General features: G+C 60.5%; 52 protein-coding genes (2 of these 52 cut by a window edge). 22 read left to right on the top strand and 30 right to left on the bottom strand.

Translation table 11 applies throughout. The features are described 5' to 3' along the window. Positions 1 to 39: the beginning of an adenylate/guanylate cyclase domain-containing protein gene (locus J4G32_RS02225; RefSeq protein ID WP_210483775.1), read on the bottom strand. Its footprint begins 1,149 nt before the window's first position; the window shows 39 of its 1,188 coding nt (coding positions 1-39); it begins with the start codon at positions 37 to 39; its stop codon lies beyond the left edge, outside the window. 226 nt (positions 40 to 265) lie between these two features. Here J4G32_RS02225 and J4G32_RS02230 point away from each other — a divergent pair, with 226 nt between their 5' ends. After that, positions 266 to 652: a PRC-barrel domain-containing protein gene (locus J4G32_RS02230; RefSeq protein ID WP_343232573.1), complete on the top strand. Its 387-nt coding sequence runs from the start codon at positions 266 to 268 to the stop codon at positions 650 to 652. A 52-nt stretch (positions 653 to 704) separates the two neighbouring features. On the opposite strand, the gene J4G32_RS02235 is transcribed toward J4G32_RS02230, so the two are convergent. The 6 genes from J4G32_RS02235 to J4G32_RS02260 form a co-directional block, all read right to left on the bottom strand. Then, on the bottom strand, positions 705 to 2,261 hold the full coding sequence (locus tag J4G32_RS02235) for an ABC transporter substrate-binding protein (RefSeq protein ID WP_210483778.1): 1,557 nt from the start codon (positions 2,259 to 2,261) through the stop codon (positions 705 to 707). 161 nt (positions 2,262 to 2,422) lie between these two features. Then, entirely contained in the window at positions 2,423 to 3,430 is a 1,008-nt protein-coding gene (locus J4G32_RS02240) for an ABC transporter ATP-binding protein (protein WP_425515487.1), read from the bottom strand. Beyond that, positions 3,427 to 4,458, bottom strand: coding sequence for an ABC transporter ATP-binding protein (locus J4G32_RS02245; RefSeq protein ID WP_425515488.1), 1,032 nt, complete (start codon positions 4,456 to 4,458; stop codon positions 3,427 to 3,429). The genes J4G32_RS02240 and J4G32_RS02245 overlap by 4 nt, the downstream gene beginning before the upstream one ends. A 46-nt stretch (positions 4,459 to 4,504) precedes the next feature. Continuing rightward, positions 4,505 to 5,569, bottom strand: a complete 1,065-nt coding sequence (locus tag J4G32_RS02250) for an Ldh family oxidoreductase (protein ID WP_210483781.1) — start codon at positions 5,567 to 5,569, stop codon at positions 4,505 to 4,507. A gap of 4 nt (positions 5,570 to 5,573) precedes the next feature. Further along, positions 5,574 to 6,452: a DUF4438 family protein gene (locus J4G32_RS02255; protein WP_210483784.1), complete on the bottom strand. Its 879-nt coding sequence runs from the start codon at positions 6,450 to 6,452 to the stop codon at positions 5,574 to 5,576. 15 nt (positions 6,453 to 6,467) lie between these two features. Then, positions 6,468 to 7,328: a DUF4438 domain-containing protein gene (locus J4G32_RS02260; RefSeq protein WP_343232574.1), complete on the bottom strand. Its 861-nt coding sequence runs from the start codon at positions 7,326 to 7,328 to the stop codon at positions 6,468 to 6,470. 316 nt (positions 7,329 to 7,644) lie between these two features. On the opposite strand from J4G32_RS02260, the gene J4G32_RS02265 reads away from it, so the two are divergent. The 14 genes from J4G32_RS02265 (at position 7,645) to J4G32_RS02330 (ending at position 24,008) form a co-directional block, all read left to right on the top strand. Beyond that, positions 7,645 to 9,198 (top strand): ABC transporter substrate-binding protein, encoded by a 1,554-nt coding sequence (locus J4G32_RS02265; protein ID WP_246504736.1) that lies wholly within the window; start codon positions 7,645 to 7,647, stop codon positions 9,196 to 9,198. Positions 9,199 to 9,290: 92 nt separating this feature from the next. Then, the gene (locus J4G32_RS02270) at positions 9,291 to 10,268 is read left to right on the top strand and encodes an ABC transporter permease (RefSeq protein ID WP_343232575.1); all 978 of its coding nucleotides are present in this window, start codon (positions 9,291 to 9,293) and stop codon (positions 10,266 to 10,268) included. A gap of 9 nt (positions 10,269 to 10,277) precedes the next feature. Beyond that, positions 10,278 to 11,243 (top strand): ABC transporter permease, encoded by a 966-nt coding sequence (locus J4G32_RS02275; protein WP_210483799.1) that lies wholly within the window; start codon positions 10,278 to 10,280, stop codon positions 11,241 to 11,243. A gap of 17 nt (positions 11,244 to 11,260) precedes the next feature. Next, positions 11,261 to 12,328, top strand: a complete 1,068-nt coding sequence (locus tag J4G32_RS02280; protein ID WP_210483802.1) for a Gfo/Idh/MocA family protein — start codon at positions 11,261 to 11,263, stop codon at positions 12,326 to 12,328. 42 nt (positions 12,329 to 12,370) lie between these two features. After that, the gene (locus tag J4G32_RS02285) at positions 12,371 to 13,738 is read left to right on the top strand and encodes a M20/M25/M40 family metallo-hydrolase (RefSeq protein ID WP_210483805.1); all 1,368 of its coding nucleotides are present in this window, start codon (positions 12,371 to 12,373) and stop codon (positions 13,736 to 13,738) included. A 180-nt stretch (positions 13,739 to 13,918) separates the two neighbouring features. Then, the gene (locus tag J4G32_RS02290; protein WP_210483809.1) at positions 13,919 to 14,626 is read left to right on the top strand and encodes a GntR family transcriptional regulator; all 708 of its coding nucleotides are present in this window, start codon (positions 13,919 to 13,921) and stop codon (positions 14,624 to 14,626) included. A 186-nt stretch (positions 14,627 to 14,812) separates the two neighbouring features. Beyond that, on the top strand, positions 14,813 to 15,355 hold the full coding sequence (locus J4G32_RS02295; protein ID WP_210483813.1) for an ureidoglycolate lyase: 543 nt from the start codon (positions 14,813 to 14,815) through the stop codon (positions 15,353 to 15,355). A 20-nt stretch (positions 15,356 to 15,375) separates the two neighbouring features. Continuing rightward, complete coding sequence (locus J4G32_RS02300) at positions 15,376 to 16,749, top strand: M20/M25/M40 family metallo-hydrolase (protein WP_210483816.1); 1,374 nt, start codon at positions 15,376 to 15,378, stop codon at positions 16,747 to 16,749. A gap of 11 nt (positions 16,750 to 16,760) precedes the next feature. Further along, the gene (locus J4G32_RS02305; protein ID WP_210483819.1) at positions 16,761 to 17,462 is read left to right on the top strand and encodes a pyridoxal phosphate-dependent aminotransferase family protein; all 702 of its coding nucleotides are present in this window, start codon (positions 16,761 to 16,763) and stop codon (positions 17,460 to 17,462) included. Beyond that, a complete protein-coding gene (locus tag J4G32_RS02310) occupies positions 17,459 to 18,628 on the top strand; it encodes a pyridoxal phosphate-dependent aminotransferase (protein ID WP_210483822.1) in 1,170 nt (389 codons plus the stop codon). Before J4G32_RS02305 ends, J4G32_RS02310 begins: the two co-directional genes overlap by 4 nt. Positions 18,629 to 18,651: 23 nt before the next feature. After that, the gene (locus tag J4G32_RS02315; protein WP_210483824.1) at positions 18,652 to 19,800 is read left to right on the top strand and encodes a M24 family metallopeptidase; all 1,149 of its coding nucleotides are present in this window, start codon (positions 18,652 to 18,654) and stop codon (positions 19,798 to 19,800) included. Positions 19,801 to 19,816: 16 nt separating this feature from the next. Beyond that, positions 19,817 to 21,220, top strand: a complete 1,404-nt coding sequence (locus tag J4G32_RS02320; protein WP_246504737.1) for a dihydroorotase — start codon at positions 19,817 to 19,819, stop codon at positions 21,218 to 21,220. 17 nt (positions 21,221 to 21,237) lie between these two features. Next, positions 21,238 to 22,296 (top strand): Gfo/Idh/MocA family protein, encoded by a 1,059-nt coding sequence (locus tag J4G32_RS02325; RefSeq protein ID WP_210483827.1) that lies wholly within the window; start codon positions 21,238 to 21,240, stop codon positions 22,294 to 22,296. Positions 22,297 to 22,334: 38 nt separating this feature from the next. Continuing rightward, complete coding sequence (locus J4G32_RS02330; RefSeq protein WP_210483830.1) at positions 22,335 to 24,008, top strand: M14 family metallopeptidase; 1,674 nt, start codon at positions 22,335 to 22,337, stop codon at positions 24,006 to 24,008. A 67-nt stretch (positions 24,009 to 24,075) separates the two neighbouring features. On the opposite strand, the gene J4G32_RS02335 is transcribed toward J4G32_RS02330, so the two are convergent. From J4G32_RS02335 to J4G32_RS02435, 21 genes are all read right to left on the bottom strand, one after another. Continuing rightward, on the bottom strand, positions 24,076 to 25,623 hold the full coding sequence (locus J4G32_RS02335) for an ABC transporter substrate-binding protein (RefSeq protein ID WP_210483833.1): 1,548 nt from the start codon (positions 25,621 to 25,623) through the stop codon (positions 24,076 to 24,078). Between the two features lie 136 nt (positions 25,624 to 25,759). After that, positions 25,760 to 26,791 carry an ABC transporter ATP-binding protein gene (locus J4G32_RS02340; RefSeq protein WP_246504738.1) on the bottom strand — a complete coding sequence of 344 codons (1,032 nt, stop codon included), beginning with the start codon at positions 26,789 to 26,791 and terminating at the stop codon, positions 25,760 to 25,762. Next, a complete protein-coding gene (locus J4G32_RS02345) occupies positions 26,788 to 27,798 on the bottom strand; it encodes an ABC transporter ATP-binding protein (RefSeq protein ID WP_210483836.1) in 1,011 nt (336 codons plus the stop codon). Before J4G32_RS02345 ends, J4G32_RS02340 begins: the two co-directional genes overlap by 4 nt. Further along, complete coding sequence (locus J4G32_RS02350; protein ID WP_210483839.1) at positions 27,795 to 28,757, bottom strand: NAD-dependent epimerase/dehydratase family protein; 963 nt, start codon at positions 28,755 to 28,757, stop codon at positions 27,795 to 27,797. The genes J4G32_RS02345 and J4G32_RS02350 overlap by 4 nt, the downstream gene beginning before the upstream one ends. Then, complete coding sequence (locus J4G32_RS02355) at positions 28,754 to 29,794, bottom strand: Gfo/Idh/MocA family protein (protein WP_210483842.1); 1,041 nt, start codon at positions 29,792 to 29,794, stop codon at positions 28,754 to 28,756. Before J4G32_RS02355 ends, J4G32_RS02350 begins: the two co-directional genes overlap by 4 nt. 2 nt (positions 29,795 to 29,796) lie before the next feature. Further along, positions 29,797 to 30,960, bottom strand: a complete 1,164-nt coding sequence (locus J4G32_RS02360) for a pyridoxal phosphate-dependent aminotransferase (protein WP_210483858.1) — start codon at positions 30,958 to 30,960, stop codon at positions 29,797 to 29,799. Positions 30,961 to 30,986: 26 nt separating this feature from the next. After that, positions 30,987 to 32,213, bottom strand: a complete 1,227-nt coding sequence (locus J4G32_RS02365) for a metal-dependent hydrolase family protein (protein WP_210483861.1) — start codon at positions 32,211 to 32,213, stop codon at positions 30,987 to 30,989. Between the two features lie 36 nt (positions 32,214 to 32,249). Next, on the bottom strand, positions 32,250 to 33,698 hold the full coding sequence (locus J4G32_RS02370) for a glycoside hydrolase family protein (RefSeq protein WP_246504739.1): 1,449 nt from the start codon (positions 33,696 to 33,698) through the stop codon (positions 32,250 to 32,252). A gap of 2 nt (positions 33,699 to 33,700) precedes the next feature. After that, the gene (locus tag J4G32_RS02375; protein WP_246504740.1) at positions 33,701 to 34,609 is read right to left on the bottom strand and encodes an ABC transporter permease; all 909 of its coding nucleotides are present in this window, start codon (positions 34,607 to 34,609) and stop codon (positions 33,701 to 33,703) included. Positions 34,610 to 34,611: 2 nt separating this feature from the next. Beyond that, on the bottom strand, positions 34,612 to 35,547 hold the full coding sequence (gene nikB, locus J4G32_RS02380; protein WP_210483864.1) for a nickel ABC transporter permease: 936 nt from the start codon (positions 35,545 to 35,547) through the stop codon (positions 34,612 to 34,614). A 49-nt stretch (positions 35,548 to 35,596) separates the two neighbouring features. After that, a complete protein-coding gene (locus tag J4G32_RS02385) occupies positions 35,597 to 37,216 on the bottom strand; it encodes an ABC transporter substrate-binding protein (RefSeq protein ID WP_210483867.1) in 1,620 nt (539 codons plus the stop codon). Between the two features lie 230 nt (positions 37,217 to 37,446). After that, complete coding sequence (locus J4G32_RS02390) at positions 37,447 to 38,355, bottom strand: polysaccharide deacetylase family protein (RefSeq protein WP_210483870.1); 909 nt, start codon at positions 38,353 to 38,355, stop codon at positions 37,447 to 37,449. Between the two features lie 51 nt (positions 38,356 to 38,406). After that, positions 38,407 to 39,417 carry a succinylglutamate desuccinylase/aspartoacylase family protein gene (locus tag J4G32_RS02395; RefSeq protein ID WP_246504741.1) on the bottom strand — a complete coding sequence of 337 codons (1,011 nt, stop codon included), beginning with the start codon at positions 39,415 to 39,417 and terminating at the stop codon, positions 38,407 to 38,409. A 2-nt stretch (positions 39,418 to 39,419) separates the two neighbouring features. Next, the gene (locus J4G32_RS02400) at positions 39,420 to 39,911 is read right to left on the bottom strand and encodes a VOC family protein (protein ID WP_210483873.1); all 492 of its coding nucleotides are present in this window, start codon (positions 39,909 to 39,911) and stop codon (positions 39,420 to 39,422) included. Positions 39,912 to 39,956: 45 nt separating this feature from the next. Continuing rightward, complete coding sequence (locus J4G32_RS02405; RefSeq protein WP_210483888.1) at positions 39,957 to 40,778, bottom strand: ABC transporter permease; 822 nt, start codon at positions 40,776 to 40,778, stop codon at positions 39,957 to 39,959. A gap of 77 nt (positions 40,779 to 40,855) precedes the next feature. Further along, on the bottom strand, positions 40,856 to 41,779 hold the full coding sequence (locus J4G32_RS02410; RefSeq protein ID WP_210483901.1) for an ABC transporter permease: 924 nt from the start codon (positions 41,777 to 41,779) through the stop codon (positions 40,856 to 40,858). A gap of 100 nt (positions 41,780 to 41,879) precedes the next feature. Then, on the bottom strand, positions 41,880 to 43,463 hold the full coding sequence (locus J4G32_RS02415) for an ABC transporter substrate-binding protein (protein ID WP_210483904.1): 1,584 nt from the start codon (positions 43,461 to 43,463) through the stop codon (positions 41,880 to 41,882). A 59-nt stretch (positions 43,464 to 43,522) separates the two neighbouring features. Further along, positions 43,523 to 44,764 (bottom strand): amidohydrolase family protein, encoded by a 1,242-nt coding sequence (locus J4G32_RS02420; protein ID WP_210483907.1) that lies wholly within the window; start codon positions 44,762 to 44,764, stop codon positions 43,523 to 43,525. Further along, positions 44,761 to 45,495, bottom strand: a complete 735-nt coding sequence (locus J4G32_RS02425) for an SDR family NAD(P)-dependent oxidoreductase (protein WP_210483910.1) — start codon at positions 45,493 to 45,495, stop codon at positions 44,761 to 44,763. The genes J4G32_RS02420 and J4G32_RS02425 overlap by 4 nt, the downstream gene beginning before the upstream one ends. Next, positions 45,492 to 46,256, bottom strand: coding sequence for an SDR family NAD(P)-dependent oxidoreductase (locus J4G32_RS02430; protein WP_210483913.1), 765 nt, complete (start codon positions 46,254 to 46,256; stop codon positions 45,492 to 45,494). Before J4G32_RS02430 ends, J4G32_RS02425 begins: the two co-directional genes overlap by 4 nt. A 130-nt stretch (positions 46,257 to 46,386) precedes the next feature. Next, positions 46,387 to 47,982 (bottom strand): GMC family oxidoreductase, encoded by a 1,596-nt coding sequence (locus tag J4G32_RS02435; protein WP_210483915.1) that lies wholly within the window; start codon positions 47,980 to 47,982, stop codon positions 46,387 to 46,389. A gap of 46 nt (positions 47,983 to 48,028) precedes the next feature. Between J4G32_RS02435 and J4G32_RS02440 the strand changes: the two genes are divergently transcribed. From J4G32_RS02440 to J4G32_RS02450, 3 genes are read left to right on the top strand one after another with little or no spacing between them, the layout of a single operon-like run. Further along, positions 48,029 to 48,439: a hypothetical protein gene (locus J4G32_RS02440; protein WP_210483918.1), complete on the top strand. Its 411-nt coding sequence runs from the start codon at positions 48,029 to 48,031 to the stop codon at positions 48,437 to 48,439. Continuing rightward, on the top strand, positions 48,439 to 48,849 hold the full coding sequence (locus J4G32_RS02445) for a RidA family protein (protein ID WP_210483921.1): 411 nt from the start codon (positions 48,439 to 48,441) through the stop codon (positions 48,847 to 48,849). The genes J4G32_RS02440 and J4G32_RS02445 overlap by 1 nt, the downstream gene beginning before the upstream one ends. Next, positions 48,849 to 49,991: a DegT/DnrJ/EryC1/StrS family aminotransferase gene (locus J4G32_RS02450; RefSeq protein ID WP_210483924.1), complete on the top strand. Its 1,143-nt coding sequence runs from the start codon at positions 48,849 to 48,851 to the stop codon at positions 49,989 to 49,991. Before J4G32_RS02445 ends, J4G32_RS02450 begins: the two co-directional genes overlap by 1 nt. Before the next feature lie 16 nt (positions 49,992 to 50,007). On the opposite strand, the gene J4G32_RS02455 is transcribed toward J4G32_RS02450, so the two are convergent. Together J4G32_RS02455 and J4G32_RS02460 are read right to left on the bottom strand one after the other, a co-directional pair. Next, complete coding sequence (locus J4G32_RS02455; RefSeq protein ID WP_210483927.1) at positions 50,008 to 51,720, bottom strand: hydantoinase B/oxoprolinase family protein; 1,713 nt, start codon at positions 51,718 to 51,720, stop codon at positions 50,008 to 50,010. After that, positions 51,717 to 53,771 carry a hydantoinase/oxoprolinase family protein gene (locus tag J4G32_RS02460; protein WP_210483930.1) on the bottom strand — a complete coding sequence of 685 codons (2,055 nt, stop codon included), beginning with the start codon at positions 53,769 to 53,771 and terminating at the stop codon, positions 51,717 to 51,719. Before J4G32_RS02460 ends, J4G32_RS02455 begins: the two co-directional genes overlap by 4 nt. A gap of 195 nt (positions 53,772 to 53,966) precedes the next feature. Here J4G32_RS02460 and J4G32_RS02465 point away from each other — a divergent pair, with 195 nt between their 5' ends. The 4 genes from J4G32_RS02465 to J4G32_RS02480 form a co-directional block, all read left to right on the top strand. Beyond that, complete coding sequence (locus J4G32_RS02465) at positions 53,967 to 54,299, top strand: hypothetical protein (RefSeq protein ID WP_210483932.1); 333 nt, start codon at positions 53,967 to 53,969, stop codon at positions 54,297 to 54,299. A 143-nt stretch (positions 54,300 to 54,442) separates the two neighbouring features. Then, positions 54,443 to 55,861, top strand: a complete 1,419-nt coding sequence (locus J4G32_RS02470) for an alpha,alpha-trehalose-phosphate synthase (UDP-forming) (RefSeq protein ID WP_210483935.1) — start codon at positions 54,443 to 54,445, stop codon at positions 55,859 to 55,861. 348 nt (positions 55,862 to 56,209) lie between these two features. Then, complete coding sequence (locus tag J4G32_RS02475; protein WP_210483938.1) at positions 56,210 to 57,358, top strand: efflux RND transporter periplasmic adaptor subunit; 1,149 nt, start codon at positions 56,210 to 56,212, stop codon at positions 57,356 to 57,358. Positions 57,359 to 57,383: 25 nt separating this feature from the next. Continuing rightward, positions 57,384 to 57,671 carry the 5' portion of an efflux RND transporter permease subunit gene (locus J4G32_RS02480; RefSeq protein WP_210483941.1) on the top strand. It continues 2,895 nt past the right edge of the window, so the window shows 288 of its 3,183 coding nt (coding positions 1-288); it begins with the start codon at positions 57,384 to 57,386; its stop codon lies off the right edge, out of view.

Consider the following 57,671-nt stretch of genomic DNA (forward strand, 5'->3'; position numbering starts at 1 on the left):
AACCCAGTCAATCAGATGGTTGGCGGTGGAATCATCCATGCTTGGCCTTTCGCGACTGGGCCCTGAGCCCTGCCGACGCGCTACACCGATCCAAAGGGTCGTCCGGGTCCAATCGGCTTTTACCTTACTGGCTACTGGACCGCCAGCGAAGCAGACTTAAGGGGGGAACTCGCCCCGCAGCGTGACGTTGATCTGCCAAGGCCAAGGTCTGACAGCGAAGCTGAACGCCTCAGGCAGGCAGATTGCAACCCGAAGGAGATGCACGATGATGGCACATGCGGAAGCTGCAGGAATTATGACCGGAGACCCGATGATCGGGAGCGATCGTGTCGAGGGCACCACTGTCTACGATCCCAGCGGAAACGACATCGGCAAGATCAAAAGGTTGATGATTGAGAAGATGAGCGGGCGCGTGACTTATGCGGTCATGTCGTTCGGCGGTTTTCTGGGGATGGGTGAAGAAGAGCACACCATTCCGTGGAATAAGTTGAATTACGACACAACCCTCGGCGGCTATCGCACGGATATCACCGAGGAGCAGCTTAAAGGCGCGCCGAGCTTCTACCGCGAGGATGATTATCGGTGGTCAGACAGGGATCGCGAGCGTGAGCTGCACGATTACTGGAGAGCTCCGTATTATTGGGGCATGTGACGCTGAGATTCTGCGTCCGGGGGAGGGAATTGCCTCCCTCCCCCTCGCTTTCCTATTTCTTCAAGGAGACCTCGGCGGCATAGATCTCCTCATCGCGACGTGGCGTCCAGACGATCCGATTTCCGACCCCGTAAAAGTCCGGCTGCGAGTAGAGCAGAAGCCAGGGCGGATCGTCGTAGAAAATCTGCAGCATCTCGTCGACAAGAACCTGGCTCTGTTGGGGATCGCGAGCGGTCGATAACTGGTTCCAACGTTTCTCCCATTCCGGATTCATCCATTCCGCGTAATTCGCCCCTGCGGTCTTCGATGAGAACAGCCCCATATCGTAAATCTGGCTCCAGGTCGCGCCGCCAGAGCCCAGCAAAAACAGCGGCCCCGCGTTGTGCTTGCGGGTCAGCGGCTGGAAGCCTGAGACAAAGTCGAGTAGCTCAACCTTTGTCTCAACCCCGATATCGGTCAGGTATTGTCCTACGGCCTGCGCCACGTTGCCATCAGACAGATAGCGCCCGTTGGGGGATTGGAACACGAGCCGGAACCTGACGCCATCCGCTCCGCGCTTGTACCCCGCCTCGTCCAGCAGTTTCTCCGCTCTCTGCGGATCGTAGGGGTAAGGCTTCAGATTCGGATGCCCCACATTGGCAGGCCCTGTCGCACGTTCGCATTCCGCTCCCAGCAACGTGCGGCAGATGGTCGGGACGTCGATGGCGTATTGAAGCGCGCGACGGACCTCGGGTTTCTGGATTGCCGCTCCGCCAGGCGTTTCCTTCGCGAACTCGTCCTTCTGATTGAAGCCGATATAGATCCGCCGTGTCCCATTGACGGCTTTCACCGTAGCGCGACCGCTCTTGTTCACCGCATCCTGCTGGTCCGGCAAGGCGTTGGCCGCGATATCGACGTTGCCAGCGATCAATTCGGCTGCCCGCGTGCTGGCCGCGGGAATCACGCGCCACACCAAACTCTTGAAGGGTGACTCCCGCAACGTGAAATCACTCCGCCGCTCAAGCACGACACGGTCATCTTTCACCCACTCGGACAACCGATAAGGGCCGGAGGCGACGGGCCGTCTGGCCGCGTCTGCGAGGCTGAGTTTCTCGTACGAATCCTTGCAGTGAATAAAGACCCGGCTGATCAATCCATTCGCAATCGGCTGATAGGCTTTCGTCTTGATGACGGCGACATCGCCCGGCCCCACATAGGCCCCCGCAAAACCCAGCGAGTCGAAGACGAAGCCCGGCGTGTTGCCGTTGAACTTGAGCGCGGGATCTGCCGCGCGGTTGAATGTGTAGACCACGTCCTCGGCGGTGAGCGGTTCGCCATCCTCGCAGGTCAGACCTTTTCTGATGGTGAAGGACAGTTCCGTGCCTGCTTCGTTAAGCGTGTAGCCCTCCGCGAGGAACGGGACGATCTGTCCCGAGCCCTCCGTCCGCAGCAACGTTCCCCACAAATGCATCGCGATATTCGTGCCATTGGTCGAGCGGATTTCCGCTGGCTCCAGCGTCTCGAGATCGACACTCTGGGCAATCACCAGGGTATCGGAATCCGGTCCCTTCGCGGCGGCTCCGGAGACGCTTGCCAGGAACAGGCTCAAGCCGATCAGACTTTTTCGCATCCTCTTACTCCTCTGGAAAAGGGGGCCTCGACATGCCCAAATGTCTCCTCCCCGCGGCCTTTCGGTCAACATCGTCGATAAACGCGGTTTCGTAGTGACGGCGCCGCCTTTGGGAGCTTGGCTCGCCGCGAAGCAGAACTCAGGCGGATCATCATGCGGTTTCATCGCTTGATGCAGGCGGCGAAGTGTTGCGAACGCTTCTCCTCCAACACCGGCACGATCTCCGCACATTCCTTGGATGCGATCGGACAACGGGTGCGAAAGACGCAACCGGATGGCGGATTGATCGGGCTTGGGATATCCCCCTGCAGAATCTGGCGCTCATACGTCGCCGTCGGGTCGGGTATGGGGACCGCCGACAGGAGCGCCTCGGTATAGGGATGAACAGGATTGAGATAGAGCTCGCGGCTCGGTGCAATCTCCATCACGCGGCCGAGATACATGACGATCACACGGTCACTGATGTATTCCACCACGGACAGGTCATGGGCGATGAAGAGAAGCGTCAGACCGAATTCGTCCTTCAGGTCCTGCAATAGGTTGATGACCTGCGCCTGAATTGACACATCAAGTGCGGAGACGGGCTCGTCGGCGAGGATGAACCGGGGATTGACGGCAAGCGCCCGGGCGATGCCGATACGCTGGCGCTGTCCTCCTGAGAATTCGTGAGGATAACGACTCATGTGGTGGGACGAGAGACCAACGGCCCGAAGCAATTCGCCGATCTTCTCACGTCGCTCAGCCGGCTTCCACAGGCCATGGATGCGGTAGGCCTGGAGGATGGTGTCCTCCACGGTCAAACGCGGATTGAGGCTCGCATAGGGATCCTGAAAGACGATCTGCATGTCTTTCCGATAGTGACGCATCTCATCCGGCGGCAGGGTCGTGATGTCGACGCCATCGAAAATGATCTCACCCGATGTAGGCTCAGTCAGGCGCAGGAGCGTCCGTCCGGCCGTTGTCTTTCCGGACCCGGATTCGCCGACCAACCCGACCACTTCCCCCTTGCGCACGCCGAAGGACACATCCTCGACGGCCTTCACGTGGTCGACGACACGCGAGAAGAATCCGCCACGGATCGGGAAGTATTTCTTCAGGTTCCTGACCTCGACGAGGTTCTCCCCCCCTCCTGCGGAAACAACGTCCCGAGCCTGCGGCAGATCGCTCACGGGGTGATCTCCTGCTTCAGCGACAATTCCCGCCAGCGTACGCACCGCACCATGTGGTGATCACCCGTATCTTCGAGAACTGGCACGACCTCCCGGCAATGGTCCCGCACGTGGCGACAGCGGGTGTTGAACGTGCAGCCGGGTGGAAGATGAAGGGGATTGGGGACATTCCCCGGGATGGCAACAAGGCGCTCCCGGCGCTCGCCTATCCGGTCAACGCGCGGGATCGATCCCATCAACCCGGCGGTGTAAGGCATGCGGGGATTGGCGAAGATCGACGCCACGCTCCCCTCTTCCACAGCACGGCCGCCATACATGACGACGACGCGATCGGCCATCTCCGCCACGACGCCGAGATCATGCGTGATGAACAGGATCGCCATCCCGAGTTCACGTTTCAGCCGCCGCATGAGGTCGAGAATCTGGGCCTGGATGGTCACGTCGAGCGCCGTCGTGGGCTCGTCTGCGATCAGGAGTTTCGGGTTGCAGGAGAGCGCCATGGCGATCATCACGCGCTGACGCATGCCGCCCGACATCTGATGGGGGAACGCGTCGATGCGCTTCCCCGGCTCTGGAATTCCCACGAGGTCGAGCATCTCGATCGCCCGCTGCCGCGCTTGCCGCTTCGACACGCTCTGATGAAGCCGGACAACCTCGATGATCTGATGTCCAACCGTCTGCACCGGGTTGAGACTGGTCATCGGCTCCTGGAAAATCATCGCGATGTCGTTGCCTCGGATGCGCCGCATCTCGCTCGGCGACTTCTTCAGCAGATCCTGGCCCTCGAACAGGATCTCGCCCGCAGCAAAACGCCCCGGCGGATGTGGGACAAGCCGCATGACTGACAGGCTGGTCACCGATTTTCCAGAACCGGATTCGCCCACTACGGCGAGCGTCTCGCCGCGATCGATGTGGAAGCTCACGCCGTCGACGGCCTTCACCGTTCCGGCATCAGTGTCGAAATACGTCTTGAGGCCCCGCACCTCCAGGAGCGGCGACGGTGGGACGCCAGCATACGGCATCAGCATGCGGGATCCTCGCTGAGGCGAGAATCCATCTGTCGGCGCTCCGCAATCATGAGCCCATCGCCCGAAGCGTGGACGCGACACCCAGTTCCCGGCCCAGTGCTGCGAGATCCTCGAACACCGCCCGATCGAGCGGCACGCCCGAGGCGGTCTTCTCCGCCGCACGCCGGTGTTCCAGTTCTCCCGGGACCAGGACTTCATCGAACCCGGCCCGAAGCTTGCTTGTCTTGATCATGTCGATGAACCGCCCCATGCGGGACCGGTAGACCGCGACATCCATGAACCATGCGACATCGAGCGCGAGAAAGAGATGCGAGACATTCTGCCGGGAAGGGTCGGTATAAGGATCAAACCCGAACGCTCCCCCGGAAAGGACTCCCGTCATGGCATCCGTCATGAACGAGAGGCCATAACCCTTGTATTGCCCGATCCCGAGCAGCGCCCCCGTCATCGCCGCAGTTGGGTCGTCGGTCTCCTCGCCCTCTGGCGTGAGCGCCCAATCCTTCGGCATCCGTCGTCCCTCTCGCTCAAACCATCGCATCATCCCCTTACCGGACGTCGTCAGCGCGATATCGAGTGAGACGGCAAAGCCACGGTCCGTCGGCGCGGCAATCGCCCACGGGTTTGTGCCGACGACAGCGGTCGCGCCACCCCAGGCAGCCATCTCCGGCCCCGCATTCGTCATGGCGATGCCGACACAATCCGAGTCCACGGCCACCGCGGCGTGGACAGCCGACGAGCCGTAATGGGTGCCCCCTCTGACAAGCACGGATCCAATTCCGCAGACCTTGGCCTTCTCGACCGCAAGCTGCATGGACTTGATTCCGGTCACGCTGCCCAGACCGTTATGGGCATCCACGAGCGCCAGCGCCGGGCTTTCCTTGACGACCGAGAAGGATCCGGCAGGATCGATCTGCCGTGCGGCGATGCGGTCGCGGTAGGCACGCAACCGGCGAACGCCCTGCCCCTGGCCGGGATGGAACCGCAACTCGCTGAACATCAAGGCAGACGCCGACAGTCTTGCTTGTTCGTCGGTGAGACCCATTGCCCGAAAGGCATCCTGGGCGAAGGCCCCGAGAGCCTCCGCGTCTACGCGGATCATCGGGATGGTCATGCCATCAGCTCTCAAGTCCGAGCAGTGAAACGAGGTTCATGTCCGCTTTGATGACCGGCTCGATCGCTCCGCCGGAATCCGTCATCAGCAGCGTCATGCCTGGCCCATATCCGGCTCGCGGGCCATCCGTCTGGCCGACGACAGCGATGCCGACCGCACCGCGCAAATAGCCATGGGAATAGCGGCTATCATAGTCGAGCAAGGCTACCACATCACCCAGCTTGAGAGTATCGAGGCCCGCTCCCCGCAGGGCGTCCTTGTCGGTCGTCTGAATATGGAGGCTGCCGCCCTCGCTGGTGAGGCCCGCACCCGCGCCAAGCAGGTGCGCCGGAATGGAAGCGACGACGGGCACCTGGAGCTTTCCGCCGGCGAGCGTGGGAGCCAGCGCGGCAAACAGCTTCGGCGAAAGACTCTTCAGCCGCATATTGGGAAAGCCCTCGATGGCCATACCGACGCCCTGGGCGCGGATCACGATCTTGTCCCCAACCGCGAAAAGCGGGCGCGTTTTCTTGGGGAAATGAACGATGACCTGTTCGGAGAAGCGGCCGGACTTGCCCGTCACCACTCCCCGTGTTCCCTTCCCCTCACCGGTCATGACGATGGCGTCATTCCCAACGCAGGCAAAGACGTTCAAACCCCGGTTTCCCAGTTCAGCCCCGTAGTGAATGCTGACCCCCGGATGCACGCAATCGGCCAGCCAGCCATAGGCGCTGTCACCGACGGAGATATTGTAGACGATTCCGCCGAATGTCGGCAGCAGGAACGGCGTACCGTCCGCTGCCAGGCGATAAGGTTCAGCCGGCAGGCCTGGAAAGCTCGGATGGACAATGTTTCCGGCGACAGAGACGGCCACCAGACGGTCTTGGTTCGTTTCAACTTGCATGACTGGGTCCTTCCGTCAGCGGTCGGTGAGGCCGAAATAGCGGCCGATATTGGCGGTCTCGTCGATCGTCCACTGAATGTTAGGCGTCGCGCACGTCATCAGCGTGAGGATACCAGGGCCATGGCCGGTCATGACGGAATCCCCGTGGATGCAGAGGCAGATGCTGACCGCGTTACGACGGTAGCTTCGTCCAAAATGATGGTCAGCATGGTTGATGGCGATCAGATCGCCGAGCTTCATCTGGTCGATCCCGAGTTCCTTCATCAGGGCGCGGTCACCCGACATCAGGTCCTGATCCACATATTCGCTGTTGAGTTCCGCGCCCGAGCCCATGATCCGGATCGGCAGCTCCATCGCGACCGGAAGACGAATGGTCTGACCGTCGACTGCTTCGATCCGCATGGCCTCCAGCAGGCGCGCGCTCATTTTCTTCAATTCGATATGCGGGTAGTCAATCAGTTCCAGCCCACGCCCGACAGCCTTGATCTGGATCGTGTCGCCCACCGCGAGCCCGTCGTAAACGTCGCCCGGAAAATCGACGAGCATCCGGGCGTGTTCTCCGGTGACGATGCCCCGGGCGCCTTTCGACAGACCGCTCGTCACGGTCGCCTCATTGCCGATGCAGGTGAGATAATGCAGCGCGAAGTCGTGCTTCTCGTCGCTCTGCGCGATCGACACCCCCGGCTCCACATGGTCGGCTGCCCAGCCGAAGGCCGGATCGCCTGTGCGCACGTTGTAGACCACGCCGGCCATGCCCGAGAGCACCACAGCGAGCCCCTCATTGTCGGGGATGTATCCGGGGGCTCGCAGGGTCGGTTGGCTGACGGCGCCGGAGACGGCCATTTCGATCAGTCGATCAGCGTTGGTTCGCAGCACGGGACCTCCAATAGCCTGTCGCAGATCAGGTTCGCTACCTGGGAAGCACGATCCGCCTCTCGACGAATGGCCGCTTGACAGCCCCGGCCTCACGAACTGTATTGTATAATAATCATACAGATTGGACTTTGCGCAAGCCATCTGTTTTGATGATTTTCGAGACTGCGGCGAGGTCCTCTCAACGACCCGCCGAACGGCCCAATGGGGTCAGGGGGAACCGTCCAATGCCCGCAAGCGGGTGTGAGAGAAGGGCGACAGGATTTCGGCCGATCGCCCATGACGCCGCACAGCACTTCCTCAGAGGGAAACAAGAGCAATGAAGACCGCAATGTTCTCGCTCGCGATCGGGTTGGCGGCCTGCGCCGCCCCCGCGCTGGCGGCAGATCCCAACACCGTCATGATTTCCCAGGGCGTCGATGCCAGTACGCTCGACCCCGCTCAGGTGAGCTCACGCAACGAATCCAACATGTTGGATAACCTTTTCGGCACGCTCTACAAAATCGGCGGCGACGGAAAAATCACCCCATACCTCGCCAAATCTTACAAAGTCTCCGACGACGGCACCAAGTGGACATTCACCCTCAATGACGGCCTGACCTGCCAGGACGGCGAGAAACTGACCGCCGAAGACGCCGCCTATTCATTCAACCGGGCTGCCGATCCTGCGGCCAAGTTCACCGGCAACACACCCGGCTTCGTCTATAGCTCCATCCAGTTCAAGAAAGCGACGGCGCTTAACGAAACGGACGTGGAGATCGAGATCGGACAATATAACCCGATTGCCCTCGGGATGATTTCGGAAGTCTATGTGCATTGCAAAGACTCCTATTCCAAGATGAATGCCAACGACGCCGCGCGTAAGCCGGTTGGTTCCGGACCCTACAAATTCGTCGAGTGGACCAAGGACGATCGCGTCGTCTTCGCCAAGAACGAGAACTTCAAACTCGCACCGGCCAAGTTCGACAAGGTCGTCTGGCGGACCATCCCCGAAGGCTCAACGCGCGTTGCCGAAATGCTCGCCGGAAACCTCGATATCATCACCAACGTTTCGCCCGATCAGAAGAAGACGATTGATGCGACCGGGGCCGCGACAGTGGTGCCGATCCAGGGCACGCGCCGCATTTATGTCGGCTTCAACCAGAAGGCAAAGTTTCAGGATACGAAGGGCGGCCAGGCGATCAGCAAGCCGGAGGTGCGGCGTGCGCTGCAATATGCGGTCGACGTCCCAACCATCTGCTCCACCCTTCTGGGAGTCGAGTGCACGCGCGCGACGAGCCCGGTCAACGCGCCCAACAACAACACCGCCCTCCAACCTTTCCCCTTCGACCCGGCCAGGGCGGAGAAACTTCTCGACGAGGCAGGCTATCCAAAGGATGCGAGCGGAACGCGTTTCGAACTGACGCTGCAATCGCCCAATGGCCGCTATTATGGCGACGCGAACGTCGCCATGTCGATTGGTCAGTTCTTCAGCGATATCGGCGTCAAAACTAAGGTGACTCCGATGGAATGGGCGTCCGTGTATCAACCGCTCATTCGCGCCCACGATGCCGGGCCGCTGTTCTTCCTCGGCACCGGGGGCGACACCTGGAGCGCAGCCTACGACCTCGCTGATTTCTCTGCGCCGACGGCCGGCACAAATTACACGGACTGGAATGACCCGGTCTTCTTCGGCATGTGGAAAGAGCTCTACGCCACACGCGATCCAGTCGAACAGAAGAAGATCACGGACAAAATGAGTGCCCGCTTCTCCGAGCAATCACCATGGCTGATGCTTTACTTCCAGCCGAATTTCTATGGCGTCGCCAAGCGCATCGGGTGGCAGCCGCGGCGCGACGAGCGGATCGACCTTGCCGATGTCACCCTTAAGTAACAGCCGCTAGAGGGACCGACCCCGCCTGAAATCATGACCAGGCGGGGTCGGCCCTTCGACTTCGAATCCTGTTGCGGACCAGAGATCCTTTTGTGCTCACATTCATTGCCCGACGCCTCGCGCAAAGCATCATCGTCATCCTCGGAGTGACGCTGATCAGCTTTGTCGCCTTGCACATGGGTGGCGATCCCACCTACCTTTATGTGAGCGAGCGCGCGAGCCAGGAAGAGATCCAGGAAACACGTGTCAAGCTCGGCTTCGACAAGCCAGTCTACGTGCAATATGCCAGCTATATCGAGCGCCTCGCGCACGGCGATTTCGGAACCTCGCTTACCTACCGCGTGCCATCGATCGAAGTAGTCCTGGAGCGCTTTCCAGCCACCATCGAGCTGACGATCTTTGCGATGATCATCGCGATCTTTGGGGCCATACCCATCGGTGTCATTTCGGCGTTGTACCGAGGAACGGCAATCGACGGTACGGCCATGTTCATGGCGATGGTGGGTCAATCTGTGCCGAGCTTCTGGCTCGGCATCATGCTCATTCTTTATGTGGGATTGGGACTTGGCTGGCTGCCGATCTCCGGCCACACGCCCCTGCTCGATCCGCTGCTGCGCGGGGATTTTTCAACAGCCATCCGCAATTTTCCAAGTGCTGTGACGTATCTCGTCATGCCAGGCTTTACGATCGCGTTCTTCTCACTGGCCCGGAATGCAAGGCTGGTTCGATCATCGATGCTGGAGGTTCTCAACCAGGATTTCGTCCGGACCGCGCGCGCCAAGGGGCTGAACGAGTATCACGTTGTGGTCAGCCATGCGTTGCGCAATGCGTGGCTACCCGTGGTCACGATGTTCGGGCTGGAGTTCGGATTTCTGCTCTCGGGCGTTGTAGTGGTCGAAACGATTTTCGCGTGGCCCGGCGTCGGGCGCCTCGTCTTCAATGCCATCAACCAGCGGGACATCCCCTTGGTGCAGGCAGCCGTGATCGTCTTCTCCCTTCTCTTCGTGTTCCTCAACCTTGCGACCGACATCCTGTATGCGCGCCTCGACCCGCGCATCCGCCTGAAGTGAGGTGACGCTATGACCCACGCCAATCCAGACGCGCCGCCGGTCGTCATTGCAGGGCTTCCGGGTCCCGAGAGCAATGAGATTGTCGACATGTCGCCGCGGAGGCGACGGGATGGCTTCCGCCGCGCGCGCAAAAGCATGCTGCGGGCGCGCTGGCCGATCCTTGGCTTGATCGTCCTCTTCTTTGTCAGCTTCGCGGCGATTCTCGGGCCGACAGTCTCTCCGCTCGATCCCAACCGTCAGAACATCATTCAACGGTTGCAAGAGCCCATGAAGGTCGACCGCCAAGGGCGCACTCCATACCTGTTGGGGACGGATGCGCTCGGCCGCGATGTCTTCTCCCGCCTGATCTACGGGGCTCGTGTGTCGCTTCTGGTCGGCCTCATCGCTGTCTGCATCGGCGGCACAATTGGAACAAGTCTCGGGCTTGTCGCAGGATACTTCGGCGGCCGCATCGACGACGTCATCATGCGACTTGCCGACATCCAGCTTGCCTTTCCCTTCATTCTCCTCGCGATCATGTTCCTGGTCGTTCTTGGCCCGGGCCTGTTCAATCTCGTGCTTGTGCTGGGCATCGGACAATGGGTGACCTATGCCCGGATCGCCCGTGCCCAGACCATCGCACAGCGAGAGAAGGAATACGTCGAGGCTGCGCATGCGCTCGGCGCGCGCACGACCTCGATCATCTTCCAGACGATCCTTCCGAACATTCTGGCACCTCTCACGGTCATCGCCTCGTTCAACATCGCCAGCGTGATTCTCTCCGAAGCATCCTTGTCGTTCCTCGGCTTGGGCGTGCCGCCCACGACTCCCACCTGGGGTGGCATGCTGAACGAGAGCCGGGATCAGTTGATCGCGGGACGTTGGTGGCTTGCGGTTTTCCCGGGAATTGCCATCGCGCTGACTGTGCTTTCCTTCAACATCCTCGGCGACTGGCTTCGGGACTTTCTCGATCCACGCCTGAAATCCATCGGTTAAGACAAAGGACTGACACTATGAGAGTTGGGATCATCGGAGCGAGCTTCGCCAAGGCGGCCTACCTGCCTGCGCTCGCCCATACGCCGGGTGCGGAAGTCGTCGCCATCGCCAGTGCCCGCAAGGCCAGCGCCCAAGCCACGGCAGACTCCTTCGGCGTGCCGCATGCTTACGACGATTGGGAGGCAATGTTGCGCGAACACCGCCTCGATCTTGTCTGTATCGCGACACCGACTGTCACCCATGCGCCCATGGCCCTGGCCGCTCTTGAGAGCGGCGCGCATGTCCTGTGCGAGAAACCGACCGCCATGAATGCGGGCGAGGCCAAGACCATGCTTGATCGGGCGGTCGCGCTGGGCCGGGTCCACATGATCGACCATGAGCTCCGGTTCAACCCGAACCGCAAAAAGGCCAAGGCACTCATCGAAAGCGGCTTTATCGGGCATGTTCGGCACGCCCATATTTCCAACATCGGGCCGTCGTGGTCGACACCTGATTCGCGCGCCAAGGGAGATTGGTGGTCGATGGAGGACCAGGGCGGCGGGCGTCTGGGTGCCAACGGCTCGCATCAGGTCGATCTGCTGCGTTGGTGGCTCGGCGAGGTAGGCTCTGTGGTCGGCCAACCGCTGACAATGGTACCTCAGCGGATTGACGAGGCGACAGGCGAGCCGTGGATCGCGACGGCCGACGACACCACCCACTTCACGTTGGAAATGCGCTCGGGTGCCCTGGTGACGGTGTTCATGAGCGGCGTGGCCCGACATTCCATGGACAACGTCACGCAAGTCTACGGAAGCGAGGGCACGATCCTGCTCAATAACACGGATGAGCGCCTGATGGTGGCGAAGGCCGGCGAGGCCTTCCAGGACATGAGCGAGAGCGATCCGAACGCGGCCCTGCCCGGAGTCAACAAGGGCATCTGGAACGTCTCGGTGGTGAGTGTGATGCGCGAGATTTCTGCTGCCATCGCCGAACAACGCCAACCGAAGGAAGGAGCCACCTTCTATGACGGCTGGCGAAATCAGATCGTTCTCGATGCGGTGAGGACTTCCGCGGCTGAGCGTCGCTGGATCGACATCCCCCAGTGACACCAGTACCCGCCGGCGCTTCTTAACTTTGGGACGATTGATATGCAGGACTCGCTACAGGACATCTACGACTACATCGACGCGACGGCTGACGAAGCCATCGCCGATCTTCAAGAACTCGTTCGACAACCCAGTATCTCGGCCCAGAACGTCGGATTGCGGGAATGTGCCGATCTCGTTCTCGCCCAGATGGCGCGGGACGGGCTTGACGCGCATCTTCACGAGCTGGACGGGGGGCCTCCCGTCATCGTGGGCCACATGACGACGGACGAATCCGCCAAGACCATGCTGTGCTATTCCCATTACGACGTGCAGCCACCCGAGCCGCTCGAGGCGTGGTCTCACGGTGGCCCATGGTCAGGCGCCATTGTCGACGGCGTTCTCTATGGTCGTGGCGCTACCGACAACAAGAGCGGGGTGCTGGCCTTCAACAAGGCCGCGAAGGCGTTCCTGAGGGTGCGCGGCAAGCTGCCCGTGAACCTGAAATTCATCATCGAAGGCGAGGAGGAAATCGGCAGCCTCCATCTCGGCCCTTGGGTGGAGCAGAACAAGGCTTTGCTCGAGGCCGACGGGATGCACTGCCTCGACGGTTCGGTCGACACGGCCACCGAGTTGCCCGATGTGGATCTTGGGTTGAAATCCGTCCTGTTCGTCGAACTCATCGCACGGGGTGCGAAGTCCGACGTGCACTCGCTCAATTTTCCCCTCCTCCCTAGTCCGGCCTGGGACCTCGTCCGGGCGCTCAGCACCATCATGGATGAGAACCGGCGGATCCTCATCGACGATTGGTATGAGGGCTTGTATGAGCTCGAACCCGAGGACGAGGCTCAGCTGCACGCGAAGGCCGCGCGCGTCGACCTAGAGAAACTCAAAGCCGAATGGGGAATTGACCGATTTGCCCTCGGGCGGGACGGGGTCGATGCGATCCGGGCACGCGCGTATGAGCCGACCGCCAATATACAAGGCCTTGTCGCCGGCTATACCGGACCGGGAATGAAGACGATCGTCCCCAACGAGGCCCGGGCCAAGATTGACTTCCGGCTGATTCCCAATATCAGCCCTGCCAAGGCGGTCGAGCGCCTCAAGCGGCACCTTCGGAAGCACGGCTTCGGCCATCTCGAGGTGATCGCCCGCGAGAGCGCGGAACCGCCCTATAAAATCTCGGCAAAGGAGAGCATGGCCGAAGCTGTGATTGCCGCAGCGACCCGGGTCTATGGCGAATTACCGATCGTCAACGGGGTCTCGGCGGAAGGCACGATCCTGCGCCACGTCTGGATCCCCTGCGTGCTCACAGGTTTCGCCAATCCCGGCGCCAACCTTCACGCTCCGGATGAGAACATTCGCGTCGAGAATTACATCAAGGGAATCAAATATGCGGCGGCCATCATGGAAGAGTTTGGCCGACGATAACAACGGGACGGCTTCTCAGGCCCACCAACAAGGTGTATGAGCAGCCGACTTTTTGTAATACGATAATATCCTGTTGCATCCGCAGTCGGACCACGTCGCATGCGCGGCAACATGTCCCGAGGAAGCCGGCGCCGTCGCGAGATGGCTTATTGGCCCTCGGGAGGAATGAGGAGACCTATTTTGGCAGTCAAGAGCCCGGCACCGACCGCAACCGAGGCGTTTCCCCAACCGAAGCGCCTGCTGCTGACCGATTCCATCGCCGACTCCATCGCCGAGGCCATCTCCACCCGTCATCTCATGCCCGGCGATCGGGTTGTGGAAACGACACTGGCGGAGCGGCTTGGTGTCAGTCGCGTGCCAATTCGCGAGGCGCTTCGGGTCCTTCACGCGCAGGGCATTCTCACGGGAGGCAGCCACAAGGGCTACCGGGTTGCCGATTTCGGGCCGGAGACCACGCAGCAGGTTCTTGAAGTCAGGCTTTCACTGGAGACCTTCCTGCTAAGAGACGCGATTGCGAACTGGAAGTCCGGCGCCGAGGATATCAGCGCGCTGCAGGCGCCCCTCGAGATGATGAAGCGGGCCGCTAAAGTCGGCGACGTTCGCGCATCCTTGCTGGCCGATCTGGAGTTTCACCGCGCCATCTGTCAGGCATCCCACAATGCGCTCACCTCCGCCCTTTGGGAGGCAATCGCGAGGCACGTGCTGATCATCTTCAACTTCGAACGTTACCGCGACAAAAACCTCAGCGCGGTGGCACGCCAGCACAAAGACTTTCTGACCTTCATCGAGGGTCAGATCAACAAGCCCGCCTCCATGGAATCACTCCACGATGCCTTGGAGGATCACATGCTCCTGATTGAGAGAAGCAGGCGTCGTCACGTCGGCTGACAGGCGTGGAGAGGTCCACTCAAGCGATGCCGCAGGCGGCCGGTATAACCCCTTGGAATGCAGATTTTCGTCAATTCATTCTGAGGCGGATTTTATGATTGTTATACAATCTTAGCTGGTTTATAGAAGACAGATCGTGAGCCTCGCCAACGCGCGTCGGGCTCCCATCCAATCTTCTGGACAGCGATGCTGGAATCCACAACAGACGACACGGCGACAGCGGGTGCAGCGGCAGATGGTCCGACGCGTGCGGGTTCAGCCTACGTGCTTCATCGATCCGACGATTGGGACGCGTTCAACCCCTTTGGACTGATCATCCGGCATCGTGACAGCGCGCGTACGCGCTCCGATTATTCCGGTGTCTTCGAGAGCCTGGACATCCACAACGCTCCCCGCCTCCACGTCAACCATGTCGACGCAACAAGACTTCCCGTGACAGTGTCGCAGCTGGAACGCCACCCCTCGAGCTGGCAGACCTTTCTGCCGCTCGACGTGTCGCGCTATGTCGTGTGCGTGGCAGGCGCGCGTCCGGATGGATCGCCCGATACCGCTAACCTGCATGTTTGGATACTCGATGGCACGGTGGGTGTCTCTTTCGCGCCCGGCATCTGGCACGCGGGTGCCGCCGTTCTCGACACGCCCGGACATTTCGCTGTCATCTGGCCTCGTGCCGACCGGGATAGCGACACTGAATTTCTGCAGCTCCCCGAACCCTTTGTCATTCATTGAGACCCAGCCGAGGCGTAGGAATGCCTGACATCGACGACGTCCTGTCTCACATCGAGACTCATCTGCCTGGCTCGGTCGCGGCGTTACAGACACTGCTTCGCCACCGATCCATCTCGGCCCAGAACATCGGACTCCCCGATTGCGCAGAACTCGTCAAGAGCCAGATGCTGGACGCCGGGATCTCCGACACGACCATCCTCCCAACGGATGGCGGACCGCCCGTCGTCGTCGGACACCTGTTTAACCCTGACGCCGATCGCACGCTTCTGTGCTACGGCCACTACGACGTTCAACCGCCGGAGCCCCTGGACTTATGGCACTCCGATCCGTTCGGCGCCGAGATCCGAGACGGCGTTATCTATGCCCGTGGCGCCACCGACAACAAGAGCGGTGTTCTGGCCTTCGTCAAAGCTGCAGAAGCCTATCTCAAGGTCGCCGAAAGGCCGCCCGTCAACCTCGTCTTCCTGTTCGAGGGCGAAGAGGAAATCGGGTCGCCGCATCTTGAAGATTTTGTCGAGCGGCACAAGAACGTCCTCCAGTGCGACGCCTCCATCGGCCTCGACGGCGGAGTCAACCGGACAAGCCTGAAACCGGAAATACATCTGGGCATCAAGGCAATCCTCTATGTCGAGCTACGGATCAAGGGCCTGAAGTCCGACATATGGTCCGGACGTGCCCAGACGGTGAAGAGTCCCGTCTGGCGTCTGGTTCACGCCCTCGCCTCGATCTTCGATCCGGAGACCGGGCGCGTTCTGATCGACGATTGGTATGAGGATTGGATCCCGCCGGACGAGGATGACGAGCGCTTTCTGAAGGAAGAGTTGGGGTTCTTCGACCGTCAAGAGTACATAAGGCAGCTTGGGGCGACCCATCTCAGCACGGACGATGATCTCGATCTCCTGCGCCGCACGCATTTTGGCGCGAGTGCAAATATCTGCGGGATCTCTGCCGGCTACACGGGAGAAGGCAGCAAGACCATCGTGCCGTCCGAGGCCATGGCGAAGCTCGATTTCAGATGCCCGCCCAAATTGGAGCCGGAGCGCCAGCTCGAGAAGCTGAAGGCGCATCTGTCGCGACTCGGCTATGACGATATTGAGGTGAGCGTCCATACTGCGCGGAAGAACCCGTACAAGACTGCGGCGCGCGAAGCGATCAGTCAGGCCACCATCATTGCGGCCGAAAAGGTCTTTGGCACACAGCCCCTGGTTCAGGGCGTGTCGATCCAGGGCATCATCATGCTCTCGATCCCCCATCCGGCCGTGCTGTCCGGCTTCGGCGCACCGGACAACAATCTCCACGCACCGAACGAGAACATGCCGATCATCCGCTATCTGCAGGGCATTTCCTTCGCCGCGCGCATTATGGACGAATACGCCAAGCAACCCGCGAAATAGCAGGGACTGTCATGACGATGCATCTCTCCTCACGCGCGCAAGCGCTTCTGGGCCAGTCCGGCGAGAGCCCGCCCGAAGCCGGCGTACCCATGGATCCTGCCGCCATCAGGGCGGTTCTCGACGCACTCAATCGCGGCGAGACGCATTACACTGATCGACCTGGCATTCAGCCCCTGCGCAAGAAGGTTGCTGAGGGCCTATCGCTCAAGTTCGCCCTGCCTTTTCAAGCCTCCGATATCATCATTACTTGCGGCGCCACCGAAGGCCGGTTTGTGACCCTTCAACAAATCATTGCCGCCGGCGACAATGTGGCGGCTCCCGACCATGCTGAGCGGATTGCAGGCGGGGCGGTGATCCGTGGCGCCAAGGTCAGTACGGATCTGACGGCTGCAAAACTGCTCTATGTTGCGTCCTCATCGGGACAGACAGCGATCGAGACGTCGCTCAGTCAGGTCGCGGCTGACTGCCTGGTTCTCTTCGAGGTCGATGACGCCGAATCCGACTTCCACCCCTCGCAGGTCAGTGGTTTCTCCGATCGGGTCATCACCGTCGGAGATCTCGGTACGATGCAAGATCTGGCGAGCGCCCGGATCGGCTATCTCGCCGCCCCGGCTCAGACCGCAAATGGCCTACGCGACTTCAAGCAGGCCCTGACGATCTGCAGCACCAACCTCTCCCAGTGGGCGGCACTTGCCGTCGTGGAGGACCTATGAGCACGTTTGCCGACATTCAGAAACTCGATGGCGCGAAGCTTCGCTACGCGTTGATGGATCTCGCGAAAGAGGTGCCGGATGCAATTGCGCTCGGCCGCGGCGACCCGGACCTCCCGACGCCAGCATTCATTGTGGAAGCGGCGCGCAAGGCGGCGGCCGGACCTTTGGCAGTCGCTCCCCTCGCCGGCCTCCCGGCGCTTCGAGATGCTATCGCCCGAAACGCCGCCCGCGACCACGGGATAGCCGTGGGGAGCGACAATGTGCTTGTGACAACAGGCGGCCAGGAAGGCCTGTTTCTGGTCATGAGCGCTTTGCTCGATCCAGGCGATGAGATCCTTGTGCCGGACCCACGCTATTCTTCGTACGATCAGGCGATTTCCCATACAGGCGCAACCTTCGTCAGCGTTCCGACGTTTGCCGAGGAAGGCTTCGACATCCGGCCCGAGGAAGTCGAACGTCGGATCACGCCGAAAACCCGGGCGCTCCTTCTGGTAACACCCTCGAACCCGACCGGTGGCATCATCCGGCCTGAGACTGCGCTGGCGCTTGCTGAACTCGCGAAGCGGCACAATTTCGTGATCGTCTCGGATGAGATCTATGGCAAGTTCGTCTGGGAGCCTTATCGGCATTTCAGCATTGCGTCGCTTCCAGGCATGCTCGACCACGTCATCACATTGTCTGGTTTCTCCAAGGCCTATGCGATGACAGGCTGGCGTGTGGGATACGTCATTGCGCCGGAGCGCATGATCGCCGCCATGACGGACATCAAGGCACACACGACAGGCCCCGTGGCGACACTGAGCCAGGTGGCAGCCCTGGCTGCGGCAGAGGGTGATGATAGTTGCGTGCGGGACTTTCGTGCGATTTATGACGAGCGCCGGCGCATACTCGGCAGCGGACTGAGTGCAATGGGCCTGCAATTTGGCGAGCCGCGTGGCGGATTCTTCTTTTGGGCCGACTCGTCGAGCACGGGAATGCGAGCCCTCGAGCTTTGCTACCTCCTGCTCAAAGAGGCACGGGTTCTCATCTTCCCCGGCACTGCATTCGGGGAGAGCTGGAGCAACCATCTTCGCATCACGACTCTGCAGCCGACAGAGGTTCTTGATCAGGCAGCCGAACGCATGAAAGCAGCGCTTGCCCAGATTCGAGAAGCTGGTGCCGCATGAGCCGGAATGCAGCAGTGCCAGTGATGCCGCTAACAGAGGTTCGCTATCGCGGGACAATCGAAAACCTGCGGCGTGATATTCAGGCGCTGGATGTGGACGCCGTTCTCCTTCTCGACACCCATAATGTGGTCTACGCGTCCGGCTTTTTTCACTCGCCGAACGAGCGGCCGATTGGACTTCTCGTACCAGTCAACGGACCGCCGCGGCTTCTTGTGCCTCTGCTTGAGAAAGAGCACGCAGAAGATAACTGGGTCGGCCATGTGCAGACCTACGACGAGTTCCCCGGCACAGAGCATCCGGTTCTCTGGATGATCCGCACCAGCGGATACCGCCGGATCGCGGTGGACACACTCGAAACACGTCTGTTCATGGCCGCAAGCGAGCTCGTCGACTCGCTTGTCTTGACCGACTGCGTCGAGCGCCTGCGCTACATCAAGACGGACGCGGAGCTGGCGCTGGTGAGAGCCGCTGCACGCTACGCGGACATGGTTCTTGAGGCGATTCTCCACGAATCCGGCAACATCATTCGGCGGGGCGGGACGGAGATCGATATTCTTGCAGCGGGTCTGACCCATGCGCAGGCAGCCATGAAGCGCGAGCTTGGGCCCGCCTTCGGACCCACGAAGTGCGGCCTGGTGGGAACAGTCCATACGGGCGTGCGTGCATCATTGCCGCACGGAAAGACCCTGCCGCGCACGCCCGTCTTCGGCGAGCCGATGATCGCGGGCATTGGTGCGAGCGTCGGCGGCTATCATGCCGAGAGCGGCGTCACCTTCGCGATCGGAGGCATCACCGACGATCAGCGTCCATGTTTTGAGGCCGCAATAGCCTGTGACGCGGCCGGTCGTGCGGCGCTCGTTCCCGGCGCAAGCTGCCAGGGTGTCAATGAAGCCGCCTTGCAGCCGATCAGGCGGGCCGGCCTCTCGTCATTCCTACGTCATCGCATCGGCCACGGGATGGGAGTACAGGGCCACGAGGCTCCGTGGCTCGCACCCGGTGACGATACGCCAGTCCAGGTCGGGATGGTCTTTTCCAACGAACCTGGAATCTATCGGCCAGGCCTTGATGGCTATCGCACAATCAGCACGATGATCGTCGGGTCCGACGGCGTCGAAGTTCCCAGCCGATTCCAGGCCGAGCACCCGCTCGAGAAACGTGTAATTTCGCTTTGATACGAAAGGCCACCCCATGAACGCCCAGCCATACGACATGCTGATCACTGGCGGGACCGTCATGCTAGACGATGGTCTTGCCAAGCAGGACATCGCCTTGCGTGGAGGAAAGATTGCGACCATCCTCGAGCCGGGAACAAGCGTGAGCGCGACGCGTGTGCTCGACATTTCGGGGAAGCATCTCTTACCTGGAATCATTGACGTCCATTTTCATGTGCGAGCGCCCTCTCACCCCGAACGCGGCACCGTCAACTCTGAAACGCGCGCGGCGGCAGCGGGCGGCGTGACGACGATTTTCGAGATGCCGATCAGCAACCCATGCTGCAACAGCTCCGAGGTTCTCGTCTCGCGGCGCGATCACTTCGCCGCAGAGGCGGTGGTGAATTTCGCGCTGTTCGGCGCGCCCGGCGCCCTCGACAGCAAGGGTATCGAGGACATGCTCGCAGCAGGTGCCGTTGCCTTCAAGATCTTTACGACCGCCTCCCCGCCCAATCGCGACGCTGAGTTCCTTGGCCTCGCACTTCCGGGCGAGATGGAACAATACGAAGCGTTGCGGCTCGTCGCAAAGAGCGGAAGCCTTCTCGTGGTCCACGCGGAGAGCGAGCCCATGATGCACCATTACATGGAAAAGGAACTCGCGGCCGGTCACACGGATGCCGACGCGCACGTGAATTCCCGCCCCTCCATTGTCGAAGCTGTGGCGATCGCAAAGATACTGACGATGGCGCGATCAGTCGGTGCCCGCATTCACATCGCCCATGTCACCAGCAAGGAAGCGCTCGACGTCGTGCGCGCGTTCCAGGCGATCGGCACCGACGTGAGCGCGGAGACCTGCCCTCACTATCTCCTCTTCACGAATGACGACGTCGCCCGTGTCGGTGTCGACGCGAAGATCAATCCGCCCATTCGCACCGCTGCAGACAGAGAAGCACTCTGGGCCGGCATTGCCGATGGCACTCTCTCCATGGTGACGACGGATCATGCACCGTTTTCACGACGCGACAAGGAGAACGCCAAGGGCGATATGCTCGCTGCGCCGCCTGGATCGCCCGGCATCGAGTTCCTGCTACCGATGATGCTCGATGCAGCTGCGCGGGGAAAACTCGATCTCAAGGCAGCAATCGATCTTATCACCAGCAATGGTGCAGCACGCTTTGGTATCTATCCGCAGAAGGGCGCGATCCGTGAGGGCAGCGATGCCGATCTCGTGGTGGTCGATCTGGACCGTGAGACTGTCGTCGACCCGGCGAAGCTTTTCACGGCAGCTCGGGAATGCGCCGGGCTTTTTGCGGGCCAGACATACAAGGGCGCTGTCGACACCACCATCGTCGGCGGAAAAGTTGTCTTCGAGGGAGGCGACGTCGTCGGCAAGCCTGGCACCGGAGAGTTTCTCCATCCGCGCAACCTCATGCGTGCCTGACGGGGCGGAGCGCTGTCATGATTGCCCTCAATACCGAACCGATGCACGTGCTTCTTGTGGGCTTGGGGAACCGCGGCAACATGTGGGCCGAGGTCATCGATGGCTTGCCGGACGCCGTCTTGTCCGGCGCCATGGACATTGATCCCCAGAGACGCGCCGTCATTGCGCAGAAATATCCCGGCATTCCGATCTATGACACACTTGGCGAAGCCCTGACTGCCGCTGGTCACGATGCGGTTGTGCTCGTCACGCCGCCGGACGGGCATCTCGCACAGGCGGAACAGATCTTTGCCGCAGGCCTTCCGCTCATTGCCGAAAAGCCGCTGACGGTTTCGCTCCCGGACTCGATCAAGATTGTGGCGATGGCCGAGGCAGCAAACCTGCCACTCACAATCTGCCTCAACTTTCGCTATCTTCCCGTCAGCCAGGCGAAGCGCAGGCTCGTCCTCTCGGGCGATTTCGGGGCGCCGGGCATGGGGCAATTCGTCTATCAGCGCAACCGCGACGGCCTTCGCCCCGGGCTCAACCGCTATCCCCTCAGCATGCAGCATCCTATGATGCTCGAGCAAAGCATTCATCACCTCGATCTTATCCGCTATTGCTATGATCGCGAGGTTGTTTCGCTTTCGTGCCGCACGTGGAATCCGCCTTGGAGCATGTACGCACACGACAGCAGCGTGCAGTGCCTTCTGACGATGGAGGGCGGCCTTCAGGTCAACTATATTGGGACGTGGACGTCAGGATGGAACGAGCCCCATTTCCTGTGGCGAACGGATTGCGCGGACGGCGTCATTATTCAACGGGATCTGTTTACCGATATTGCAACGGCCGCTCGGACCGACACCACACTCACGCCGGTTCCGATTACCGATGCGCGCGCCTATTACGATGATACGGCTGCCTTGCTGAAGACATTTATCGAGGCGCGCCGTGCCGGTTCCGCGACGCCCTGCGATGGGCGCGACCACCTCAGGACCCTGGCGCTCTGCTTCGCCGGGATCGAGAGCAGCGCGTCCGGGACGATTGTTGACATGCGCCAGTTCTACGAACGGAACGGCCTATCCCATCTGATCTGATCCAGCCACCAAAACATGCCTTGCGAGGATGTCCTGACATGACTGTTCCGGTAATCAAGTTCGACACCTACCATGATTATGAAGCAATGACAGGGCACCTCAAGGCCTTGGCTGACGCCTTTCCGAAACTTGCCACGCTCACGTCACTGGGGAAAACTTTCCAGGGACGGGACATCTGGGCCGTGACCATCACGAACCCCGCCACCGGTGCACCCGATCAGAAGCCCGGCTACTATATCGACGCTCAAATTCATGCCGAAGAGCACGCCACCAGCGCTGTAGCTCTCTATGCGATCTGGCATCTGCTCACACAATATGGTCGGGATGAGGAGGTCACGCGACTGGTCGACCAGCAGGTCTTCTACATCTTGCCGCGGATCAATCCGGACGGAGCCGAGCTTTCGCTCCAGCCCCCCTATTATCATTGGTGCGGAAACGGGCGCTACATGCCCGGCTTCGATCGTCTGGAAGGGTTGAAGCCGCAGGACATCGATGGCGACGGCTATGTGACGACGATGCGCGTGCCAGATCCGAAAGGCGAGTGGAAGAAGAGCGCCTCTGATCCCCGGGTCATGGTTCAGCGCGAGCCCGGCGAAGAGGGCGGCGCGTATTTCAGGCTCTACCCTGAAGGACTCATTGAGAACTACGACGGCGTTCACGTGAAGATCGAGCGGCCGTTCGACGGCAATCTCAATCGCAACTTCCCGGTAAATTGGTCGCCCCGTGAGTACGGAGCAGGCGAATCGGCTTTGTCGGAGCCGGAATCGAAAGCCATGGCGGACTTCATTCTCGGTCGCCCCAACATCGCCGGACTGACCGCCTATCACACCCATGGGGGAATCATCCTGCGCCCCAGCATGACCAAACCCGACAGCGCCATGAGTCCTCGCGATCTCGCCCTTTACAAAGATCTCGGTGCTGTCGGCCAGCGTCTCACCGGCTACCCCACGATCAGCACCTATGAGGAGTTCACGCCCGACAAGTCCAAGCCGCGCTATGGCAGTCTTAAGGACTGGACTTACGAGGAAATGGGCATCGTCAGCTTCTCGACCGAATTATGGGATCTGGAAACTGAAGCCGGCGTGGAGAAGGTCGCTTATTACAACCTTCGACCACGCACAGAGGCCATTCAGGCAAAGGTCTTTGCATGGGTGCTCGCAAATGTCGGTGATCATGGCTATCGCGATTGGAAAGCCTTTGACCATCCGCAGCTCGGCCCGATCGAAACCGGTGGGATGGTCTATATCTGGACCTACCGCAATCCGCCCCCCGGCATGCTCGAGGAGATCTGCCGCAGGAACACCGCGTTCAACCTGCGTCACGCAGCGGCGGCGCCGCGGGTTCTCGTGGATTCCGTCTTCAGCGAAAAGCTGGCCGATGGGCTCTACAAGATCCGCGCGGTCGTCAGCAACCACGGGTATCTCCCGACGAACCTCACGGATGTGGCTATTCAAAACGGCGTGGCAAAGCCGGTCGGTGTCAGCGTTGCGGGGGACGGAATCAACGTCGTCATGAACCCGCAGCAGGTAGAAATCGGTCACTTGGCCGGGCGGAACGAGCGCAAGTACACATGGTCGCCATGGGGCCAGCAATGGTCGCCCGTGTCGAAGCCGGTCGAGTGGCTTGTGCGCGCGGATGATCCGTCTGCTTCGATCGTGGTAACGGCTTCCTCGGAGAAAGGCGGCACACATCAGATGCGAACAAAGCTCTGATGGCGGCGCAACCGAACCAAAAGGGCTCTCTTTGAGAGCCCTTTTCATGTCATATCAATGTAGGTCGTTACTTGAAGCTCGCTGTCAGCACATCGATCCGCTCGTCACGGCGCGGTTCCCAGTTCAATCGATTGCTGATCCCATAAAAGTCGGGTTGGAAATACATCATGATCCACGCCGGGTCGCGATAGAAAATTTCCAGCATCTCGTTGACAATCTTCTCCTCTTCCTTCGGATCGCGAATGCCGGCAAGGCTATCCCAGCGCTTCTGCCATTCCGGATTGAACCACATGCCATTGTTGACCGGCGCCTCGCGCGACGGGAACAGCGCCATGTCATAGACGGCGCTCCACGTGACACCACCCTGCCCGATGAAGTAGAGCGGTCCAGCGCGGTGCTCCCGCGCCGCGGGCGAGAAGGTCGAGACAAAATCCTGGATCTCGACCTTGGTCTTGATGCCGATATCATCGAGGTACTGCCCGACCGCTTGAACCACCGAAACGTCGTTCAGATAACGCCCACGGGGACCCTGGAGAGTGAGCTCGAACCGCACATTGTCGGCGCCTCGCTTGTAGCCCGCCTTATCGAGCATCTCCTCAGCTTTCTTGGTGTCAAACGGATAAGGCTTGAGCGCTGGGTTGGCGACGTTTGCCGGGCCGGTTGCGCGGGTGCAATCAAAGGAGAGCAGTTGCTGGCAAATAGTGGGAACGTCGACCGCCATGTTGAGCGCCTGTCGGACCTCGGCTTTCTGGATTGCCTCGCCACCTTTCGTCGCCTTGAACGTCTCATTGAAGTTAAAGCCGACGAACATGCGCCGCGTACCCGTAACGGGCTTCACGATCGCCCGGTTACTCATCGCAATTGCTTTCTGCTGGTCCGGCAGAACATTGGTGATAATATCGGCATTGCCCGAGATCAATTCCGCCACGCGCGTGCTCGCCTCCGGCACGGCCCGCCAGATGAGCGTCTTGAACGGTGCAGGACGGAGCTTGAATCCGTCCACGCGATCGAGGACCACCCGATCGTCCTTCTTCCACTCTCTGAGCTTGTAGGGACCTGATCCGAAAGGCCGGGTCGCCGCCTGTTCGTAGCTCATGCCCTCATAGGCGTTCTTGCAAACGATATAGGCCTGGGCGAGCATGCCCGGCGCAATTGACTGATACTTCTTCAGAAGAACCGTGGCGGAGTACTCGCTGTCTACCCGAGCATCGACGAACCCGATCGTTGGGTACACGAAGCTCGCGATATTGCCGTTGAGCTTCTTGTCGGCCGCACGCTTCAGCGAGTAGGCCACATCCTCTGCCTTGATCGGCGTGCCGTCCTCGCAGGTCTGGCCGGGTTTGATCTTGAAGGTCAGCTCGGTTCCCGCGTCGTTCCAGGAATAGCTCTCCGCCAGATAGGGCTGGACCTCACCTGAGGCTGTGACCTGAACCAGGGTCACCCAAATATGGTTAGCAACGTTGATCGAGCCTGAGGCGTTCAGGGCATGCGGCTCGAGGGATTCGACGTCGACGCTTTGGGCAATCGTCAGAGTATCGCGCGCGCCCTGGGCGAAAGCCGCAGATTGACTGACGCACAACGCTGCAGCGCTGGCACATATGATCCAATGTCGCATACCTGACTGTCCCTCTCATGCCGCCGGCCCCGGACACGGCCCGGCAACGATCCACCCAATCGACCAAGGGAAGTGTAAGACAACTAGACAGAAAACGCCAGAACTGCCCCGATTGTGCCTGGCGGCGCATCCACCCTCAAGTCGCAGCGAAACGTGGGAGCAGATCGTCGATCTCGGAGCTTCTCCAGCAGGCAGCCATGGAAGATCCGGACGCACTCGGCGTCAAGGGTGGCGCCTCCTGCGCACAATGGGCGACCGCGATCGGACAGCGGGTGACAAACCGGCAACCCTTCGGCGGGTTGAGAGGACTCGGAAGTTCACCTTGGAGAACGATGCGCCGGCGCGCCCGCTCGACCTTTGGGTCTGGGATGGGAACGGCACTCAGGAGCGAGCGGGTATAGGGATGACGCGGATTGGCATAGACCTCCCGGCGCTCTCCAATCTCAGCCACCCGCCCCAGATACATGACAGCCACGCGGTTGGAGATGTGCTGTATCACGCTCAGCCCATGGGCGATGAAAAGATACGTCAGGCCCAGCCGCGCCTGCAGATCCTGCAAAAGATTCACCACCTGCGCCTGAACCGAGACGTCGAGAGCGGAGACGGGTTCGTCGCAGACGATGAGATCAGGCTCGCAGGCGAGAGCCCGGGCGATGCCGATCCGTTGGCGCTGACCGCCGGAGAACTCGTGCGGATAGCGGGACATATATGTGGGCGCCAGCCCGACCAGGGACAGCAGTTCCTTCACGCGGTCCGTAATGGCAGCCTCGCCCTGACGCAGATTGTGAAGCCTGATGGGCTCCGCAATCGCCCTGCCGACGCTCATGCGCGGATTGAGGCTTGCGTAAGGATCCTGAAAGATCAGCTGGATGCGCCGCCTCAGCTTACGCATTGCTTCCGGCGAGGATGTCGCCAAATCCTCGCCATTGAACGAGATGCTCCCCGACGTAATGGCGTTGAGCTGCAGGATTGCACGGCCAATGGTGGTCTTGCCGCACCCGCTTTCGCCCACAAGACCGAGGGTCTCTCCCCGCCTGATATCGAAACTAACGCCATCGACAGCTTTGACGACGCCGGGCGATTTCCCGAATAGAAACGGGCTGCGGACAGGAAAGTGGACATGGAGGTCAGAAATCGACGCAATCATCTCTGGCGGGGCCGTTCTCATAGGGCAATCGCTTCTGAAGATGTATGCAGCAAGGTCGGAACGTCCTCAGCAAAATGGCAGGCCGCCATGTGATCGGGTCGCACCTGCCTGAGGGGTGGTGCTTCGCGGAGACAGAGTTGCTGCGCGATGTCGCATCGGGGTGCGAACCGGCAGAAATTGGCTTGGCCGACGGGCTCCGCCGGCAACCCGCGGATCGGAGTCAGACGATCCTCGTCAGGCCGATCGAGCCTTGGTGTGGACCGCAGCAATCCAACTGTGTAGGGCATGCGTGGCTCTTCGAAGACACAATCCGTGCTGCCCTGTTCCACGATGCGGCCGCCATACATAACCGCGATCCGATCGGCCATCCCGGCGACTACGCCGAGATCATGCGTGATAAGGATCAGCGCCATGCCAAATTCCCGCTGCAGATTCTTGAGAATGTCGAGAATCTGTGCCTGGATCGTCACGTCCAATGCGGTCGTGGGCTCATCTGCGATGAGAAGCCGAGGCTTGCACGCGACAGCGATCGCAATCATCACGCGCTGACGCATGCCGCCCGAGAAATGATGAGGATAGTCGCCGAGCCGCCGTTCAGGCGACGGGATGCCAACGAGCGACAGAAGTTCGATGGCGCGCGCTTTGGCCCGGCCGCCGCGCATACCCTCCTGAACCTCAAGAATTTCGGTGATCTGACGACCGATGGTGAGAACCGGATTGAGGGACGTCATCGGATCCTGGAAGATCATGGAGATCTCCCGTCCGCGCACATCGCGAATCTCGCTGTCGGACATGGCCAGAATGTCCCGCCCATCAAAATCGATGGACCCTCCGACGACGCGGCCAGGCTTGGAGATCAACCGGATGAGCGACAGCCCTGTCACCGACTTGCCCGAGCCGGACTCCCCCACGACGCCGAGGGTCTCGCCCTTTCCAACGGTGAAAGACACATCGTCCACGGCACGCACGCCCGATTGTTCGTTTCCGAAACGGACCTTCAAGCCGGACACGGTCAGGATAGGTTTCATGCGCGCACCTGCGTGTTGGCCAACACTTCGGCAATGCCGTCTTCAATAGAACGCGGGCGAAAGCCCACGGCGCCGCTAATGCGCTCGATGGAAAAGACCGGCCGCGCATCTGACGCAATAACGTCGATCTCCGCTGTGCCGCCGTTGGCCCAAGGGAGCCCGCGACCATGGGCGCGGAAGATCCCAACGAGGCGGCGCCAGCCCACAGGCTCGCCGCCGCCGATATTGTAGATCCTGTGTTCAAGAGCCGGCGCCTTGATGAGCGCTGCGATCCCGATCGCGACATCGTCCGCATGAACCCAGTCGCGTACAACTTCCTGCGGCGAGACCGCCGTCTCAGGCTGGGCCATTGCCAGCCTGTGGACCAGACTTGTTCGATGTCGGGTCGCCGTCTGCCGCTCCATCGCACCATAAACCGAAGCAAGCCGGACGGCGATTGTGGAGACGTCACGGATCTCGCCAAGACGGAGCGCGATCCCTTCGGCTGCGACCTTCGTGACGCCATAAAGCATCGTGGGATTAAGGATCACGTCCTCACCGACGGGTGCGTCGTAGCTTGCCGCGGGGCCAAGGACTGCGGCGCTGGACACGACAACGATGCGACGCAGGCAACGCAAACGCGTGCCGGCGTCGACGATTGCGAGCGTCCCCCCGATATTGACGTCGACAACGGCGGAAGGGTTCTCCGATTCCATCTCGGGCGTCGGCGTCAAGGCGGCCGCGTGCACGATCTCGGTCGGTTGAAACCGTTCGAGAACAGTTGCGACCGCGACCTTATCGGTCACATCGAGGACAGTAGGCTCGATCCGGTCGCTAGATGCCCCCCAGTAGGCGAGGACATCGGAGCCAGGCGGCGCCATGTCGGTTGCAAGGATCCGTGCCTTAGGAAACGCTTCGGCCAATCCGCGGATCAAGTGAGCTCCCAGAAAGCCGCAGGCTCCTGTCACGAGAATTTTCACGCCGACACCTCAAGGCCGTGCCGACGGCGAAATTCGCGCATGTCGATACGCCTCCCGGTATCGTCGGCCTCGATAGCCGCAAAGCACAAGGCCAAGGTATTGAGGTGATCCCGTCCACTGCATGGCACTGGCCGCCCTTCTTCAATCGCCGTAATGAAGTCATCGAGAAGCGCGCGGGTATCATCAAGAAAAGGAACGCATTCGGCGAGCGGTACAGGTGTCAATGTCTTCTCGTCCGTCCGAACAGTGCTGAGATTGGAGAACAACTCCTGCTGCAAGATGACGCCATCCTCACAATCCGTGCGCCACTGGAATTTCAATTCGTTCCAGCCCCCTGTCCACGTCCCGAGGTAGTCGACCTCGAGTCCACCCTCGAGGGTCAGCAGACAGGACACATTGGCGTCGTGCGCATAGACGCTCCACGACGGATTCCAGCTTCGACATTGAACGGCTTCGACTTCGCGACCATAGCAGAACCTGATCAGGTCGAGATGGTGAATGCTTTGCTCGAGCATCATCGGATGAAGCATCGTTAACGGGTAGGTGTTCATGCCGGGACGCCACCAGTCGCGGTTGCGGTGGTAATTGAACGTCCCGAACCCGGCAGCGCCGAGTGTGTTATCGCGGACAAGACGCCGGATCGCCTGACTCACCGGGAGATAACGAAAATTTAATCCGACGGCGAGCGGGCAGGCCTGCGATTCTGCGAGAACCACGATCTCCAAGGCGTCGGCAAGATCGAGCGTGAGCGGTTTTTCCGCCAGCAGCGGCAATCCTGCCGCGAACACCAAACGGGCTTGGTCAAGATGGCCATCGGGTGGCGTCACTAGCAGCACCGCGTCCGCCCGGACTTCACGTAATGCCGCTTCCAGATCCTCAAAGGCCGCGAATTCGCCAAACTCGGCCTTGAATGCACCGATCCGCGCCGGATCGGCGTCGACGATTCCGGCAAAGGTCGCGCCGGGGTGATCCGCAATGATACGCCCCCACATGCGCCCGCGATTACCCAAGCCGACCTGGAGGATGCGAAACACCACGGTCAGGTCTTGAAGACGCGGCTGCGCGCCGATTTGATGCGTGAGATGGCTTCCTCGATGCGGTGCTTGGGCTGAAGAAGGCTCATGCGCACATAGCGATCGTCAGGATCGGCAAACAGCATGCCGGGTTGGACGAGAACCCGCGCTTCGGCGAGGAGCTTCCCGCAGAACTCGGTTGCGGGAAGACCGCTCGCTTCAATATTGGTGTAGACATAGAACGCGCCCGCGGGCTCGCCATACGAGAACCCCAGTTCGTCAAGTCCCCTGAGCAGGACCTCACGCCTCGACGAGTAGATAGCCAGCATCTCCTTCACCGCGTCCTGAGGGCCGGTCGCAGCCGCGAGAGCCGCCCATTGCGAAGGCGTGCAGGCGTTGATGCTCAGCGTATGACGGGGTTCGACCATCCGCTGAATAAACGGCTGGGGGGCGGCGAGATATCCAATTCGCCAGCCGGTCATGGCATGGGATTTAGAAAAGCCGTTCATCGTGATTGTGCGATCGCGCATGCCCGGCAGGGTCCCGATCGATAGATGTTCGGCACCATCGAACAGAAGCGTAGCGTAGATTTCATCTGAAACGACAATGATATCGTGTCGCTTGGCGATTTCGGCAATCTCCCGGATGGCGTCGGGAGGTGTCACGGCGCCGGTCGGGTTGTTCGGGGTGATGAGCACCAGCATCTTCGTGCGCGGCGTGATGCGGGCTTCGATTTCAGCGGGAACCAGCGCGAACTTGTCCTTCTGATAAGTCGGCACCGAGACCACGACCCCGCCGCACAACTCGACTGCAGTATCATAGGATGTGAACCGCGGGGACGGCAGGAGAACTTCATCTCCGGGATCGACCAGCGCGAGCATGAGCAGCATCACGCCTTCCTGCGTGCCTGCCGTCACCAATGTCTCTTCGGCGGTGTAATCGAGGCCGAAGTCTCGGTTGAGGAGATCTGCGATCGCCTGCCGAAGCTTCGGCATTCCGGAGGGATGCGTGTAGTGGGTCTCCCCCCGAGCAATCGCCTCTCGCGCCGCCTCCGCGATGTGAGGGGGCGTCGGAAGGTCAGGGTCACCCAGACCCATCGCGATGACGTCTTCCAGCTTGGCTGCTTGTTCAATCAGCTTCGTTCGATAGACAGCGTCCTTGGCCGGCACGCGCTGAGCAAGCGACCTCATTAATCTTGGCGTTGTAGAGTCCATCCTCAAACCATCCTCTTGCCTTCGAGGAATGTCATACGGACGGAGCCGATGGCGTTGATATCCTCGAGGGGATTGCCGTCCACGACGATCACGTCGGCAAGCTTGCCGGCCTCAAGCGTCCCGATCTTGGAGTCGAGCTTGCTCATTCTAGCAGCAACGATCGTCGCGCTGCGGATCGCGTCATAGGCGTCCTTTTTGACACCGACCTTGATCATGAACGCCAGTTCCGGAGCGATGACGTCGTGGGCCACCGCGGGACTGCCGCAATCCGTCCCAAACACAATGGTGACGCCAGCCTTGGCGGCATCGACGAGGCCCTGGTAGCGCGACGTGTCAGCAACCTGCTTCTGCCGCTCGGCGATCTTCCAGTCCGGAATGTTGAACTTTCGCGCAATCTCGGGCTGACTTTGGACGACGACAGGCGCGAAGGTCGTCACGATCGGGACGTTACGTTCTACCAGAAGCGCGATGGTCTCGGCGCTCATGCTGCCGCCGTGCTCGATTACATCTACCCCGGCGAGGACGCAGCGGCTAATGCAGGAATCGAATGTCGCATGCGCCGTCACTGTCAGGCCATTGCGATGCGCTTCGTCGACGACCGCCTCTAACTCATCGTCGGTGAATTCCAGCGTGTCGTGGCAGGCCATGATCTTGATCAGATCCGCGCCACCACGCACCTGCTCGCGAACGGCGCGACGCATTTCGTCGGCTCCGCTTGCTTCGCGGCAGCACCAGTAAGTATGTCCACCCGTCTGGATGATCGCCTCACCACACACGATCAGGCGGGGACCTGGGAAGATCCCCTGGGCCACTGCCTGCTTGGCCACAAGATTGGTCTTGTTCATCCCCAGGTCGCGGAACGTGGTGACGCCCGCACGCAGGTTGATGAGCATATTGCTCGCGCACTTGTAGGCACTGAGCTCAGGCGCATCGTTCATCGCCTGGGCTGCCAGATCGTGAATTCCGTCCCAGGCCAGATGTCCGTGGCTCTGGACCAGACCCGGAAGGATCGTTCCATTCGTCTGTATGGCATCATCTGCGCTGGTGCCAAACTCGGATGCAGGCCCGACCTTCTTGATGGTCGAACCTTCAATTTCAACAATCCCATCCTCGATGATCTGATCATCAACGCAGGTCAGGACACGACCACGCAAGAGGTGATGGCCGGTCTCCTGGTTGACCATCGGGCGGATGATTTTCTGGAAACGCCAGGGGGCCTGTTCAGGCATGGGACACTCGTTTGTTCGAAATGGAGGTGGGGATTATCATGAGGCGGCAGTTTCTGCTCGGGTCGGCTTCAGGCCCAGTTCTTCCAAGGCCCGTGCGCCGCCGTCGAGATTAGTTAAGTTCATTCCTGCGTAGTTGGGCGAATAGACCACGCCCTCGCCGCCGGCCCGATAGGTCGCCAGAACGCTGCGGTAGACGATGTCGGGCGTGCAAATCGCCTGATCGGCGCGCAACCTGGGTGCATCGACACCGATGCCCATATAAACGGCAGCCTTGCCCTTGCACCCGCGAACCGCGTCAGCGCACTGGCCGTAAACGTAAGTGTCGGGATCCATCCCGGCCTGGATCACCTCATCGATCGGTGCTTCCTGCAATCCGAGGATCTTGTACATGGCCGGCACGAATTCCTGCTTTGTGAAGTCCCGCAAGATCGTGTTTCCGAAGAAGCCCATCTCCTTGTCGAACACCTCGCCTGCCTGATGCTGGTAGGTGATCGGCTTGACCCAATCCGCATAGTCAGTCTGCTCCTCCCATGACCATTGAGCGCGCCGAATGGGATTGAAATGATTGCGGTTCCAGACATTGAGTCCAAACGACAGATTAGGGTTGCACCACTTCACGATGCCATAGAGTTCCCGATCGAGATCCTTCGAGCGATCAAGCCACATGCGCTCCCAAACCAGTATCTCAGGATTGCGCAGCAACACGCGGAGGAACTCCAGGAAAGCGCCGTCGACGAAAGTCTCTCCAGCGCGCACCTTCTTGAAGAAGTCCCAGACCTCGAAGAACGCGATGCGGACGCGCTCCACGTCAATCCCCCGCTCCACTGCCTCCTTCCGGCAATGCGGACAGAAGCACCCCGGAGCCTGGCCCTGCATCATGCGATCAAGCGGCGAATTGCGCTCGTTGCACCACATGATTCCGTCGATGTCGTAATTGCGCACGTGCTCCTCGACGATGCCGTGCCACCAGCGCCGGTAATCGGGATTCGACGTGCAAGGCTCTCCAGCATACCGGCCCAACAGGTCCACTTCGAGGCATTGCGGCATGTTGGGGATCTTGACCGCTGCCGCCGACCCATGACCCGCATACTTGAACAATGGCTCCATGAATTCCGGAACGATCTTCATGCCCCGCTCGCGCGCCTTCGGGATGACCAGATCCAGGATGTCCCGCCCTGCCATCTCCGGATCGCGCGAGGCGAAATCCTTGATGAAGGTGTTCGTGTAGTATTCCGGCCGAACCTTCAGATAGGAACCGCCCTCCATCGAATAGGGTGCGGCGACACCGTGATCAGGCCATCCCTCCAGCGCGTGGCTGATGCGCCGGCCAACCTTCAAACCGAGCCAGGAGATTGTGCCGATCAGCAGCGCGTTGATGCCGAGACGGTCCTGGAGGGTGTCCAGCACTTCGTCGACGCCTTCGTCGATGAAGCTGATCGGGCTGATCTGGATGCCGACGAACGGATCTGATTTTGTTGGCGTCACTATTATCTCTCCATCCGCATGCGCGGGTCGAGCGCGGATCGGAGACCGTCGCCCACGAGGTTGCAGGCCACCACCACGCTGAGAATGGCGAACCCGGGAAATGTTGAAATCCACCATGCCCGATTGAGGACCTCACGGCCTTCGGCCGACATGAGACCCCATTCGGGTGTCGGAGGCTGCGCGCCCAGCCCGAGGAAGCTCAGCCCGGAACCGATGAGGATCGCGTTGCCGACCTGGAGTGTGCTGAGGACCAGAACGGGAGCGTAGGCGTTGACCAGCACGTGAAAGAACATGATCCGCCACGTCGGATTGCCGACGACGCGGGCGGCTTCCACATAGGGCAATTCCTTGATCGACAGCACGCTGCTGCGCACCAGCCGCGCGTAGAGGGGCATCGTTGCGATGCCGACCGCAATCATCACGTTGCGGATGCTCGGGCCAAGTGCCGCGATGATCACAAGCGCCAGCAGGATGCTTGGCAGCGCCAGCAACGCGTCGATAAAGCGGGACAAAAGTGTGTCGACACGGCCTCCGACATAGCCCGCAATAAGACCAATGAGGACGCCGGGCACCCCACCCATCACGACACTGATTACGCCAAGCTGCAGCGAGATCTGAGCGCCGACGAGAATACGGCTCAAAAGATCGCGACCAAGGAGATCAGTGCCGAGCCAGAACTCCGCCGATGGCGGCCTGCGAGGGCGGGAGATCATCGCGAGCGGGTCGTGTGGCGCAATCGCGGGACCAAGAATAGCCACGATCGCCCAGAAGACGAGCAGGATCGCACCAAGGACAGCGCCTTTGTTGCGCGCAAACACGCGTAGCCATTGGAACTTTCGAACTTGGCGAACCGGCTGGTCCTCGAACGAGAGCACGGCCGCAGGCATGTTGGGTGGTGATCCCATCTGCATGGTTAGGCCCCATACCGGATTCGTGGATCGAGCCAGGCATAGGCTAGATCAACGAGGAGATTCACCAGGAGATAGACAGCCGCAAGAAAGACAATGCAGCCCTGGACGAGCGGATAATCCTTCTGGAGGATTGCCGACACCACAAGCCGCCCGATCCCGGGCCGGCTGAAAACCGTCTCAATCACGACGGCACCGGCGAGCATCGCCCCAAACTGCAGTCCAAGCATCGTGATCACGGGGATCATCGCATTTTTGAGTCCATGCCGCCACAGGATAAGCCGTTCGCCGAGGCCCTTCGCGCGTGCAGCGCGAATGTAGTCTTCCGACAAGACTTCGACCATGCTCGATCGGATCAGACGACTGATAACCCCAGCAGAGACAATGCCGAGAGTCATCGCCGGGAGCACAAGTGATCGCCAGCTATCAGCACCTGCCGGCGGAAACCAGCCGAGATTGAAGGAGAAGAGCAGGATCATGACCAGCCCGACCCAGTAGACCGGCATCGATGCACCCACGTAGGCAAAGCCCATGGCAAATACATCGATCCATGAGTTCTGGCGGACCGCCGCTAGCATGCCCAGGGGCAGACCAACGGCCAGGGAGATGAACAGGCCTCCGAGTGAGAGCGCAATCGTCGATCCGAACCGGTCGAGGATAAGCTCGGTCACCGGCGTGCGGAATCGAATCGATTCACCGAGGTCGCCGACAAGAGCACCTCCGATGAAACGACCGAACTGGACGACGAGCGGGTCGTTCAGTCCCATCTGTTCCTTGAGCTCCATGAGCCTTTCCGGCGTGATCGCCCCGCCCTCTGCGCCGGCGAGCATGAGTTCTGCCGGATCACCCGGCAGAACATGCATGATCGCGAACACGACGAGGGAAATGATGAACAGCACAGGGATGAGCTGCATCACGCGGCTGAGAAGATAGCGGCTCATTTTTCTCTCGTTGATCGAGGCGGGCTTCTGCCCGCCTCATCGTGGAGTGTCACTTCTGGACCGTCGTATTATTCACGAAGAACCAGTTGCCTTCCGAGCCAATCTGAAAGCCTTTGACCTTAGCGGTGGGAAAGGCAACGAAGACCGGGTCGCTCAGCGTTGGGAGCATCAGGGCGTTGTCCATGATGATCTTCTGCGCCTCCTTCGCGGCCTCACATCGCGCTGCGACATCGGGGACCGATCTCAGCTTGCCAACGGTCTCATCGAGCTTTGCATCCTTGAAACCAGTCCAGGCCCAGCCGCCAGGCTGATCCCACTTCGAATTCCAGACCTGGTCCAGAATCGCCGGGTCGGGCGAGCGCTGGCGTTCGTACATCAGCTCGAAATCACGATTGCGAATGCGCTCGATCTGGACAGGACCCGGGATAACTTCAACCGCAAGATCGATGCCTGACTTTCGCAGCTGCTGCTGCAGAACTTCACCGATTTCCTTGTGATGAAGGACATTGTAGCGGATCTTAAGCGGGGTTCCATCTGTGACGCCTGCAACGCCGGAAGCCTCGCGGATCGGCTTGCCAGCTGGCAGCTTCCAACCGGCCGCGTCGAGCAATTCAGCGGCCTTCTTCGCGTCCGTCTTGTACATGGTGCTGGAACCATCCCAGTAGCAGGGATGATTGTTGTTCAGCGGGCCCTGCGATTTGGCATAGTAACCGTCGAAGAGGACGTCATTGACGGCGTTCTGGTCAGCCGAATACAGGATCGCCTGCCGAACCCGCAGATCACTCAGCGGTGGCTTGCGGACATTCATCACCATCTGCAATCCGGTGCCGGATTGGTCCTTAGACGTGAAGGTGTAAGCTTTGTCGTCCTTGTAGTCGTCGATCACACTGGGTGGAAGCGCGAAGGCAATGTCGGCATCGCCAGTCTTCACGATGTTGCCGAGCACCGACGCCTCGCCGATGAACCGGATTGTCAAAGTATCGAGATCAACCGGACCCTTCTTCGTCTGGACAGGATTCCAGCCGCCGTATCCGTCCCACTTCGTGAACACGAGGCGATCATTCTGCTTCCATTCGGTCAGCCTGAATGGACCCGTTCCGACGAGATTGCGCTGAAACTCGGCGACACTGTACTTCTTTGCCGCGGTCGGCGACCAGAGAGGTGCACGCCGCATGGCATCAAGGAGGGTGACCCACGGCGTGTCATAGGTGATGCGCACAGTCAGTGGATCGAGGACTTCAACCTTGGTGAAGGGACCGATGTCGTTCTTCAACTGCGCCGATGCGGTTTTGGGATCGGCGATGCGTTCGAGATTGAACTTGACGGCTTCAGCGTCGAACTTCGTCCCATCCTGAAATGTCACACCATCGCGCAGTGTGAAAGTCCAGACCTTGCCGTCCGGCGAGGCTTCCCAACTCGTCGCAAGGGCGGGGACGTATTTTCCCGTCGGGTCGAGCACGACCAGCGGATCCGTGACGAATGAATTGAACAGCCACGTCGACTGATAGGGATCGATCTGACCATCCATCGACGCCGGTTCCTGGTTTGCCGGCATGGCGATGCGCAGGTTGCCGCCGCTCTGCGCAAGAGCCGCGCCGGACAATGCGGTGCTGGCCGCAAATGCGACGATAAGGCTACGATATTTCGATGTCACTCGCCAATGTGGCATGGCAGATTCCTCATGAATGGTCGTCGGATGACAGGATTCTGTCGGTCGCCGGAGGCGCTCGTTCCCAAGGGAGTCAGCTGAAGCCGACTTTCTAATTGACTAACAACATACAATTCGAGCGCCTGCTGTCAACGGCGAAAAGCCCGTTTCCCGGCACATGGAGGGCACGTGTTGGGAACGTCGCCGGCGATCCCCGGACGAAGGAATGTCGCCAAGCCGTCACTCCAAATCTAGAGGTTCGCCGGGTAGTGAGTTGCCCAATGCGTTGCAATATCCGCGCGGCGACAGATCCACGCATCCTCGACGCGCATCACGTAGTCCATGAACCGCGCGAGTCCCCCGATACGCGCTGGATGACCCAGAAGCCGCGGATGGATGCCGATCGACATCATTTTCGGGTGGCTTCTACCCTCAGCCAACAACACATCGAATGCGTCCCGCAACATTGTGAAGAAGTCTGCGCTGGTTAGCGTGCCGGACAGTATCTTCACGTCGTTCGTCACGAGGGAATAGGGCACGACGAGATGGGCGTGGCCGTCCACCTCCACCCAGAAAGGAAGATCATCGGCATAGGAATCGCTGTCGTATAGAAATCCACCTTCCTCAATCAGAAACCGGCGCGTCCGCTCGCTGGGCGCGTAACGGCAATACCAGCCAAGCGGCCTGACTCCGATGGTTCTTTCCAATGATGCGACAGCGTCCGAGATCATTCGGCGTTCGTTTTCTGCATCCAGCAGGTAGTGCTCTACCCATCGCATTCCGTGGCAGCACACGTCCCAATCATTGTCCCGGACCAGACTTGCCACATGCGGATTGCGTTCGAAGGCGAGCGCACATCCAAAGGCTGTTGCCGGGAGGCCCCTCTCAGTGAACTGGCGAGCAACGCGCCAGATTCCCGCGCGGCTGCCATATTCATACATGCTCTCAGCAGAGAGATCGCGAGCCCCGGCCGGGACACGCGCCGCGGAGACTTCGGTAAGTGCGCTCTCCGAACGGCCGTCCCCATCGCCAACGGAATACTCGGAGCCTTCCTCGTAGTTGATGACAAAGTTGACAGCGATACGGGCACCCTTCGGCCAAGCCACTTTCGGGGGCGTGGGACCATAGCCGATGAAGTCACGTTTCAGATTCTGGATCATTTTATGTCCCCGCGAGACTGCCGACGCGGCGGCTTGATGCCGCCTCCACCATCAGACCCGAGGTCCCTCGACTTTGTTGAAGAAGCAGCACCAGTCGCCCGTGGTCACATTCGGCAACGCGCGAAGGCCAAAGATCATTCCATCCGCAGGCGCCCTAAGTTGCGCGAGTTCGTCGCCGAAGAAATTCACGATAGTTGCAATCCTGTCACCCTTCTTCATCGGCGTCAGAAACTGGATCCCCGGCTCGGCCAAGAACAGACCAGAGGCTTGCGCGAGCAATGCCTCCTGCTGCCCTTTGGTACGGTTCTGGTCGTAAGCCGCCTCCCCTGGAATCATCTTGTAGTGCTTGAGGACATTCAGGATGGCGTCCGCCAGGACACGCCCGACCTTAGCGAACAATTCCGGCGAGGTCGCAGAGCGGCCTCCATACTCGACCGTGATGCCGACTTTACCGGCCTCCGCCATGGCCGCCATGGGGCTGCCCTTCGGTGACACGTTCGACATCATGCATCCCCAGCCCGGACCCATCGCCGTGCCGAGCTCTACCGATTCCGGGCGCTCGTCCGTGAACATTGCAGGCGCGAGGAAAGAATGCGCACCGCCCGAGTGAATGGAAATCTCCAGGTCGGCGACTTTGGTCATGATCTCGTAATGTGCATAGGCCACCCGCTCGGACAGGTATCCATTCGGACGCCCGGGATAAATGCGGTTCATGTCATGACTGAAGGTATCAAGCGGGTTGCCGCGCGATGCTGCCTCGAACGCCGCGACGTTGACCACGGGTACAAGGACAAGTGTCCCTGCCAGTGAATTGGGGCTGACTTCTCGCAGAAGATTCTGACAGCAAAGGGGGCCCTCCGGCTCGTCGCCGTGAATGGCGCCATTTACCCATAGAACCGGACCGGGCTTTGCGCCGTTAATAACGACGACGGGAATCTCAACAGCATTGCCACCCGCGAGCGTCGCAACCGGAATAATGCCACGAACAGTCTGCCCTGGGGTGGCGACCGCCGTGCCGACCGTGATCGTCCTGCTGCTATCGTCCTGCATTGACTGGGCCATCCTCAGATTCCCTTGACAGCGTTGTACTTGTCGAGCTCGGCCTCGGTATAAACCTGCATGAACTCGATCTCGATTCCCCCTGCATCGTTGTCAAGGAAGGCGACATATCCCTCCGGATGCGGATGACTGCCAAACACCTTGCACGCCTTGCACTCACGCAGCTTTCCGCCATTTTTCTGTGCATGCGTCAGTGCAGTCTCGATGTTGTCGACCTCGTAACAGATGTGATGAAGGCCCTCGCCGCCCCGCTCCTTGATCCAGCTGGCAAAGCGACCGTCGGGATCCATGGACTGGCACAGTTGATATTCGATGCCACCCAGATTGAAAATGGCGACGCGGTTGCGAGACTTGGCGTATTCGATCACAGGCGCATCCTCCGGCACGCACAGGAACTTCGAATAGGATAAAAGCGCCTTATCGGCGTCATTGACCGCGAATGCCATATGCTTGAGGCCGATGACGTTTGGATTATCTGACTTAACGTGCGTGCTCATAGGAGATCTTCCTTCTCGGTTTTGCGATGGTTGGGGTGCGGCGGATCATCTTTGCCTTGCCCTCGGATCGAGCAGCTGGCTCAAGCGATCACCGATGAGATTGACCGACATGACGGCCAGAAACAGAGCCAATCCTGGAAAAAACATCATCCAGGGCGCGTAGCGCATATAGTCGCGGCCGTCGTTGAGCATGGCGCCCCATTCGGGTGTGGGAGGTTGTGCGCCGAGGCCAAGAAAGCTCAAGGTAGCGGTCGACAGGATCGCCTCGCCGAGATTGAGGGTACCGAGAACGATGAGGGTCGGAACGACGTTAGGCAGAAGATGCCTCGCCATGATCCGCCACCCGCTGGCCCCGATGGCCCGTGCAGCATCCACATAGAGCTGCTCCTTGGTGACGAGCACCGCGCTGCGGACGACGCGCGCAAAGCGCGGCACTTGGGCGATAGCGACGGCGATCACAACATTGACCAGCCCCACTCCAAGAACAACGACAACCAAAATCGCCATGACAACGGATGGGAAGCCGAGCAAAACATCAATGAGGCGCGAACCGATGGCGTCGACCCGTCCACCAACGTATCCAAGAAAAATGCCGATGCTGCTCCCGATGACCAGGGCGAGCAGCACAGTCGCGATGCCGACGGCCAGAGAATAACGACCACCCCACACAATTCTGGAATAGATATCGCGGCCATGGAGGTCGGCGCCCAGCCAGTGCATCGCGTCAGGAGCACTCAGTCGAGCCCCGACGTCGGTCTCGGTGGGATCGAACGGAGCGATGTAGGGCGCCAGGATCGCCGCGACGATCAGGACAAGCAGCACGAATACGCCGACAAGCGCGCCGGGATGGTGTGCAAATCGCCGCACAAACTGCCAGCCTCGCGCGGAGCGGGGAATCTCTGCGATATTTGCCTGAGGGTTCGTCGCCGATACGATCGTCTCCATCAGCTCCGCCCTGCCTGCACCCGTGGGTCGATCAATCCGTAGAGGAGGTCAACCACGAGATTGATGATCACGTAGGCTGCCGTTGTGTAGACGACGAGCGCCTGCACGAGCGGCAGATCCTTGTTCAGGACGGCCTCGACCAGCATCGTGCCGAGACCAGGCCGCGCGAAGACATTCTCCGTGACGACAGCTCCTCCGATCAAGACGGCAATCTGGATCCCCAGCAAAGTAACCGGCGGGATAAGCGCGTTGCGGAGGGCGTGCTTGAACGCGATGCTGAAGCGCGACAACCCTTTGGCGCGTGCTGTCCGGATGTAGTCCTGGCCCATGGCGTCGATGATCGAGGACCGCACGAGCCGCGCAAAGCCGCCGGCGACGAACAGACCGACGGTAATGGAAGGCAAAATGAGAGCCGAGAAACCGGACCCCACGATCGGGACCCACGCGAGCGTCATGCCGAACACATAGATCAGCATCATGCCGATCCAGAAGCTGGGAAGCGACACACCGGCGAGCGCGACGAGCATGCAAAGCGTGTCGACCCACGTGTTCGGCATCAATCCCGCGAGCATGCCGAGAAGCAGGCCAACCGTGAGGCCGACCGCCAGTCCACCGGCGGCAAGCTGCAGCGTCGACGACGCCTGCTCGGATATCATCTTCGAAACGGGCTGCCTCGATCGATACGATTCCCCAAGGTCGCCCCGTAGCGCGCGTCCGAGGAACGTCACGTACCGCTCGATTATCGGGCGGTCGAGGCCAAGCCGACGCCGCTCGTTCTCCCGGACTTCAGCCGAGGCCGGCACGCCGGCCAGCATCAGATTCACCGGGTCGCCCGGAATCAGCTGGATCACGCCGAACACGATCGTCCACGTAAAGAAGAGAACCGGGATGATGCCGAGAATTCGGCGGATTGCATAATGCATGGGAGCATTCGATAGAGGAAACTTCGCTCCGCCCATGTGACGGATGAATTGAAGAGTGCGCGTCCCGAAAGTCCACCCGGGACGCGCTAGTTGCGTTACGCTACGAAGCGGGGCGAACGTCGTAGAGGCGCAATTGCCAGTTTCCCGGAGCAAAGCGTGCTCCCGTGATCTTGTTGGTCAAAGCGATCGTTTCAATCTGATCGTGGATAGGCATGAACACGGCTGCATCCATGATCATTTTCTGCGCATCCGCGTACAGTTTAAGCCGGTCCTCAGGCGATGAGGCGGTCGCGGCCGATGCCAGTGTCTTGTCAAGATCGGCGTTCTTCCAGCGCATCCAATTGAACTTGAACTTGCCCGGTTCGGGAATGTTGTTCGAGTCGAACGGAATGCGCAGCACCGCGGGATCATTGTAGACCCACCGAATGCCGCCGACGTCGTAGCCATTGGTGAGAATGAGTTCGTCCTGCTTCGCCTTTGTGACGTTTTCAACCTTGAGGTCGATTCCGACCCTCTTGAGATCGGCCTGAAGAGCGACCGACGTTTCGGGCTCCAGGAGAGTGGGATAGTAGATCTGGAGAGGCTGACCGTCCTTCTCGCGAATGCCACCGCTACCCATTTTCCAGCCGGCTTCGTCGAGCAATTTCCCGGCCGTGTCGCGGTTGAACTTGTAGTACTCCTCGACGCCTTTCCAATAGGCCGGTGTTGACGGCGCTAGCGGCCCCCAGGCGGCCTTTGCGAAGCCAAAGAACAGGTTCTGTGAAAGGCGCGGGCGGTCAACCGCAGTGATAAACGCCTGCCTGACCTTGATGTCCTGCAGAGCCCCCTTGGAGGTATTGAACATCAACGACAGCGGGACGCCGGCTGCAATGCCCGTCATCGTCGTGAACTTGCCGGAATCGGCAAGCCGCTTCATGTCCAGTGGTGGGGTCAGGTCCGTGAGCTGAACCTCGCCGGCCTCAAGAGCCGCAACCCGCGTACCGGCGTTGGGGATGTAGCGGTGGATGATCCTGGCGACCTTGCTTGGACCCTGTGTGGAGTAAAACGACGCCCCCCATTTATAGTCCGGGTTGCGCTCAAGCACGACCTGCTTTCCCTTCTCCCAGCTGACAAATTTGAAAGGTCCGGTTCCGACCGGTGCCTGAGCAAAGCCTGTCCCGCCAAGCGTCTTGACGGCAGTCGGACTGACAATCGACAGCTCATTCTCGGTAAAGCTGTCGACCGCTGTCGGAAAAGCACGTTTGTAGTTGATGCGGATTTCGTAGGGTCCAAGGATATCTGCGCCCGCGTACGGACCAATCATGTCGATGGCGCCCTGCGAGCCGGTCGCTGGGTCGACGATCGTATCGAAGGTGAATTTGACCGCCTCGGCGTTGAACTTGGTGCCGTCATGGAATGTCACGTCGTCGCGCAGGACCAGAGTGACGGAGGTGTTGTCCGGCGCCATCTTCCATGATTTGGCAAGCCCGGGATATTGCTTTCCATCCGCATCGCCAACGACCAACTGGTCGAAGATCTGTGCGATGACCTGTTCCTCATGGCGCGATTGCGTGACACGAGGATCGAAGGTCACATCGGACGTGCTGTCATCCGCGAACACGATCGTAAAGTCGCTGGACTGGGCATGGGCCAGAATGGGTGCGAGGCTCAACGCCAACGCCGTTGTCATCATCAGCTTACGCATTGAATTCCCTTTGTTGTTCCCTGTGGTTGGCCGCCCGGATCTGACGTCGGGTCGTCCGTTCAGACACTCGGCGCAAGCACCTCCCGCCCGCCTTTGAAGACCTGCAGATTCTCCCTCTTCCGCAGGATCGTGATGTCGGCGAGTGGATCGCCAGACACGAGAACGATGTCCGCAAGCTTGCCCATTATCAGGCGCCCGGCATCGATTTCCATGAGATCAGCGCCAGTGGCGGTCGCTGCGCAGATTGCCTCGAGCGGCGAGTATCCGCCCTCGACAAGCAATTCGATCTCGCCCGAGTTAGTAACCCCGTGTGCAAGCATGAACCCGGCATCCGAGCCTGTCGCCACCTTCACGCCCGCTCGCTTGGCACGGGTCAGGCGCTCCCACATCGCCTCTTGCGAAAGTTCGGACCAGCGCTTGGAACCCTTCGACATGCTGGGGTCGGAGGCGGCCGTGGCGGACGAGGTATTATTGACCAGAAGGGTCGGAACCAGATAGGTCCCGCGCTTGACCATAAGCTCAAGCGTTTCGTCATCAATCCAATGGGCATGTTCGACAGTGTCGCAGCCCGCCTCGATCGCCGCGCGCAGGGGCGGCCCACCCGACGTATGCGCTCCCACATGCACGCCTTGCTCATGGGCCTCCTCGCAGGCGGCTCGGATTTCATCAACGTTCATCTCAAACCGATACGGCTTGGTGTCCGGATCCTTGCGAAAGGACACGCACGGATTAAGCTTGATGAAATCGGCCCCCCGTTTGAGCTGAGCACGAACGCCAGCTCGAAACGCGATAGGACCGTCGCAGGGATACGTCATGTCACGGAAAGACGCATGATCGCCCCAGCCAGGCTGATCCATATGGCCACCGGTCACCGTCAGCCCGAGCCCGCACGCCATAACGCGCGGTCCCTCCACATAGCCGGCATTGATCGCATCGCGCAGATCAATAATCGTGCCCCCTGGTGCGTGCATATCGCGCACCGATGTGTAGCCGTGCAACAACGTATCTCGTGCGTAGGACGCAGCCCGCAGCGCGACGAGTGGATAGGACAGTTCCGCGAGTTCGGCGCGAAACGCGCTCTTGTCGACAATTCCGCTATAGGCGAGGTGCACATGAACGTCGACGAGGCCGGGTATCGCTGTTGCGGCGGGGGCATCGATCACTTTCGCCCCTTCGGGCACACCGATATCCGCAGCACGACCGACGGCCTCGATTCGGTCACCGTTAATCAGGATCGCGACGTTTTCGATCGGCTTGGCACCGGTCCCGTCAATGAGCGTCCCGACCCGTATGAGAATCACGCGTTAGATCCTTTCTTTTGCAGTTCGACCACAAGGTCCCACGCCCGCACATGACGGTCGTTAAGACCGCCTGCATCCTGTCGTGCGAGGTGGACGAAAGCAGGCGCAAGTTCGCTGGGATCCTTCCAGATCTTTCGCGTCTCAGCGTTATAGGTCGTCTCGCTCATCGCGGTGTGAACGGGATGTCCTGGCGTGATCGTGTTCACCGAAACATTGTATGGCGCAAACTCGATCGCCAGCGCGCGTGAGAACCCTTCTATCGCAAACTTCGAAGCGCAGTAGGCACTCTCGTCGTTTCCACCCTTGACGCCTGCATTGCTGGAGACATTGATGATTGCGCCGGCCCTACGCCTTTTCATCCCCGGCGCGACCGCGCGGGTACAGAGAAAAGGCCCACGCAGATTCACCGCCTGCAATCCGTCCCAGTCCTCGACGCTCGTCTCCTCGATCGGCTTGAAGAAGATGATACCGGCGTTGTTGACAAGAATATCGATCCGGCCGGTCTCGGCCTCGATATCCGCGAACGTGGCGGCGACGCTACCGGCGTCTTTGAGATCCATCTGGCGGGCTGTGATGCCTTGAACAGACGAGAGCATCGCAACCTCGTCCCCCAGACGGTCGAGCGCGAAGACCTTGGCCCCCTCCGCTGCGAAAGACGTCGCGACCGCCCGTCCGATGCCACGGGCGGCGCCGGTCACGATCGCTATTTTGCCGCGCAAATGACCGCTCATGTCGCTACCCGGCCGCCGTCCACAAGAAGTCCGACGCCCGTGATGAAGGAGGATTGGGACGACGCCAGGAAGAGCACCGCATCCGCAATTTCATCGCCGGTACCCATCCGACCCAGCGGCGTGATCGAACGCCACCGCTGCTCGATCTCGTCCGCGTTTGCGGCCAGATCCCGGTTGCGCCGGTTCATATCAGTATCGATAACGCCGGGGTTGATGGCGTTCACGCGGATATTTTTCTTTGCATATTCGATTGCAAGGACGCGTGTCATGGACATGATAGCACCCTTGGACGCGGCATAAGAGAGGTTACCGCCCACGTTGGCGAATGCGCTGACCGAAGAGTTATTGACGATTGTCCCGCCGCCAGCGCGTAGCAGCGCCGGGAGCGCGTGCTTGCACCCGAAAAAGACCCCCTTGAGATTGACCGCAATGACTCGATCAAAGAGTTCCTCGGTGACATCGGTCGAGGGCGTCACCGGCTGCTCGATCCCCGCATTGTTGAAAATCGTGTCGAGACGCCCGTAGTGCTGCTCTGCCGCCGCAACCAGCGCTTCCAGGTCGGCTTCACGAGAGACGTCGCAGTGGCGGTAGAGGACTTTGCCATTGAAGGCCTCAGCCTCCGCCACGAGCGAGTTGCCGGCTTCGTCGTTGATATCGCCGACAACGACGCTCGCGCCCTCGCGAGCGAAAGCAAGGGCTGTCGCACGTCCCATGCCCGCGGCACCGCCCGTCACGATCGCTACTTTGTCATGAAACCGCACGAGACCTCCACAGTCTTTGAGGGGCCGACAGTACCACTGTCTACTTGTAATACAAGACAGGATTTGTATGATGCAGTCGTCGGCGCGCGCTCCGCGTTCCGGTCCAGGAATTCACCAATCGATGCTGGGGTCAGCCGCCTTGCGCTACAATCTGATCAGCTGCGCGCAGGGCCAATGCCTGGGCCGTGGCGGTCGGATTGATGGAAGAGGATGTGACGAACACGCTGGCATCGGCGATCACCAGGTTCGGGACGTCGTGACACCGCCCCCATTGGTCGACGACCGAGCGGCGCGGGTCATCTCCCATCCGTGCGGTTCCCATGAGATGGAAGCCGGTTTCCGTCCGCAACGGCGTGGGGAAAATCTCGATCGCACCTGCCCCTCGCAGGACCTCCTCGGCTCGCGCCATCCCGAAATCCAGCAGGCGCCGCGAATTGTCGGAAATGCTGTAGATCATCTGCGCGGCGGGCAGTCCGTCGCAATCCACGATCGTGTCGGAAAGGGCGATCCGGTTATTCTCGTCCGCCAGATCCTCCGCGCAGACGGTAAATCCGCACAAGCAGTCAAACCGCGCCTCGAAAGCGGCATGATGTCCAGCCCCCCAAGGCAAAGGCTGTCCCACTGTCGCGCCGCGGGCCAAAGCCACGGGCGGCGGCCCGCCAGTCAGTTGGAGCTTCACCCCGCGAACGGTCCCGTTTTCAGGGCGGGTAGCGAAGAACTCGAACGAGACAAGCCCGGCCTTCTCGCCTGCAGCCCACGCGCCTGTTCGAGCGTCGAACAGGCCATCGATGCGAGCGTAGGGATGCAGCATGAGGTTGCGCCCGACCAGGCCGGACCGATTGGCGAGGCCCTGGGGATATCTTTCCGAGCGCGACAGGAGCAACAGGCGGGGTGTCCCCATCCCGTTTGCCGCGAGCACGAACGTCTTTCCGCGAACACGCACCATCCCCTCATCCGTCGCGCAGATCGCTGCTGTGACACGGTCGGTCTCGTCGTGAACGAGACGCACCACGCGGGTCCGGGTCATCAGTCGCGCGCCGTCAGCAATGGCGTCGGACATATAGGCGCGATCTGCGCCCGAACGGATGCGGCTCGGGCATCCGAGGTCACAAGGCCCGATGTGATCGCAGTGGGAAGTCTGGGGCTCATCCGCCGCCTGGCCGACCACAAGATCCACCGGCCACCAGTGCCAACCCAGCGAGTCAAAGGCCCGGGCAATGCGGCGTCCATGCGCGCCAATGGTCGGGAGTGTCAGACCGTGATCCCCGTGCGGCGGGGCCGAGGGGTCACCGACGGCGAACGCGGTTCCCACACGCCGCTCGTTCAATTCGTAGTAGGGCGCCAGATCGTCATAGCTGATGGGCCAGTCGGCGCCGACTCCGTCTACCGACGCCGTGCGAAAATCCTCTGGGCGGAACCGCGGAACATGCGCGGACCAGAAGATGGAACTGCCGCCAACCGCATGGCCGACCATCGGTTTGATAGGGCTCAACCGGTCATCGACAGGCACATCGAATGGGCCGCGGCGCACGTTGGGGTTGGAACTCAGGACCGAGCCGCGACGCAACTCCCAGTCCGGCGCTTCGCGCTTGATTTGATCATAGGGAAACCAGTCCCCGCGTTCGATGCAAACGACGCTTTGCCCAGCCTTCGCGAGACGCCAAGCCACAGCACTCCCGGTCGGGCCGGCACCCACGACGACAACATCCGCACTCACGTCCTTCATGAAGAACTCCAATTACGACAGAAGCATCTCATGAGACACAAAAAATATGCAAGTTGAAAAGCAACTGCCCGATGTCAGACGATCTGTATCGATCCTTATCGATACATTGATCCCGGGAGATCAAGATTGGCCGAGTGCGTCGCTTGCCTTAGGAAATGACTTCGCATTTTTGGAGGCTCTCGACGATGACGTTAAATCGCGGATGCTCTCTCATGCGTCAACGCTGACAGATATGACGGCGCCTCAGCGCCTCTCCGCATTGCGGGATCTTGAACAGTGTGAGCCAGACGTGTTCGAGCGATTTCTCCTCGCCCTGTATGGCGCCTATTACACGACGCCGCTTGTCGCCGTACGCATTCGCACCATCGCGACCAGCGGCGAGCCCGAGCCACAGCATTTCGATCCTGCGCTTCTGGCGCAGGTCATCCAGACCCAAGCCGGAAGAAGGAGACTTTGATGTCCAAGACCGCCAGCATCCACCTTGCAAGCCCGCCCGACGTTGCCCGCGCATCCTCATACGAACATGCGGCCCGCGCGGGCGATTTCATTTACGTGGCCGGGCAGGTCGCACGCGATGAGAACAACCAGTGGGTCGGAATCGATGATGCGGGCGCACAGGCGGAGCAGGTCTACCGCAATATCGGAAGGGTGCTGGCTCACATGGGGGCCAAGCCGACCGATGTGGTGAAGATCAACACCATCATGGTCGATCGCAACGACCGCGAGGCTGTCACAGCAGCCCGTCTTAAATTCTTCGGTGAGCACCGGCCTCCCCACACCGGCATCATCGTCTACGGGCTTGGCTCTCCCGAGGTGAAGATCGAGGTCGAAGTGATTGCGTATCTGCCCGCTGAGAAGTCCGCATAATGGCGGTTCCATTCTACGATCACGCCAAGCTCTATCGCGCCCGTAAGCGAGAGATTGACACAGCCATCCAACGCGTTCTTGAAAGCGGCCGCCTCGACTGGGGCGACGAGGTCCCTGCCTTCGAACAGGAATTTGCCGCGTGGAACGGCGCCTCGCATGCGGTCACCGTGGGATCTGGCACGGCCGCCCTGAAGATCGCCCTGCTGGCCCTCGGAATCGGCCCAGGCGATGAAGTCATCACGGTTTCCAACACCGACATCGCAAGTTCGTCCGCTATCCGTCTCACCGGTGCCACTGTCGTCTGGGTCGACGTGGAGCCCGAGAGCCGGACCATGGATGTGAACGCGCTGGAAGGCGCGATCACGCCGCGCACGCGGGCCATCATGCCAGTCGACCTGTTCGGACACCCCGCCCGGCTGCACGAGATTCGGGCAATTGCCGATCGCCACGGCCTCGCCATCGTCGAGGATGCGTGCATTGCCCTTGGCGCCACGATCGCCGGGCAGAAAGTCGGGACCATTGCCGATATCACCTGTTTCAGCTTTGCACCGACGAAACATCTCGGGGCTTACGGCAGCGCCGGCGCGTGCCTGACTGAGAATGCCGATCTTGCGGAGAGGCTTCGCAAGATTTCAGGCTACGGTCAGACACGATCCCGTCATCGTGCGATCCATGCAGGTGGGATTCCACAGGGTCTGCATCATGAGACCGATGGGACGAACGAACGGCTCGACGAGGTGCAGGCTGCAATCCTGCGTGTGAAGCTGAACGACCTTGATGACACATTGGCAGCGCGCAGGGCTCAGGCTAGGCGCTATGCGGACGGCCTGCAGGGAAGTTTGGTGGATGTTCCCAAGGTCGCGGATCATGTCGAACATGCCTGGAGGAATTACGTCGTCGAGGTTTCCGATCGTGACGCCGTCAGGCAGAGGCTGGCCGATGCCGGGATTGGCACCAGCCTCTCCTACGCGCCGCCCATGCATGTCCAGCCGGTTTATGCGGATATGGGCCTGAAGCCTGGCACGTTCCCGGTCACGGAACGATCGTGCAGCCGCTTGATCGGCCTTCCGATCGGTCCTCATCTCGACCTTGAACAGATCGATGAAGTTGCGCGCGTCCTGCGCGAAAGCGCGCGAGCATGATGGCCTGAAGACGGCGTCAACGAGGGACGCGCAGGGCCTGAGCGACCATGTCGACGCCGTAATCCCGCTCGGCTGCCGCGCGCGTGACCTTATCCTGCCGGAGGTCGCGTCCGAGATCCTCGAGACTGCGCTCTCCCGGAGGGCCGTAGCCGCCGGCCCCGAGGGTTTCAACGCGGATCGTCTCGCCAGCCTCAAGCGTCAGCCCCGACGCCTTGGAGTGCAGAATCTCCTCGTTCGGCGTCCCGGGATTGCGAGTGATACGTGTCACGCTGGAGGGAAGGCCGCCATAGATTCCAGGCGCCGCCACGATATGGGCGTCGGAACGGGCTGAAAAGGTTGTCCCGTCCTCGCGTATGCGGATCTGCCGCGCCATCCCCATGCCGCCGCGAAAGCGACCGGCTCCGCCGGAATCCGGCACAAGGCAATATTCTTCGAGGATCAGCGGATATTCGAGCTCAAGCGCCTCTGCTGGGAGATTGGTAGAATTTACTGTGTGCACATGCACCGCGTCCATTCCGTCCCGATCAGAAAAAGCGCCTGCGCCGCCTCCCATGCTTTCCGGATAAACGTAGGTTGCCTCCCGCTTGGCGTGCCAACCCGAAACTGAAATGGCCGAGGTGGAATCGTTGCATGACGCCATGCCCGCCTCTGGCGGCATTGCCTGGTAGAGAGCCCCGAAAACGGCGCCGCATAGGCGATTTGAGGTCACAGCGCGCGCAGCAACGGCCGAAGGGGCGCGCGGATTGACGATCGACCGCTCAGGCGCCTTGATGACGATCGGATCGATGCTGCCCTGGTTTGGCATAAGCCCCGGGTCAAGCACGGCGCGTACGCAGTAATAGACGGAAGCCTTCAGTGCGCTGTCAGGCAGGTTGATCGCCCCGCGAGCCTCTGGGCCGGATCCCTCAAAATCCAGCTCGAGGCTATCGCCAGCAACCCGCACCGTGCAGACAATGGGAACCGGCGCGCCGGGAAATCCGTCATCGTCCATGGCCCGCTCAAAGCGATAAGAACCGTCGGGCAGGGCCGCGATCCGGTTCTTCAGCCGGCGGCGGGTGTAGGTGAGGATATCCTCGATCGCCTGGGACACGGAATCCCAGCCCATGCGATCGATCAATTGAAGCAGCATGACCGCGCCGCGCTGATTGGTACCGATCTGCGTGCGCAGATCGAGCAAGCGCTCTTCCGGATCGCGCGTGTTGCACGCGATCAATTCGAGAAGGTCCTCATCAATCGATCCGCCGCGGGCGATCTTGATCACCGGGATCCTGATGCCCTCCTCGAAAATCGAACGCGATACCCCTGAGGTGGAGCCGGGGGTCTTGCCTCCCACATCTGCATGGTGGGCGATGTTGCCGCAAAAGAAGCGCACGACCCCGTCCTGATGCACCGGGCTGATGATCGAGATGTCGGGGAGGTGACTTCCACCTGCCAGATAGGGATCGTTGGCGATGAAGGCATCGCCGGGCGCCATGGAATCGAGCGTGTGACGGGAGAGAATGGTCTCAACCGCCCCCACCATGGCTCCGAGGTGAATGGGAATATGATCGGCCTGCGTAATGAGCCGGCCGCAGGCGTCAAACAAAGCCGTCGAACAATCCCGCCGCTCCTTGATATTCGAGGAGAAGGAGGATCGGATCAGGATCGAGCCCATATCCTCGGCAATTGCCAGAAGACGGTTGGAGAATACGTCCATCTGAACGGGATCGGCGATGCGGTCTGTGCTCATTGAGAGATCCTCACGATGAGGTTGCCCCAGGAATCGATCGAGCCGGTTTGGTCCGGAAGGATGATTGTGGTCGAACTCATTTCGTTGACGACGGCAGGCCCTGGAAACGCAACGCCGGAGGGCAGATTCTGACGCTGGTAAATCGTCGCCTCGCACCATCCGCGCCGGCGGTCGACATAAACAGGCCGCCGCCCGATCACGGCTGCTTCCAGTGAAGGGCCACCGGCCATCTCGCTCTGCGGCGCCTTTTCAACGGCCCCGATGGCGGTGACGCGCGCAGAGACGAATTCGACCGGCCGATGACGGATGTCATAGCCATATTCCTTGATATGCGCTTCGTGAAATCGCTCGATGGCCTGAGGAAGGTCATCAGCCCCCAACCCATCGCACGCGACCTTGATCTCGAAATTTTGTCCGCGATAGCGCGCGTCGAGCACCCGGCGGAACCGTCGCTTCTCGGCGGCTACATTCTCCCGGGACAGCCACTGGTCACCCTCCCCCTCCATCGTTTGGAACAGGGCGAGGACCTCGGTCCAGCGGGAGGGGGTCGCGTCCGAGAAGCAACTGCGGACGTAGTCGGAACTCAGATCGGTGAGGAGCATCCCGCGCGCGCAAACCGTGCCGGGTTCACGGGGAACGAGCACGAGGGGAATGCCGCATTCGACAGCGACATCTGCGGCGTGAAGAGGCCCTGCGCCCCCAAAGGCACACAAAGCGAAGTCACCAATGTCGTAGCCCTTCTCGATCGAGACAGACCGGATGGCACGGCTCATGTTGGCATTGGCAATTTGAAGGATGCCGTGGGCCGCCTCTTCAAGTGACAGTCCGAGGGGTTCGGCGATCAGGTCACGGATGGCCCGTCGCGAGGCCTCGAGATCAACCTGCATCCGCCCGCCCAGAAGCATGCCTGCGTCGAGACGGCCGAGACAGAGATTGGCATCCGTGATGGTGGGCTCCGTACCGCCCTTGCCATAGGCGACGGGCCCAGGCGATGCACCGGCGGAGCGAGGCCCCACATTCAGAGCGCCGGATTCATCGATAGACGCGATGGAACCACCTCCAGCGCCGATCACGTGAATGTCCAGCATGGGGGTCTTGACCGGGTACCCCGCCACGAGGCGGGCGCTCGTGAAGGCCGGCATGCTGTTCGCGATCAGGGATACGTCAGTCGATGTTCCGCCCACATCAAAGGTGATGAGGTTCGCAAATCCAGCCACGCGTCCGATTTCCGCCGCGCCGACAACACCAGCGGCAGGACCGGACACGCAGGTGCGAACAGGACTTTCCTTGACAGTTTCGATGGACATCAGCCCACCATTCGAATGAATCGTATAGGGAGCGACCCGAATGCCGACGGCGCGGACGCGCTCCTTGAAGCGTTCCAGATACTGTCCCATCCGTGGCCCGACGAAAGCGTTGACCGCCGTCGTTGACATCCGTTCGAATTCACGAAACTCCGGCAAGATGTCGGACGAAGCGGTTACATAGGCATCGGGCATCAAGGTGCGAACGAGGGCTTTCGCGCGCTGCTCATGCTCCGGCCTGCGATAGCTGTGCAGGAAGCAGATCGCGACGCTGTCCACATTCTGCTCTGCCAACGCCGCCACAGCGGAACGCAATGATGTTTCATCGAGAGGGATGATGATCTCCCCATCGGGGCCGACGCGCTCCGTCACCTCCAATCGCAGATCCCGCTCAATAAGCGGCGGCGGCTTCTGAACGCGATAGTCATAGATGGAGGGGCGCGCCTGGCGACCGAGTTCGAGGACGTCGCGGAAGCCCTTTGTCGTCAGGAGACCGGTGCGCGCGCCGCGCCGTTCAATGACGATATTGGTCGCCACCGTGGTGCCGTGCCCGAGATAGACCACATCAGCCGCGTCCATGCTGTTCTGGGCCAGCATGAGACGGAGGCCTTCCTCGATCGCCTCAGACGGGTCGTGGGGCGTGGATGAGACCTTGAAGAAGTGCACAGCACCATCGCTTTGATCAAGCACGGTGAAATCCGTGAAGGTGCCTCCGACATCGACACCGATCCTGTATTTTGACTGCATGACGCTCCAGGGCGGTAAAGCCAATTTGTATTATTGTCTTACAAGACTGGCAACCGGGAGATCAAGGCCGCACAGCGGTGTTTCTTCTCCTCCCGACCCATGCCGACGCTGCGCCGAGTGTCACCCGCCCATCTGCCAAACATTGTCGATGCGGTTGCACTGTTCTATGTGAGGTGCAAGCTGAAGGGGAATAGAATGCGTATCATCATGACAATCAGTGCGATTGGAGCCGTTGCGCTCTCTCTCGCCGGCTGCCAAACGGCTGAGCAATCGCTGGCGAGTGCCCAGGCGGTTTGCATGGATGCCGGCTTGCGGCCGGGGACGACAGCCTACGGCCGATGCACGAACGCAACGTATCAGCAGAACGTTGCGAATTCGAATGCGACCGCCAACGCTGTTGCCGTCGGGGCGGCCGCCGGGATCATCGGGGGCGCTGTTATCGCGGCGGAGTCGCGGCCCTATTATGGCGGCTATTACCGGCCCTATGGCTACTACCGTGGCTACTGCAATCGCTGGGGCTGCTACTGATCGGAAGACCGATTGAATCAGGCGGCGCAGCGTGTTCGCGCCGCCACTATCGCGAAATAATCTCCGCCGAATCCGTTCGTCAGTCTCGTAGAGGTACATGACGCGGGTAGCTCCGGTTCGATGGAGCAAACAGGAGAACACGATTGTCACGCCTCGTCGTCGTCTCGAATCGCGTTGCCGTTCCCGATGCCAAGGGGGCTGCAGGAGGCCTTGCTGTCGCCTTGAGGGAAGCCTTTGAGGCCTACCCAGGCCTGTGGTTCGGCTGGAGCGGAAAGGTCGCGGCACAGCCGGCGGCGCAACCGCGGTTGGTCGACAAGGGGCGCGTCCAATATGCTTTGATGGACCTGACATCGATCGATCGACAGGAGTATTACAGCGGCTTCGCCAACCGGGCGCTCTGGCCCACGATGCATTATCGCATCGGCCTGGCTGATTTCTCTCGCGCAGATTATGCCGGGTATCTCCGAGTCAACCGGACATTCGCCTCGGCTCTCGCGCGTTTGCTCAAGCCCGACGATTTGATCTGGGTTCACGATTATCACTTAATCCCGCTGGCATCGGAGCTACGCTCGCTCGGCGTGACCAACCGGATCGGATATTTCCACCATATCCCTTGGCCGGCTCCCGAGGTGTTCGCGACCCTTCCCGGCAGCACCCAGTTGCTGCGAGCGATCATGTCCTACGATCTTGTCGGCGTCCACACCGAGCGCGACGCCGATAATCTGCGGCGTGGACTGGTCCAGGAAATCGGCGCGGTTCAGCACAAGGGCGATGTCCTCGAGCTTGGCGACCGGCGTGCCCTTGTCAAAGGCTTCCCGATCGGCATTGATCTGGCGGGCTTTCAAGCAGCGGCGAACCGCTCGAGCACCCACCCTCTCGTCAGGCAGACGATTGCCGGATTGGGCTCCCGCAATCTGATCATCGGCGTCGATCGGCTGGACTATTCCAAGGGGATTCCGGAGCGCATGGAGTCCTTCGAGCGCTTCCTGATCAGCAATCCGGACCAGCGCGGACGGGTGACGTATTTGCAGATCGCGCCCACCAGTCGGAGCGAGGTTCCTGAATATGCCGAGCTGAGCCGGGCGGTAAACGATACCCTCGGGCGGATCAACGGATCGCTGGGCGAGCCCGGATGGGTGCCGATCCATTATGTCACCAGCACCTATCCGCGCCCCGTGCTGGCCGGCCTCTATCGCCTGGCAAAGGTGGGGCTGGTCACGCCGATTCGCGATGGCATGAACCTCGTTGCCAAGGAATATGTCGCGGCCCAGAACCCGGCAGATCCCGGCGTGCTTGTCCTGTCGAAATTCGCAGGCGCGGCACAGCAGTTGACCGACGCCTTGATCGTCAACCCTAACGACAAGTTCGAGGTTGCCGAGGCGATCCAGGTCGCGCTTCACATGAGCCTCGAGGAACGCATTCACCGCTGGTCGCGAATGATGAAGACATTGAAGTCCCAGGACGTGTCATGGTGGGCCTCGAGCTATCTCAACGCCCTGAAATCACGAAAAGTGCACGGGCCCGCACGGAGTAAAGTGAAGATTGCGGGAACGACCCATTAGCCCAGCCCTTCGGGCAAAGAGCTGCCTACTGCATAAAACATGACGCCAACGCTGATAATTCCGGCAGGTCGTGGATGGTTTCGATGCAGCCGTGATCGATGCCTCCTTTGACGTGATCGTCGCAGGCGTTAGCCTGTGATTGCAGAGCCTCGTGCCCTGCCTCCGTCCCGGTCGAGGGACTTCGCTTCCCTCGGCCGGGACGCCCAAAGGACGAAATCGCGCTGGACGTAGCGACTGCGTTCACCACATCCTTCCAAGAACAACTCAGCTGCATTACCCCCTGATCTCGGCTAGAACTTTGAGCGTGCGATCAGTCGTCGGGTTTCACCTTGGCTCTTGGAGGTCATTATGACGTTTCTCCAGCTATCTCGCCTTGCAGGGCTTTTGGTATTGGGCGCGCTGTGCGCCGGCGGGACGGCCAACGCGCAGTCTTCGCCGCCACCGTCGGTCACGGTTGCCAAGCCGGTCGTTAAAGAGATCACTGAATGGGATGATTTCATCGGGCGCTTCGAGGCGATCAACCAAGTGGATATCCGGTCTCGGGTGCCGGGATATCTGGACAAGGTTCACTTCACCGACGGGACCATTGTGGCCGCAGGCGCGCCGCTCTTCACAATCGATCAGCGACCCTATCGTGCAGCCCTTGAGCAGGCCGAGGCCACGGTCGCGTCAGCCCAGGTGGCCGTGGATTTCTCGTCGAATGATTTGGAAAGAGCGGAATCCCTGCGCCGGTCAGGGAATATTTCTGACCAGGTACTCGATCAGCGTCGATCCACCTTTCGGACTGCCCGCGCCGAACTGGATCGGGCGCAGGCGGCGCTCAGACAGGCCAAGCTTGATCTGGAGTTCACCGAGATCAGGGCGCCAATCGGTGGTCTGATCTCACGCAAGCTGATTTCTGAGGGAAATCTCATCAACGCCAACCAGACTGTGCTGACCAACATTGTCTCGCTCGATCCAATCCACTTCTATTTCGACGTGGATGAAAGGTCTTATCTTGCCTATTCGCGTCAAACGGCCGGCGGCACACAAACGTCGACGGCCACGGCACCGAACAATGTTCAGCTGACCATGACTGACGAGGGCGAGGCGAGACGCTCAGGTCGCCTTGATTTTCTCGACAACCGCCTTGACGCCGCCAGTGGGACGATTCGCGCGCGCGCGATCTTCGACAACAAGGACACCTTTCTGCGGCCTGGACTTTTCGGGCGCGTCAGCCTCAGAGGCTCCAACCCCTATAAGGGCGTGCTGATTCCCGATGAGGCGATTGCGAGCGATCAGGATCGCCGGATCGTCTACCTCGTCTCAGACGACAATTCGATCTCCGCGCGCGTCATCAGGCCAGGCCCAAAAATCGACGGGTATCGGGTGGTTCGCACAGGATTGACGGGCGACGAGACCGTCGTCGTCAATGGGATCGTGCGGGTGCGACCCGGCGTCAAGGTCACGCCGCAGATGACCACGCTCCCGCCTGTTCGCGAGCGCAACGGCACCTGACGCCAGTCACGATCGGAGACCTGCCATGCGGTTTGCTCACTTCTTCGTCGACCGACCGATCTTCGCAACCGTGCTCTCCGTCATCCTCCTCCTCGTTGGCGGGATCGCCTACACGACCCTTCCGGTCGCGCAGTATCCCGAAATCGCTCCTCCGACGATTGTTGTGCGAGCAAGCTACCCGGGCGCGGACGCTCAAACGGTTGCCGCGACTGTCGCCACTCCGCTTGAACAGCAGATCAACGGCGTGGAAGACATGCTCTACATGTCGTCGTATTCCACATCCGACGGATCTCTCTCGCTGACGATTACTTTC

Source organism: Microvirga antarctica (genome assembly GCF_017921815.1).
Lineage (GTDB): Bacteria > Pseudomonadota > Alphaproteobacteria > Rhizobiales > Beijerinckiaceae > Microvirga > Microvirga antarctica.

Bases quoted from the DNA above. Each gene is read 5' to 3' on its own strand.
- J4G32_RS02280 (WP_210483802.1), top strand. From the start codon at position 11,261: ATGAGAGTTGGGATCATCGGAGCGAGCTTCGCCAAGGCGGCCTACCTG.
- J4G32_RS02275 (WP_210483799.1), top strand. From the start codon at position 10,278: ATGACCCACGCCAATCCAGACGCGCCGCCGGTCGTCATTGCAGGGCTT.
- J4G32_RS02285 (WP_210483805.1), top strand. From the start codon at position 12,371: ATGCAGGACTCGCTACAGGACATCTACGACTACATCGACGCGACGGCT.
- J4G32_RS02300 (WP_210483816.1), top strand. From the start codon at position 15,376: ATGCCTGACATCGACGACGTCCTGTCTCACATCGAGACTCATCTGCCT.
- J4G32_RS02440 (WP_210483918.1), top strand. From the start codon at position 48,029: ATGCAAGTTGAAAAGCAACTGCCCGATGTCAGACGATCTGTATCGATC.
- J4G32_RS02360 (WP_210483858.1), bottom strand. From the start codon at position 30,960: ATGAGGTCGCTTGCTCAGCGCGTGCCGGCCAAGGACGCTGTCTATCGA.
- J4G32_RS02450 (WP_210483924.1), top strand. From the start codon at position 48,849: ATGGCGGTTCCATTCTACGATCACGCCAAGCTCTATCGCGCCCGTAAG.
- J4G32_RS02455 (WP_210483927.1), bottom strand. From the start codon at position 51,720: ATGAGCACAGACCGCATCGCCGATCCCGTTCAGATGGACGTATTCTCC.
- J4G32_RS02325 (WP_210483827.1), top strand. From the start codon at position 21,238: ATGATTGCCCTCAATACCGAACCGATGCACGTGCTTCTTGTGGGCTTG.
- J4G32_RS02375 (WP_246504740.1), bottom strand. From the start codon at position 34,609: ATGCAGATGGGATCACCACCCAACATGCCTGCGGCCGTGCTCTCGTTC.
- J4G32_RS02250 (WP_210483781.1), bottom strand. From the start codon at position 5,569: ATGACCATCCCGATGATCCGCGTAGACGCGGAGGCTCTCGGGGCCTTC.
- J4G32_RS02315 (WP_210483824.1), top strand. From the start codon at position 18,652: ATGCCGCTAACAGAGGTTCGCTATCGCGGGACAATCGAAAACCTGCGG.
- J4G32_RS02460 (WP_210483930.1), bottom strand. From the start codon at position 53,771: ATGCAGTCAAAATACAGGATCGGTGTCGATGTCGGAGGCACCTTCACG.
- J4G32_RS02425 (WP_210483910.1), bottom strand. From the start codon at position 45,495: ATGAGCGGTCATTTGCGCGGCAAAATAGCGATCGTGACCGGCGCCGCC.
- J4G32_RS02345 (WP_210483836.1), bottom strand. From the start codon at position 27,798: ATGAAACCTATCCTGACCGTGTCCGGCTTGAAGGTCCGTTTCGGAAAC.
- J4G32_RS02265 (WP_246504736.1), top strand. From the start codon at position 7,645: ATGAAGACCGCAATGTTCTCGCTCGCGATCGGGTTGGCGGCCTGCGCC.
- J4G32_RS02400 (WP_210483873.1), bottom strand. From the start codon at position 39,911: ATGAGCACGCACGTTAAGTCAGATAATCCAAACGTCATCGGCCTCAAG.
- J4G32_RS02390 (WP_210483870.1), bottom strand. From the start codon at position 38,355: ATGATCCAGAATCTGAAACGTGACTTCATCGGCTATGGTCCCACGCCC.
- J4G32_RS02435 (WP_210483915.1), bottom strand. From the start codon at position 47,982: ATGAAGGACGTGAGTGCGGATGTTGTCGTCGTGGGTGCCGGCCCGACC.
- J4G32_RS02365 (WP_210483861.1), bottom strand. From the start codon at position 32,213: ATGCCTGAACAGGCCCCCTGGCGTTTCCAGAAAATCATCCGCCCGATG.
- J4G32_RS02295 (WP_210483813.1), top strand. From the start codon at position 14,813: ATGCTGGAATCCACAACAGACGACACGGCGACAGCGGGTGCAGCGGCA.
- J4G32_RS02395 (WP_246504741.1), bottom strand. From the start codon at position 39,417: ATGGCCCAGTCAATGCAGGACGATAGCAGCAGGACGATCACGGTCGGC.
- J4G32_RS02235 (WP_210483778.1), bottom strand. From the start codon at position 2,261: ATGCGAAAAAGTCTGATCGGCTTGAGCCTGTTCCTGGCAAGCGTCTCC.
- J4G32_RS02320 (WP_246504737.1), top strand. From the start codon at position 19,817: ATGAACGCCCAGCCATACGACATGCTGATCACTGGCGGGACCGTCATG.
- J4G32_RS02445 (WP_210483921.1), top strand. From the start codon at position 48,439: ATGTCCAAGACCGCCAGCATCCACCTTGCAAGCCCGCCCGACGTTGCC.
- J4G32_RS02475 (WP_210483938.1), top strand. From the start codon at position 56,210: ATGACGTTTCTCCAGCTATCTCGCCTTGCAGGGCTTTTGGTATTGGGC.
- J4G32_RS02415 (WP_210483904.1), bottom strand. From the start codon at position 43,463: ATGCGTAAGCTGATGATGACAACGGCGTTGGCGTTGAGCCTCGCACCC.
- J4G32_RS02310 (WP_210483822.1), top strand. From the start codon at position 17,459: ATGAGCACGTTTGCCGACATTCAGAAACTCGATGGCGCGAAGCTTCGC.
- J4G32_RS02340 (WP_246504738.1), bottom strand. From the start codon at position 26,791: ATGAGAACGGCCCCGCCAGAGATGATTGCGTCGATTTCTGACCTCCAT.
- J4G32_RS02385 (WP_210483867.1), bottom strand. From the start codon at position 37,216: ATGCCACATTGGCGAGTGACATCGAAATATCGTAGCCTTATCGTCGCA.
- J4G32_RS02330 (WP_210483830.1), top strand. From the start codon at position 22,335: ATGACTGTTCCGGTAATCAAGTTCGACACCTACCATGATTATGAAGCA.
- J4G32_RS02335 (WP_210483833.1), bottom strand. From the start codon at position 25,623: ATGCGACATTGGATCATATGTGCCAGCGCTGCAGCGTTGTGCGTCAGT.
- J4G32_RS02245 (WP_425515488.1), bottom strand. From the start codon at position 4,458: ATGCTGATGCCGTATGCTGGCGTCCCACCGTCGCCGCTCCTGGAGGTG.
- J4G32_RS02255 (WP_210483784.1), bottom strand. From the start codon at position 6,452: ATGCAAGTTGAAACGAACCAAGACCGTCTGGTGGCCGTCTCTGTCGCC.
- J4G32_RS02230 (WP_343232573.1), top strand. From the start codon at position 266: ATGATGGCACATGCGGAAGCTGCAGGAATTATGACCGGAGACCCGATG.
- J4G32_RS02410 (WP_210483901.1), bottom strand. From the start codon at position 41,779: ATGCATTATGCAATCCGCCGAATTCTCGGCATCATCCCGGTTCTCTTC.
- J4G32_RS02305 (WP_210483819.1), top strand. From the start codon at position 16,761: ATGACGATGCATCTCTCCTCACGCGCGCAAGCGCTTCTGGGCCAGTCC.
- nikB (WP_210483864.1), bottom strand. From the start codon at position 35,547: ATGAGCCGCTATCTTCTCAGCCGCGTGATGCAGCTCATCCCTGTGCTG.
- J4G32_RS02465 (WP_210483932.1), top strand. From the start codon at position 53,967: ATGCGTATCATCATGACAATCAGTGCGATTGGAGCCGTTGCGCTCTCT.